The organism is Sphingobacterium composti, from assembly GCF_009829075.1.
In the GTDB taxonomy this organism is placed as follows: domain Bacteria; phylum Bacteroidota; class Bacteroidia; order Sphingobacteriales; family Sphingobacteriaceae; genus Sphingobacterium; species Sphingobacterium composti.
The window spans coordinates 57672-115342 of sequence record NZ_WUQZ01000008.1 but is presented as its reverse complement, the minus strand read 5'-3'; the positions used below and the strand labels follow the sequence as shown (position 1 = coordinate 115342).

The 57671-nt window shown below is 35.2% G+C and carries 52 protein-coding genes and 1 other RNA gene (2 of these 53 cut by a window edge); 28 read left to right on the top strand and 25 right to left on the bottom strand.

The genetic code is table 11. From position 1 onward, the window contains the following. Positions 1 to 64, bottom strand: the 5' portion of a protein-coding gene (locus tag GOQ17_RS07755; RefSeq protein ID WP_159636735.1) for a hypothetical protein. The gene continues 170 nt to the left of window position 1, outside the view; 64 of the gene's 234 nt are visible here — the first part of the coding sequence; its start codon is at positions 62 to 64; its stop codon lies beyond the left edge, outside the window. Between the two features lie 103 nt (positions 65 to 167). Here GOQ17_RS07755 and dprA point away from each other — a divergent pair, with 103 nt between their 5' ends. From dprA to accD, 5 genes are all read left to right on the top strand, one after another. Next, the gene (gene dprA / locus GOQ17_RS07750) at positions 168 to 1265 is read left to right on the top strand and encodes a DNA-processing protein DprA (protein ID WP_159636734.1); all 1098 of its coding nucleotides are present in this window, start codon (positions 168 to 170) and stop codon (positions 1263 to 1265) included. A gap of 16 nt (positions 1266 to 1281) precedes the next feature. Further along, on the top strand, positions 1282 to 2820 hold the full coding sequence (locus GOQ17_RS07745; protein WP_159636733.1) for an MFS transporter: 1539 nt from the start codon (positions 1282 to 1284) through the stop codon (positions 2818 to 2820). A 2-nt stretch (positions 2821 to 2822) separates the two neighbouring features. Further along, a complete protein-coding gene (locus GOQ17_RS07740; RefSeq protein WP_159636732.1) occupies positions 2823 to 3050 on the top strand; it encodes a DUF6814 family protein in 228 nt (75 codons plus the stop codon). A gap of 82 nt (positions 3051 to 3132) precedes the next feature. Next, an RNA gene (ffs, locus tag GOQ17_RS07735) (signal recognition particle sRNA small type) lies at positions 3133 to 3230 on the top strand. 111 nt (positions 3231 to 3341) lie between these two features. Further along, positions 3342 to 4184 (top strand): acetyl-CoA carboxylase, carboxyltransferase subunit beta, encoded by an 843-nt coding sequence (gene accD, locus GOQ17_RS07730; RefSeq protein ID WP_159636731.1) that lies wholly within the window; start codon positions 3342 to 3344, stop codon positions 4182 to 4184. A 260-nt stretch (positions 4185 to 4444) separates the two neighbouring features. Here accD and GOQ17_RS16380 read toward each other — a convergent pair whose 3' ends face one another. The 5 genes from GOQ17_RS16380 to GOQ17_RS07710 form a co-directional block, all read right to left on the bottom strand. Next, positions 4445 to 4750, bottom strand: a complete 306-nt coding sequence (locus GOQ17_RS16380; protein ID WP_236537096.1) for an AAA family ATPase — start codon at positions 4748 to 4750, stop codon at positions 4445 to 4447. A gap of 22 nt (positions 4751 to 4772) precedes the next feature. Further along, positions 4773 to 5174 carry an AAA family ATPase gene (locus GOQ17_RS16375; RefSeq protein WP_236537095.1) on the bottom strand — a complete coding sequence of 134 codons (402 nt, stop codon included), beginning with the start codon at positions 5172 to 5174 and terminating at the stop codon, positions 4773 to 4775. Positions 5175 to 5318: 144 nt separating this feature from the next. After that, on the bottom strand, positions 5319 to 5720 hold the full coding sequence (locus tag GOQ17_RS07720; protein ID WP_159636729.1) for an acyl-CoA thioesterase: 402 nt from the start codon (positions 5718 to 5720) through the stop codon (positions 5319 to 5321). A 33-nt stretch (positions 5721 to 5753) separates the two neighbouring features. After that, complete coding sequence (locus tag GOQ17_RS07715; RefSeq protein ID WP_159636728.1) at positions 5754 to 7559, bottom strand: MutS-related protein; 1806 nt, start codon at positions 7557 to 7559, stop codon at positions 5754 to 5756. A gap of 51 nt (positions 7560 to 7610) precedes the next feature. Then, positions 7611 to 8267 (bottom strand): protein-L-isoaspartate(D-aspartate) O-methyltransferase, encoded by a 657-nt coding sequence (locus tag GOQ17_RS07710; protein WP_159636727.1) that lies wholly within the window; start codon positions 8265 to 8267, stop codon positions 7611 to 7613. Positions 8268 to 8413: 146 nt separating this feature from the next. Between GOQ17_RS07710 and blaOXA the strand changes: the two genes are divergently transcribed. Then, positions 8414 to 9226 carry a class D beta-lactamase gene (gene blaOXA / locus GOQ17_RS07705; RefSeq protein ID WP_159636726.1) on the top strand — a complete coding sequence of 271 codons (813 nt, stop codon included), beginning with the start codon at positions 8414 to 8416 and terminating at the stop codon, positions 9224 to 9226. 16 nt (positions 9227 to 9242) lie between these two features. After that, positions 9243 to 10082: a DUF4886 domain-containing protein gene (locus GOQ17_RS07700; protein WP_159636724.1), complete on the top strand. Its 840-nt coding sequence runs from the start codon at positions 9243 to 9245 to the stop codon at positions 10080 to 10082. A gap of 32 nt (positions 10083 to 10114) precedes the next feature. Here GOQ17_RS07700 and priA read toward each other — a convergent pair whose 3' ends face one another. Together priA and GOQ17_RS07690 are read right to left on the bottom strand one after the other, a co-directional pair. Next, positions 10115 to 12592 carry a replication restart helicase PriA gene (gene priA / locus GOQ17_RS07695; RefSeq protein ID WP_159636723.1) on the bottom strand — a complete coding sequence of 826 codons (2478 nt, stop codon included), beginning with the start codon at positions 12590 to 12592 and terminating at the stop codon, positions 10115 to 10117. Positions 12593 to 12658: 66 nt separating this feature from the next. Beyond that, complete coding sequence (locus GOQ17_RS07690; protein ID WP_159636721.1) at positions 12659 to 13048, bottom strand: DUF423 domain-containing protein; 390 nt, start codon at positions 13046 to 13048, stop codon at positions 12659 to 12661. A 135-nt stretch (positions 13049 to 13183) separates the two neighbouring features. Between GOQ17_RS07690 and GOQ17_RS07685 the strand changes: the two genes are divergently transcribed. From GOQ17_RS07685 to GOQ17_RS07665, 5 genes are all read left to right on the top strand, one after another. Continuing rightward, on the top strand, positions 13184 to 15811 hold the full coding sequence (locus GOQ17_RS07685; protein WP_159636720.1) for a PQQ-binding-like beta-propeller repeat protein: 2628 nt from the start codon (positions 13184 to 13186) through the stop codon (positions 15809 to 15811). A 48-nt stretch (positions 15812 to 15859) separates the two neighbouring features. Beyond that, positions 15860 to 16870 (top strand): DHH family phosphoesterase, encoded by a 1011-nt coding sequence (locus tag GOQ17_RS07680; protein WP_159636719.1) that lies wholly within the window; start codon positions 15860 to 15862, stop codon positions 16868 to 16870. Positions 16871 to 16889: 19 nt separating this feature from the next. Beyond that, positions 16890 to 17867 carry an FKBP-type peptidyl-prolyl cis-trans isomerase gene (locus GOQ17_RS07675; RefSeq protein WP_159636718.1) on the top strand — a complete coding sequence of 326 codons (978 nt, stop codon included), beginning with the start codon at positions 16890 to 16892 and terminating at the stop codon, positions 17865 to 17867. A gap of 138 nt (positions 17868 to 18005) precedes the next feature. Then, entirely contained in the window at positions 18006 to 18788 is a 783-nt protein-coding gene (locus GOQ17_RS07670; protein WP_159636717.1) for a TatD family hydrolase, read from the top strand. Between the two features lie 2 nt (positions 18789 to 18790). After that, positions 18791 to 19807, top strand: coding sequence for an asparaginase (locus GOQ17_RS07665; RefSeq protein WP_159636716.1), 1017 nt, complete (start codon positions 18791 to 18793; stop codon positions 19805 to 19807). Positions 19808 to 19906: 99 nt separating this feature from the next. Here the strand turns inward: GOQ17_RS07665 and GOQ17_RS07660 are convergent, their stop codons facing one another. The 4 genes from GOQ17_RS07660 to GOQ17_RS07645 all read right to left on the bottom strand — a co-directional run bounded on the left by GOQ17_RS07660 (position 19907) and on the right by GOQ17_RS07645 (position 25642). Continuing rightward, positions 19907 to 21019: a FimB/Mfa2 family fimbrial subunit gene (locus tag GOQ17_RS07660; protein WP_159636715.1), complete on the bottom strand. Its 1113-nt coding sequence runs from the start codon at positions 21017 to 21019 to the stop codon at positions 19907 to 19909. Positions 21020 to 21103: 84 nt separating this feature from the next. Continuing rightward, positions 21104 to 21364: a hypothetical protein gene (locus GOQ17_RS07655; protein ID WP_159636713.1), complete on the bottom strand. Its 261-nt coding sequence runs from the start codon at positions 21362 to 21364 to the stop codon at positions 21104 to 21106. Positions 21365 to 21450: 86 nt separating this feature from the next. After that, complete coding sequence (locus GOQ17_RS07650; RefSeq protein WP_159636712.1) at positions 21451 to 23760, bottom strand: glycoside hydrolase family 95 protein; 2310 nt, start codon at positions 23758 to 23760, stop codon at positions 21451 to 21453. A gap of 13 nt (positions 23761 to 23773) precedes the next feature. Further along, positions 23774 to 25642 (bottom strand): alpha-L-fucosidase, encoded by a 1869-nt coding sequence (locus GOQ17_RS07645; RefSeq protein ID WP_159636711.1) that lies wholly within the window; start codon positions 25640 to 25642, stop codon positions 23774 to 23776. 284 nt (positions 25643 to 25926) lie between these two features. Here GOQ17_RS07645 and GOQ17_RS07640 point away from each other — a divergent pair, with 284 nt between their 5' ends. Next, positions 25927 to 27099 (top strand): trans-sulfuration enzyme family protein, encoded by a 1173-nt coding sequence (locus tag GOQ17_RS07640; protein WP_159636710.1) that lies wholly within the window; start codon positions 25927 to 25929, stop codon positions 27097 to 27099. A gap of 40 nt (positions 27100 to 27139) precedes the next feature. Here the strand turns inward: GOQ17_RS07640 and GOQ17_RS07635 are convergent, their stop codons facing one another. Then, positions 27140 to 27706, bottom strand: coding sequence for a hypothetical protein (locus tag GOQ17_RS07635; RefSeq protein ID WP_159636709.1), 567 nt, complete (start codon positions 27704 to 27706; stop codon positions 27140 to 27142). 168 nt (positions 27707 to 27874) lie between these two features. On the opposite strand from GOQ17_RS07635, the gene GOQ17_RS07630 reads away from it, so the two are divergent. The 4 genes from GOQ17_RS07630 to GOQ17_RS07615 all read left to right on the top strand — a co-directional run bounded on the left by GOQ17_RS07630 (position 27875) and on the right by GOQ17_RS07615 (position 34035). Beyond that, positions 27875 to 28801, top strand: a complete 927-nt coding sequence (locus GOQ17_RS07630) for a lysylphosphatidylglycerol synthase transmembrane domain-containing protein (RefSeq protein WP_159636708.1) — start codon at positions 27875 to 27877, stop codon at positions 28799 to 28801. A gap of 5 nt (positions 28802 to 28806) precedes the next feature. Next, positions 28807 to 29517, top strand: coding sequence for an SDR family NAD(P)-dependent oxidoreductase (locus GOQ17_RS07625; protein WP_159636707.1), 711 nt, complete (start codon positions 28807 to 28809; stop codon positions 29515 to 29517). 109 nt (positions 29518 to 29626) lie between these two features. Beyond that, a complete protein-coding gene (locus tag GOQ17_RS07620) occupies positions 29627 to 32638 on the top strand; it encodes a SusC/RagA family TonB-linked outer membrane protein (RefSeq protein WP_159636706.1) in 3012 nt (1003 codons plus the stop codon). 20 nt (positions 32639 to 32658) lie between these two features. Next, a complete protein-coding gene (locus tag GOQ17_RS07615; RefSeq protein ID WP_159636705.1) occupies positions 32659 to 34035 on the top strand; it encodes a RagB/SusD family nutrient uptake outer membrane protein in 1377 nt (458 codons plus the stop codon). Positions 34036 to 34060: 25 nt separating this feature from the next. Here GOQ17_RS07615 and GOQ17_RS07610 read toward each other — a convergent pair whose 3' ends face one another. Genes GOQ17_RS07610 through GOQ17_RS07595 form a run of 4 tightly spaced genes read right to left on the bottom strand, consistent with a single transcriptional unit; the run spans position 34061 to position 36735 of the window. Next, a complete protein-coding gene (locus tag GOQ17_RS07610; protein WP_159636704.1) occupies positions 34061 to 35422 on the bottom strand; it encodes an alpha/beta hydrolase family protein in 1362 nt (453 codons plus the stop codon). A 2-nt stretch (positions 35423 to 35424) separates the two neighbouring features. Continuing rightward, entirely contained in the window at positions 35425 to 36006 is a 582-nt protein-coding gene (locus GOQ17_RS07605; protein WP_159636703.1) for a hypothetical protein, read from the bottom strand. Beyond that, the gene (locus tag GOQ17_RS07600; RefSeq protein WP_159636702.1) at positions 36003 to 36473 is read right to left on the bottom strand and encodes a hypothetical protein; all 471 of its coding nucleotides are present in this window, start codon (positions 36471 to 36473) and stop codon (positions 36003 to 36005) included. The genes GOQ17_RS07605 and GOQ17_RS07600 overlap by 4 nt, the downstream gene beginning before the upstream one ends. Further along, positions 36463 to 36735 carry a DUF2089 family protein gene (locus tag GOQ17_RS07595; RefSeq protein ID WP_159636700.1) on the bottom strand — a complete coding sequence of 91 codons (273 nt, stop codon included), beginning with the start codon at positions 36733 to 36735 and terminating at the stop codon, positions 36463 to 36465. Before GOQ17_RS07595 ends, GOQ17_RS07600 begins: the two co-directional genes overlap by 11 nt. 149 nt (positions 36736 to 36884) lie before the next feature. Between GOQ17_RS07595 and GOQ17_RS07590 the strand changes: the two genes are divergently transcribed. Continuing rightward, complete coding sequence (locus tag GOQ17_RS07590) at positions 36885 to 37622, top strand: 1-acyl-sn-glycerol-3-phosphate acyltransferase (RefSeq protein WP_159636699.1); 738 nt, start codon at positions 36885 to 36887, stop codon at positions 37620 to 37622. Here GOQ17_RS07590 and GOQ17_RS07585 read toward each other — a convergent pair. Together GOQ17_RS07585 and GOQ17_RS07580 are read right to left on the bottom strand one after the other, a co-directional pair. Continuing rightward, on the bottom strand, positions 37619 to 38749 hold the full coding sequence (locus tag GOQ17_RS07585; protein ID WP_317163265.1) for a glycosyltransferase family 2 protein: 1131 nt from the start codon (positions 38747 to 38749) through the stop codon (positions 37619 to 37621). The two genes, GOQ17_RS07590 and GOQ17_RS07585, sit on opposite strands and share 4 nt — an antisense overlap. Next, complete coding sequence (locus tag GOQ17_RS07580; RefSeq protein WP_236537093.1) at positions 38733 to 39710, bottom strand: lysylphosphatidylglycerol synthase domain-containing protein; 978 nt, start codon at positions 39708 to 39710, stop codon at positions 38733 to 38735. The genes GOQ17_RS07585 and GOQ17_RS07580 overlap by 17 nt, the downstream gene beginning before the upstream one ends. A gap of 89 nt (positions 39711 to 39799) precedes the next feature. Here GOQ17_RS07580 and ruvC point away from each other — a divergent pair, with 89 nt between their 5' ends. After that, positions 39800 to 40363 (top strand): crossover junction endodeoxyribonuclease RuvC, encoded by a 564-nt coding sequence (gene ruvC / locus GOQ17_RS07575; RefSeq protein ID WP_159636698.1) that lies wholly within the window; start codon positions 39800 to 39802, stop codon positions 40361 to 40363. Here the strand turns inward: ruvC and GOQ17_RS07570 are convergent. Continuing rightward, the gene (locus GOQ17_RS07570; protein WP_159636697.1) at positions 40360 to 41403 is read right to left on the bottom strand and encodes a hypothetical protein; all 1044 of its coding nucleotides are present in this window, start codon (positions 41401 to 41403) and stop codon (positions 40360 to 40362) included. The two genes, ruvC and GOQ17_RS07570, sit on opposite strands and share 4 nt — an antisense overlap. 290 nt (positions 41404 to 41693) lie before the next feature. Between GOQ17_RS07570 and GOQ17_RS07565 the strand changes: the two genes are divergently transcribed. From GOQ17_RS07565 to GOQ17_RS07545, 5 genes are all read left to right on the top strand, one after another. Beyond that, complete coding sequence (locus tag GOQ17_RS07565; RefSeq protein ID WP_149913951.1) at positions 41694 to 42164, top strand: Lrp/AsnC ligand binding domain-containing protein; 471 nt, start codon at positions 41694 to 41696, stop codon at positions 42162 to 42164. Between the two features lie 114 nt (positions 42165 to 42278). Continuing rightward, on the top strand, positions 42279 to 44159 hold the full coding sequence (mutL, locus tag GOQ17_RS07560) for a DNA mismatch repair endonuclease MutL (protein ID WP_159636696.1): 1881 nt from the start codon (positions 42279 to 42281) through the stop codon (positions 44157 to 44159). 14 nt (positions 44160 to 44173) lie between these two features. Next, complete coding sequence (locus GOQ17_RS07555; RefSeq protein ID WP_201288576.1) at positions 44174 to 44887, top strand: rhomboid family intramembrane serine protease; 714 nt, start codon at positions 44174 to 44176, stop codon at positions 44885 to 44887. A gap of 10 nt (positions 44888 to 44897) precedes the next feature. Beyond that, positions 44898 to 45758, top strand: coding sequence for a rhomboid family intramembrane serine protease (locus GOQ17_RS07550; RefSeq protein WP_159636695.1), 861 nt, complete (start codon positions 44898 to 44900; stop codon positions 45756 to 45758). After that, positions 45758 to 46873: an endonuclease/exonuclease/phosphatase family protein gene (locus GOQ17_RS07545; protein WP_159636694.1), complete on the top strand. Its 1116-nt coding sequence runs from the start codon at positions 45758 to 45760 to the stop codon at positions 46871 to 46873. The genes GOQ17_RS07550 and GOQ17_RS07545 overlap by 1 nt, the downstream gene beginning before the upstream one ends. Here GOQ17_RS07545 and GOQ17_RS07540 read toward each other — a convergent pair. Next, a complete protein-coding gene (locus GOQ17_RS07540) occupies positions 46870 to 48486 on the bottom strand; it encodes a S41 family peptidase (RefSeq protein ID WP_159636693.1) in 1617 nt (538 codons plus the stop codon). The two genes, GOQ17_RS07545 and GOQ17_RS07540, sit on opposite strands and share 4 nt — an antisense overlap. Positions 48487 to 48623: 137 nt before the next feature. Here GOQ17_RS07540 and GOQ17_RS07535 point away from each other — a divergent pair, with 137 nt between their 5' ends. After that, positions 48624 to 49193, top strand: coding sequence for a hypothetical protein (locus tag GOQ17_RS07535; RefSeq protein WP_159636692.1), 570 nt, complete (start codon positions 48624 to 48626; stop codon positions 49191 to 49193). Here the strand turns inward: GOQ17_RS07535 and GOQ17_RS07530 are convergent, their stop codons facing one another. Further along, positions 49194 to 49691, bottom strand: coding sequence for a hypothetical protein (locus GOQ17_RS07530; RefSeq protein ID WP_159636691.1), 498 nt, complete (start codon positions 49689 to 49691; stop codon positions 49194 to 49196). Positions 49692 to 49826: 135 nt separating this feature from the next. On the opposite strand from GOQ17_RS07530, the gene fumC reads away from it, so the two are divergent. From fumC to GOQ17_RS07515, 3 genes are read left to right on the top strand one after another with little or no spacing between them, the layout of a single operon-like run. Then, positions 49827 to 51224 (top strand): class II fumarate hydratase, encoded by a 1398-nt coding sequence (fumC, locus tag GOQ17_RS07525; RefSeq protein ID WP_159636689.1) that lies wholly within the window; start codon positions 49827 to 49829, stop codon positions 51222 to 51224. 5 nt (positions 51225 to 51229) lie between these two features. Then, complete coding sequence (locus GOQ17_RS07520) at positions 51230 to 51763, top strand: fumarate hydratase (protein ID WP_236537092.1); 534 nt, start codon at positions 51230 to 51232, stop codon at positions 51761 to 51763. A gap of 51 nt (positions 51764 to 51814) precedes the next feature. Next, positions 51815 to 52714 carry a WD40 repeat domain-containing protein gene (locus tag GOQ17_RS07515; RefSeq protein WP_159636688.1) on the top strand — a complete coding sequence of 300 codons (900 nt, stop codon included), beginning with the start codon at positions 51815 to 51817 and terminating at the stop codon, positions 52712 to 52714. Positions 52715 to 52729: 15 nt separating this feature from the next. On the opposite strand, the gene GOQ17_RS07510 is transcribed toward GOQ17_RS07515, so the two are convergent. From GOQ17_RS07510 to sov, 3 genes are all read right to left on the bottom strand, one after another. Continuing rightward, a complete protein-coding gene (locus GOQ17_RS07510; RefSeq protein WP_159636687.1) occupies positions 52730 to 53545 on the bottom strand; it encodes a TspO-related membrane protein in 816 nt (271 codons plus the stop codon). A gap of 38 nt (positions 53546 to 53583) precedes the next feature. Beyond that, on the bottom strand, positions 53584 to 54054 hold the full coding sequence (gene msrC / locus GOQ17_RS07505) for a free L-methionine (R)-S-oxide reductase MsrC (protein ID WP_159636686.1): 471 nt from the start codon (positions 54052 to 54054) through the stop codon (positions 53584 to 53586). A 65-nt stretch (positions 54055 to 54119) separates the two neighbouring features. After that, positions 54120 to 57671 carry the 3' portion of a T9SS outer membrane translocon Sov/SprA gene (sov, locus tag GOQ17_RS07500; RefSeq protein ID WP_159636685.1) on the bottom strand. 3282 nt of this gene lie beyond the right edge of the window, so the window shows 3552 of its 6834 coding nt (coding positions 3283-6834); its start codon lies beyond the right edge, outside the window; the stop codon is at positions 54120 to 54122.

Sequence of the window (57671 nt, the reverse complement as noted above, 5' to 3'; positions counted from 1 at the left end):
CATCAGGGAAAACAGAATAAACGATATCGCCAATTTCTATATCAAAAGGTTCTTGCATTTCCATAGTTATATTTTTTAAATCCTAACAAAGTTAAGATTACTATTCACAAAAAAAGTCAAACATTTGGAATAAAATCAAACTTATCCTTATATTTAAAGCACCAGTTATGAACATTCTTGAGAAAATCGCATTGACAAAAATAAAAGGGATTGGCCCAAAATTGAGCCGTACTTTATTAGCGTACAATGGTTCTATCGAAGAAATTTTCAAAAGTTCAAAAAAACAACTTTTAGCAATTCCAAATATTGGAGATGCTCTGGCCGAAAATATAATATCCAAGTCTTATCAAAAAGAAGCCGAAGAAGAATATAATTTCATTTTAAAACACGACATACAAGTCGCTTGGATTGAAGATAAGGAATATCCAAAGCGATTAAAAAACTGTGATGACGCTCCTATTCTTCTCTATTACAAAGGTACGACCTCACTAAATCCTCCAAAAACTGTCAGTATAGTAGGCACAAGAAATGCAACACAATATGGAAAGAGAATTTGCGAAGATTTTATTCATCAACTAAAAGCTTTTGATGTACAAATCATCAGCGGACTAGCCTACGGCATTGATAGTTTTGCGCACCGTGAGTCCTTAAAAAATCATATTCCTACAATTGGAATTTTAGGCCATGGATTAGACCGTATATATCCATCTTCGCATCGAGAATTAGCATCACGAATGATAGAAAACGGTGGATTATTAACAGAATTTCCATCAGGAACGAATCCTGATAGACAAAACTTCCCGATGCGTAATCGCATCATTGCGGGATTAGCCGATGTGACAATAGTCGTAGAAGCAGCTCTAAAAGGAGGTGCTTTGATAACAGCTGAAATTGCAAACACGTATAACCGTGATGTTTGCGCTTTTCCAGGAGGAATTGACCAAGAATATTCAGCTGGATGCAATTACCTTATAAAAACGAATCGTGCGCACTTAATCCGTCACGCAGATGATTTGGCTTACCTCATGAATTGGGATAAGGAGAACAAGCCAACTGAAGCAAAGCAACTGAAGCTCATTCCGGACAATATGACTAAGGATGAGCAAAAAGTATATAATTACATTAAAGAAAAACAACAAACAAGTATCGATGATATAGCGTTACATTGTGATTGGCCACAAAGTAAACTGGCAATTGTATTACTTGAAATGGAGATGAAATCCTTACTCGTCTCCCTACCCGGAAAAACATTTAAATTAATCTAACCTTGTTTAAACATTTATGACAACAGAATCAAAAGAGACCAAAGGAATTTGGAAAGTAATCGGTGCTTCCTCGCTTGGGACGCTCATTGAGTGGTATGACTTTTTTATCTTTGGTAGTTTATCTATCGTAATTTCTACTAAATTTTTTCCTGCTGACAATCCTACAGCAGCCTTTTTGTCCACCTTAGCCACTTTTGCAGCGGGCTTCGTAGTGCGACCATTTGGCGCATTATTCTTCGGAAGATTGGGCGATGTTATCGGAAGGAAATATACATTTATGGCTACGCTTTTATTAATGGGTGGAGCTACTTTTCTTATTGGCTGTATTCCTAGTTATGAAACGATAGGTTTTTGGGCACCTTTACTCGTTCTCATCTTACGCTTGTTACAAGGATTAGCATTGGGAGGTGAGTATGGCGGCGCGGCGACGTACGTTGCAGAGCATAGTCCCAAAGGTCAACGTGGCTATTGGACTTCTTGGATTCAAACAACAGCTACTTTTGGACTTTTTGTATCCCTTATTGTCATCCTTATCACGCGCACTCTTATGAGCGAAGAGCAGTTTGATGACTGGGGATGGCGTGTACCATTTTTGCTATCTATAGCAATGGTGTATGTGTCTTACTTGATTCGTAAAAACATGGACGAATCGCCAGAATTCAAAAAAGTAAAAGCGGAAGGAAAAACTTCTAAAAACCCACTTAAAGAAAGTTTTGGAAATAAATACAACCTAAAATTTGTATTGTTGGCATTATTTGGTGCAGCCATGGGACAAGGTGTGGTCTGGTACACTGGACAATTTTACTCCATGAGTTTTATGAAAACTGTCATGCATTTGCATACCGACCAAGCAGACATGATATTGGGAATTGCACTCTTGTGTGGAACTCCATTTTTTATCTTTTTTGGTTGGTTATCGGACAAAGTAGGTCGCAAATGGGTGATGCTAACAGGGATGGCATTAGCATTATTGACATACCGCCCTATCTATGAACAAATGTATCAATTAACAAATACAGAAAAGAAAACTGAGCTCGTAGATAAAAAAGAAGTAAAAGAGGAAATGATTGAAAAAGATGATAAAATAGTCTCGCAAATCATTACCCAACGTGTGTACGACGACGGAACGATTACAAAAGAAATCATTACCAATCAACCTGAAAGTGAAGTAAAAAAAGACTTACATGGACATCCAATAGTCCAACAAAAAACTTCTGTTCATCTTTCTGGAATGAATTATGTCTTTCTGGTTCTATTAATTTTTATACAAATCATTTACATAACACTAGTTTACGGCCCTATAGCGGCATTTCTAGTCGAAATATTCCCAGTTAATATTCGTTATACATCGATGTCATTGCCATATCATATCGGAAATGGTGTATTTGGAGGATTACTTCCTGCTGTATCGACTTATTTAGCAACTAATGCACAAAGCTTGCATGACCCCGAATATTATTTAGCTGGACTTTGGTATCCGATAATCATTTCGGCTGTCTGCTTTATCATAGGCGCATTGTATATTAACAAAAGTATTTACGCTAAAAATCAATAGAAATGGAATTCATAAAGAAAATATTGGGGATTGTATGGTTAATCTTAGCTGCAATAGCTGCATACTTCTGTATAGTGCAGTTTGGTTTTCCAAAATTTCAGACAGGACATCAAGAAGACTTAGTTTTTGGGATTATCATCGTATTCATTTTGACACCAATTATATCAATTGGACTTGGTGTTTTCGGTTATTTTGCCTTGACAGGCGAATTCGATGAAAGCAAAATGTAATTTTTCCAACTGAACATCAACACGATAGGAAGATTAGCGTGATTTACTTTTGAAAATCTCAAAATTTTCCTACTTTTGTGGTGGGTAAGTCCTTTACGACCAGCTCCCTTTGACTCCCCCAGGATGGGAACATAGCAAGGGTATTAGGTTGAGCGGTGCGATAAAGGGAGCTTGCCCACTTTTTGTTTCTATACTTTTCTAACAAACCTAAATCCTTTATCACTTTTAGCCTTTTAGTTTTACTTTTAGCATATCTTTTCGTTTATTTGTAGTTCGAACAAACACGATTATATGAGTTGGTTTAAAAGAAGTACGGCAGGGATTAGAACTGCAACAGCAAACAAAAAAGAGGCTCCTGATGGGATGTGGGACAAATGTCCAAATTGTAAAAAACCTCTTCTGAACTTAGAACAAATTGAGAATAAATACGTGTGTCAGTATTGTGATTACCACATTCGTATTGGTTCTGCAGCATATTTCTCTATTTTATTTGACGACAATCAGTTTACAGAATTATTCCCTAATTTGACCGCTGGTGACCCTTTGAATTTCGTTGACAGCAAACCTTATCACGAGCGCTTAGTAGAAAGCCAAAAGAAAACAGGCCTTAAAGATGCCTTACGCTCTGGACATGGTAAATTGAATGGTCAGGACATCGTAATCGCATGTATGGACTTCAACTTTATTGGTGGTTCGATGGGTTCGGTAGTAGGTGAGAAAATTGCGCGTTCTATTGATTATTGTTTGGAACATAAATTACCATTTATGTTGATTTCAAAATCAGGTGGTGCACGTATGATGGAAGCAGCATTCTCCTTGATGCAAATGGCTAAAACTTCAGCTAAACTAGCTTTATTGAGCCAAGCAAAATTACCTTACATCTGTTTGTTGACTGACCCTACTACCGGAGGTGTGACAGCTTCTTACGCGATGTTGGGAGATATCAATATCGCAGAACCAGGTGCTTTGATTGGTTTTGCAGGACCTCGTGTCATTAAAGAAACTATTAAGAAAGACCTTCCTAAAGGTTTCCAAACTTCAGAATTCGTTTTAGAGCACGGTTTCTTAGATTTTATCGTAGACAGAAGACAACTGAAAGAAAAAGTTTCAACTTTCTTGAAGTTGGTAAAATAAAACATACAAAAGGTCATTCACAAAGAATGACCTTTGTTGTTTATAAAGTTAATTAAGAATATATGTTAATGCCCTCATGCCGGGCTGGCAGTAACTTTTTCCCTCAAAAAGTTACCAAAAACTCGTCGCTGAAAAATTTTGAACTTAGCTACACCATACTTGCATCTTTCAAAATTTTGTAAGGCGACTACTTTCGCTAAACAAAGTTCAATACTAACACCAAACTAATCCTTAATTTATCTTACATAACTAACATAAAGTTATAGCAAATTTAATTCTTTTAACATTCGTTCTGGATTATTCAAAAAGAACTTTGTCAACCGATATTGGTCGGTATCTTCATAGACTACTTTTTGAATACCCTTTTCATCCAATTGCCAAATTTCAGCTCCGGGATATGCCAACAAGATTGGCGAGTGTGTAGCAATGATAAATTGTGATTTCTGTGCTAACAATTCCTTAAATCGTACCATCATATTCATCTGTCTCGACAAAGAAAGTGCAGACTCCGGTTCGTCCAAAATATATAAGCCATTCCCACTGAATCTATTGTGTAATAATGCCATAAAGCTTTCGCCGTGTGAACAATCATGGAGAGAATGTCCATATGCTCTTTCCAAAACGAAATGGGTCTCCTTCATAGAGACGTTTTACCTCACTAGCAACATTATAAAAACTTTCTGCTCGCAGAAAGTAACCATCCTTATTACGCCATGCTGTCCGAGTAATTTTTAAATCTTCAAATAATACCGAATGCGAACTCATTGTCTCGAAATTAAAATTTCGACTTCCGCCTTCTGGATTAAAACCAGCTTTAATGGCTATAGCTTCTACTAAAGTCGACTTTCCCATTCCATTCTCGCCCACTATAAATGTTATCGGGTTCGTGAATTCCAATTCTTTCAGATTACGAAGTGCTTTGATGTTATAAGGATAAGCCTTTCGTTCCTTTTTAGGCTTTAGGTTTCTTATTTTATAAATACAAATCATCACTTGCAGGCTGGTATATTTAAATATAACAACAAAATATTAATCATCTATAAATAATTCTAAAAAGCCCATTAATAAAAAATGTGAAATCCAACTTAATGAATCCCACATTTCCTTTTGCACAATTAATATATTGTGTAGTATTTATAAAATCCCTAATCCTTCCAACACAGGGATAGGCTTTTTATCATCATCAAGCGCTACTAGCGTAAACATTCCTTGAATTGCTAGTTCTCTTCCTTCTTCATACATATGTTCTAAGTAGATTTCTACTTTAACTTTTACGCTTGTACGCCCTACACTATCCACTCTTGCTATGGCTTCGATAATACTACCAGAAGGAATAGCTTTTTCAAAATTAATCTTGTCAGAAGATACAGTGACTAGGCGCTTACGACAAAAACGTGTGGCCGCCATAAAAGCTACCTCATCCATGATTGCCATAGCCTTTCCACCAAATAATGTGTCATGATGATTTGTCAAAAATGGGAATACTGTTGTACACACCCTAGTTTCTGCCTGATCTATTCGCTCTTGTAAAGTCATTTTTTTCTAATTATCTGCACAAAAGTACAACTTCTAAACGTTTTGAACGTCTACACCTATACCTTTAAGCAAAAGCGAGGCATTGAAAATCGTACATTTTCCATTCTTTAATTTATAATCAAATAACATTTCCCCATCTTTCACTTGAATATCGAAATGGAAATTTTGTAGTCGTCCAGGATATTCAACCTCCAAATTCGCTAATTGCAAATCATGTGTTGCCAACATTCCTTTTCCATTAATGCCTAAGATTTTACGTATGATAGCTTTAGATCCCAAGTATTTATCAACAGAATTCGTACCTCGCAACATTTCATCTATCAACACAAATGTATCTGGATCTGTAGCTAATTTGTCTAGAATGAATTTCATACGATCCAGCTCAGCTTTAAATGTCGAAGTGCTCTCATTCAAGCTATCCTTGATGCGCATATAACTCACTAAATTATAAATTGGCAATTCAAACTTCGATGCACAAGTTACAGCACCGGCGTAAGCCAAAACAGCATTAATACCTATAGTACGCAGGAAAGTACTTTTGCCCGCCATATTTGAACCTGTAATCAAAGCTAATTGATGGTCTGCAGCATCATAATTATTAGCTACTGCACTACTTTTATTGATTAAAGGATGATTAATATCGACGGCTAAGATTCTATCCTGCTGCGTACTATTCAAAATATCGGGCGTAACCCAATTAGGCTGATTACTTTTTAACGTAGCTAGACTTACCAAAGCTTCGAATTCAGCAATTATATCAAAAGCCCTCAGGACATTGACTTCATAGTTCTTTTTCCAATCTACTATTGCCAATACTTGTTTAAAATCCCACAACAATAGCATATTCAAAATAGAACCTATCAAAATATTATTGCGTGCATCCAATTTATCTACCAAACTCCCCAAATGTTTAAAAGCTGAAGATAATTGCTCTTGTTTATCAGTTTTTAATTCGGCTTGCAACATCTGGTTTAAGACCGAAGAAAATTGCTCTTCCTCCACCATCTTGACAGCATCTGCATACGCAATCAAGGTCACCCCAATTTTATCTATCTTGCTGGAGAAATAAGATACCTTCACAGACAGAGCCATTGACCAGATCAAATGCACAATAGCCAATAGCAACATATAATTCCAAACCGGAGTCAAAAACAAAGAAATAATAACGCCAATAACGAACAGAAAAGGCGCCATCTTAACATACAAACGCATAAAAGAAGATCCAAAATTGAGTGAACCATCTTCCATATACCTTGTCAAAAATGTTTTGATATTTACTTTTTGTCCAAGATTAAACAATAATTTAGTTTGTAGTAACTGAGTCCATTCACGTTTAGAAGCTAATTCTGCACTCGCATGCTGTCTTTCTAAAATTGTTTGTTTGGAACCAGCCGACAAAAACCAAGAGGCTAACAATGAGGCACCGTCTTTAGTGGCCGCTCGATTGATGAAAGAAAACAATGACTTTTCACCAAAAATATCTAAATCAGAAGTGTAAGCATGTCGAGGTTCGTCGTATTCTAAACCATTCGAATAGATATTTTCTGAGTGTTTTTCTATATGGAGCTCATTCTCATTAACTCGCAGAAATGCTTGTTTTTCATCTCGAAGCTTTTCCAGCTTGCTTTGACGAAGAACCAAATATGCAAAGCCCAATACAATTGCAAAAACAGCGATAAGCAATATCCAAATATTATTCATTTGGAATATTTGAAATAATGCTATAGCGCCTATAAGTATGAGCGCCAAACGCATTAAACTATTTTTATTGATACTTTTTTCAAGAACTACAAGTTCTTGTTTAGTTTGGTGTATATTTTGTTCGTAGAATGCCTTCATTAGGCCTAAAGATAGGTAAAAGCTCCTGAAGAATTGGAATGTTTATAGAAATTACCAAGCTTTATCACCTACCAATGGAACAAATCGAAATGTATCTAATTCGATTCGCTCGAAATCATTCTCACCTACACGCAGAATTGTAACCATCTTTTGGGAATTCTCATCCCCCACCGGAATAACTAACAATCCTCCTAAACGTAATTGTTTCAACATAATTTCAGGTACGAATGGCGCTCCGGCAGTCACAATTATTTTGTCATAAGGTGCATGCTCAGCAATACCTTTAGATCCATCTCCTAAAAAAAAGTTTGGTTTGTAACCCATATAAGGTAAAACTTGAATAGTACGATTATATAAATTTTCTTGACGCTCTATAGTATATACTTCTGCACCAAGCTCCATCAAAATACATGTTTGATATCCAGATCCAGTACCTATTTCAAGCACTTTATCACCCTTTTTCACATGCAAAAGTTCGGATTGATAGGCGACTGTATAGGGTTGCGAAATAGTCTGTCCATCACCTATCGGGAAGGCAATATCCTTATACGCTTGATTCCAAAATGTTTCATCAAAAAAGTAATGACGAGGTACTTTACCGATAGCTTCAAGTACACGTTTGTCTTGTATACCTCTACTTTCTAGATGCTTTACCAACTTGTTTCTTGCGCCCTTCTCTCTGTAATTATCTATGAATTTATATGCCATCGTTCGTCAAAAATACCATTGTTTATGCATATTATTAAAGAATAAATACAATTAATTCGGGGCCAATAGGTTTAGATTTTTGTTTCATATTTTAGGGTTTATTAATTTAAATAGGTAATTTCATAAATTTATAAAATCTTATCATTATGCGCTATTATTTGTTATTGATTTTGTTCCTTTTTTTAAGTTGTGATTTCCACGGAAGTACGCCAAAACGCAGTGAAGAATTCAAAAATGAAATCGAAAAAATACTAGCCAAACAAGATTTAAAAGGAACAGTTTTGGTTTTCGATGCTAAAAATAAAACCTATTATTCCAACAACTTTGAGCTAGCAGAAAAAGGTTATTTACCTGCGAGTACGTTCAAGATTGTAAATTCAATTATTGCTTTAGAAACAAATGTGCTCAAAGATGAAAATGATTCCCTAAAATGGGATGGACAGAAACGTGCTTTTGAATCTTGGCAAAAAGATATGACCGTACGGGAAGCGTTTCAAGCCTCATGTCTCCCTTGTTATCAAGAAGTCGCGAGGCGTATAGGTGTAAAACGAATGAAATCATATTTGAACAAATTGCACCTCAATAATATGGATGTAAACGAAAGTACAATTGACAATTTTTGGATAGAAGGCAAATCAAGAATTACACCAGTCGAACAAATTGATTTTCTACAACGTTTTTATACTAAAAAATTACCAATTTTGAATTCGACTTACGATAAAATGCTTCGTGTTTTTGAAAAAGAACGTACATCTGAATATATTTATTTTGGTAAAACTGGATGGTCTCAAGATAATAATCATAACAACGGTTGGTTTGTTGGCATGATAGACAAAAAACCAAACGTTTATTATTTTGCCCTAAATGTAGAACCAAACGATCAAAAAAATACTAGTAAATTTGCAGCAGGACGTGAATTAGCGACTCGCGAGATATTGAAATTATTCCAAATACTCTAAAAAATATACCTACCCTATGAAAAAACAAATTATCTTTTTACTTACTACATTACTTTTTACACTTAGTCTATCAGCACAAGAAAAAGCGCTTAAAATATTAGCCATTGGAAATAGCTTTTCGGAGGACGGTATTGAAAACTATCTTTATGATTTAGCAAAAGCGGATGGAAAACAAATCATCATCGGCAATATGTACATCGGAGGAGCTTCAGTAGAACTTCACGTAAAAAATTCCCGTGAAGACAAAGCCGCTTATTCCTATCGCAAAGTCGGATTGGATGGCAAAAAGGTGACAACCAAAGATGTCAGCATCTCGCAAGCTATCGCAGACGAAAATTGGGATTATATAAGTTTGCAACAAGCTAGTCCTTTTTCAGGGCAATATGATGTCATTATGAAGGAATTACCAGAATTGATTAGCTATGTAAAAACTAAGAAAAAACCACAGACAAAACTTATCTATCATCAAACTTGGGCATATCAACACGATTCTAATCATAAGGGTTTTGCTAACTACAACAATAACCAAGCGGAAATGTATAAAGCAATAGCAGATGCAACAAAGAAAATCTCTAAGATGAAAGATTTTGCGATGGTAATTCCTGCCGGTACAGCTATACAAAATGCACGTACATCATCACAAGGAGATACATACACACGTGACGGCTATCATTTAGAATTAACATTCGGTAGGTTCACCGCAGCCTGCGCATGGTTCGAGAAATTATTCAAAAAGGATGTCCGTAAAAATAGTTACAAACCCGAAAAAGTAACTGACAAACAAGCGCAAATTGCTAAACAAGCTGCATACAAAGCCATCAAGAAACCTTTCAAAATATCAAAAGTGAAATTATAACAGAAGAGCGAGTTAAAACTCGCTATTGTTGTTTAATATGGATCCACATCAATCACAGTCCGAACACCTGCATTGTGTTTATCTAATTCAAAATGTAGTAAAGCTGTACGGATAAGTTCTTTTACCTTATTGATGCTGATATTAGTACGTTCTATTTTGAGTGTGATGGTTTGTATATAATGATTACGGACACGAGAGACCAAAGGAGGTTCTGGCCCTAAGATTCGGTTTCCTAAAGAGGCACGTAATAGATTCGCTAATTTCTGCGCTGAATCTAATGTTTGCTGTTGGTCAGGATGCTTGACATCAATTTTGATAATACGATAGAAAGGTGGATAAGCAAAGTTCTTACGCTCGGTTACTTCCTGCATAAACATCCCATTATAATCGTGATTCACGACCTGCTCAATAACACGATGATTTGGTGTATAAGTTTGGATAATTACTTTTCCTTGGTCTTGGCGACGTCCTGCACGACCTGCTACTTGTGAGAACAACGAAAAAGCTCTTTCGTATGCACGAAACTCTGGAAAATTGATAATCGTATCGGCATTCAATATTCCAATCAAACTTACCCGACCAAAATCTAATCCCTTAGCTACCATCTGTGTACCAATTAGCACATCGTATTCATGGTCATCAAAAGCCGAAATTATACGGTCAAAACCGTATTTTCCTTTTGTCGAATCCAAATCCAACCGCCCAATACGCAAGTCTGGCATTAGAATTTCTAATTCCTCTTCTACTCTTTCGGTACCGAAGCCTTTACTTTCCATATGCGGCAATCCACAGGCAGGACAGACATTAACGGTATTTTCCGAATGTCCACAATAGTGACAGTGCAATAGGTCAGAAGTTTTGTGATAAGTCATGCTGACATCACAATTCACACATTTGGCAACATAACCGCAGGTACTACATTGCACAAATGGGGTGTGACCGCGACGATTTTGGAATAAGATAACCTGTTCTTTCTTCGCTACAGCTTCCTCAATTCCTTTCAGCAATGTCGTACTGAAATATGAATGCATTTCATCCTTACGTGTTGCTTCGGGGATATTCACGATTTCAATTTCTGGCAATTGTGCTTCGCCAAAACGTTGCAATAATTCGACTAGACCGTATTTGTTGGCCTTAGCATTATAATAACTTTCCACCGATGGAGTAGCAGAGCCCAGCAATACTTTGGCATGATGCAAATGCGCTAAGTAAATAGCCGTATCACGCGCATGATAACGCGGAGCTGGGTCATATTGCTTGTACGAATTTTCATGTTCTTCGTCTACAATAATTAACCCCAAATCTCTAAATGGCAAAAACACCGAAGAACGAGCACCAATAACGACTTTAAACTCATTTTTGATGACTTTATGCCATACTTCTGCTCTTTCGTTATCATTAAATTTGGAGTGATATACTCCCAAATCATTACCAAAATGCAATTTCAGTCTCTCTGTTATTTGTGTAGTTAAGGCAATTTCAGGCAATAAATACAAGGCATTTTTGCCCGAAGCCAATGCTTCTTCTATCATCCGAATATAAATTTGCGTCTTACCAGAAGCTGTAACGCCATGCAATAAAACCACATCCTTTTTTTCGAATTGAGTTTTAATGGATTCAAAAGCCTTTTGCTGTGTCTCACTAAAAGTGAAATCTTTTGTCAACAAGACATCCATTCCTTGGAAACGGCTAACGACCTTTTCTTTGACTTCAAATACTCCTTTATCTATCAAAGAGGTAATCGCTCCCGTACCGCAAGCTGTAGCTTCCATCAAATCCTGACGGGTAATATCTTCCTGCGTTTTGGATAATTGCATGAATCCCAAAACTGCATCTTGTTGCTTAGGCGCTCTATTCAAACTATCTAGCAAGATTCGTTTACCTTCTGCATCACTATATACCGAAGCTAATCGTAAGAAAGATTTGGTTTTTGGCTTATAACGTTCTTTGATTTCTTCCGAAATTTGAATAAAGTTCTGCTCGAACAGAGATTTCAACAAGGGGAAAACAGATTTCTGTCCCAATACCTTAGATACGTCAGCGACAGACAATTCACCTGCGACATCCAAGGCATCTAGAATTAAAAAGGCCTTATCTGATAGTTCCGATCTATCGATATTTTCGTTATTAACAGCAATTATTTTGGTTTCGGAAGCCATTTTCAAAGCTGCTGGTAAAGCTGCCTGCATGACTTCACCCAAATGACACATATAATAATCAGCTATCCAATCCCACAATTTTAATTGGCCTTCATCCACGATAGCATAATCATCGACCACATCCAAAATATATTTGGCTTCATATTTCTCAGGTGGATCAGTTGTAATATGTTTCACAATCGCCGAATAGACCTTATTTCGTCCAAATTGCACAATGACACGCACACCAATCCCAATCTTCTCATTGAGCTCATAAGGAACACGATACGTATACGTTTTGGCGATAGCCAATGGCAAGATGACCTCTACAAAATAAGTTTGACGTTCTGCAAATAAATCTGGACTCGACATATGCACAAATGTAACGAAAAAGCCCCTGATAGCATTTATCAGGGGCTTAATATTTTAGTTCATTTCTTATGCTCTATTTTTCAATGCTGCCACAAATAACCCTATCCATCCTACGATAAAACATAGACCGCCTAATGGAGTAATCGGTCCTAAAATAGAAACTTTTACAATTCCCAACAATTCGCGCACGCTAAGAAGGTACAATGAACCTGAAAAAAGTAATATTCCTATTGTAAAAAATATAAATGAAATACGAATTGACTGACTTTTAGCACGTGAAAAAGTCGATAAAAACAATAAGGCAAGTGTATGGTAGAAATGATATTGATTAGCAGTCTTCCATGTATCGATGTGATATTCACTAATCTTACCTTCCAACCCATGCGCGCCAAAAGCACCTAAAATCACAGCTATAACTCCAAAAAATGAGGCTGTTAGAATGATTTGTTTGTTCATCAAATGTGATTCAAAAAAATTATCAGATAATAACAGTCATAAATGTAGTAAAAAATATGTAGGATTCTACGACAGAAAATAATGTTTTTAACGTATTCGTTTCATTTCGCAAACTGAAATAATTAGGTTTGTAATATGAGGAATACGATTATCGTAACAGTGCTTTTATTTATTGGAGTGATTGCAGCTTCTATCTATTACTTTAGTGACATCAATAAAGAACAACACAATTCACTAAAACCATTAAAATATCTACCAGATAATACATTTTTGATTGCTTCAATCAAAAATGATGAAGTAACCGATAATATTTTCAAAGATTTTGACTTGTTTGATGCCCTTTTAGGAATGAAAGAAGTTCAACTGATTAAGAAATATAAAACTCAGATCTTGCGTCATGAAGCGTTTTATGATTTTATAGAAAATCAAGATGTTTTTATTTCTTTACACCCTGATGCTGATTCTGTCAATCTGTTATTTACTGTTCCGACGTCTTCCGCTATTGATGAAAGTGACCTGAATATTTTATTGAATGAGTATAGCAAATCGTATAAAATTTCATCGACAGATACCTTAGGGCAAAAAATCACTTCTTTTAGTTTTGGCAGTCCCGACACAACTTTGTATACAACATATTACGAGCAAGTTATTTTTGCTTCGTATTCAAAGAACACCCTTATTTCAGTTTTAGACAAAAGCAAACCAAAACTTTCGGAGGATCAAATCGATTATTTCATATCCAACAATTCTAGAAACACACCATTAAGTGTATATTTCTCACATCAACAGTATACTAATATCATCAAGCATTTTCAACAGAAGGAAAGAGGATTTTTTTCGGATCAATTTGCTGGATTAGATGGACAATCAGCTTGGAACATCAATTTCAAACAAGATGCATTGATGCTTACAGGTGAAAGTGAAATAGATAAATCCTCCGGCAACTACCTTGCATTATTCCGTAATCAATCCAAAAAAACACAAAGGCTGTACAATTATTTTCCGTCAAACACAGCTGTATTTATGGAATATTCTCTTAGCAATTATGCAAAGTTTGAAGCTGACCTAAAAGGATATTTTGAAGCTCGTGAAGAAACCAAAAAATTACAATCAACTTTCGAATCTTTTGCTGACAGTAGTTCTTCTTTGAGCAAACTTACATCTACTCTTGGACATAGCTTTGCTTTAGTTGAGCAAACGAACCAGGCCCATATCGCTTATGTAGGCTTAAATGACACTACAGCTTGGAAAGGAATTGCTAATCGTATTTTAGAAGACGAAAATGACGGAATTTATCGGTTTAGAAGTTCAAATATTTTTTATACACTCTATGGTGAACCTTTCAAAAATATGTCAAGACCATATGTCGCACGTATTGATGATGTACTTGTGCTTTCTAATTCTAGTAATGAGTTAAGAAATTATTTAAACAATTATCGTCGCAAAGATTTGCTAACCGGCACATTAGGTTTCAAAAATTTTGAAAAACTTCAAGGAAATGAAGCCAATGTCACCCTTTTTATACATAATAAGAATGCTTTCTCTAAAATACTGAATTCTTTGCCTCGACATTATCAGAAAAATTTGAGAAATAAAGAAAATTATGGTTATCAAGATTTTTATTCATGGTCAGTTCAGTTATCAGGAAATAATGGCAATTTTTCTTCGCAAATTTATGCTTTATACAAAAGCAAAAGTGCTTTAGGTAGTACTCCGGAGTGGACTTACCAATTTAATGACAGAGCAATCACAGCACCCCATGTTTTTGAGCAGTCCGACAGCAGTCAAATGATTTTGGTTCAAGAATTAGATCATACACTTCATGCAATTCATCCTTCGGGAAATAAATTATGGTCTGCCGTAATCTCAGGCCGCATCGTCGGTGAAATAAAACAAATGGCTGATCGCACCATTGTTTTTGTTACTGATCGAAACCGCTTATATCGCATAGATACTTCTGGGAAGACATTAAAAGGATTTTCGGCAGGTATACCAGAGGAACCCATTGCAGAACCGCTGATTTCAAAATGGAATGGTAAAGATTTGTTTTTGATTACCGCAAAAAATTCAATTTATGCATATGATTCAGAAGGAAATAGTGTGTCTGATTGGAAAAACACTAATATTGATGGGACAATCTTAGGAGCTGTAAGACAAGTTGGTTCCAAATATGTAATTGGTACTACTTTTGGCCGTGTATATTTTTTAAATAATGATGGATCATTGCTCAAAGAAATTGATATTCCGGGCGATGTAGAATTCAAAACACCAATAGGATTCGTAGATGTCGGCAATAATTCATACGAAATCTTAGCTTTTGATAACAAATCAACTTTGTATCGAATTAACACGGATAAAATATTATCTGAAATAAAAATTGAACAAGATGTAGATAAATATTTTGGCGCATTTGAAAACATCAGCGGATCTTCTGCTCCGGAATTTATATTAATTGATCAAAATAAACTAGGTGTCTTCGAAACGAGTTCATATAAACCGTTGTTTGAATTTCATTTTACCAAAAATATAGATGATAGACCACAGTTTTTCAAAATCCCAAATGCAAATCAATATACAATTGGCGTAGCTTCCAAAGCAACAAATCTCTTATATCTCTTCGGAGAAAATGGTTCAGTGGTAGATGGATTCCCTGTCGAAGGCCAACCCTTGTTCTATTACGGCAAGATTAATTATAATAGTGACACGTATCTATTATGCATGCGTAGAGATAAGAAATTGTATGCTTTCAAGCATCAAAAATAATTTTACGTAGAGACGAATTATTTGTACGTTTGTATTCTTAATTAAGATATGTTACAAGGAGAAGAAAATTTACAATTACTGACCAAACCTAGCCGAATCACAATCACAACGCATCATAAACCTGATGGCGATGCATTAGGTTCTTCATTAGGCCTTTACCATTGGTTGAAAAAGAATAACCATGATGTTTCTGTTGTTGTATCATCCGATTTCCCTTCATTTTTGGATTGGATGCCAGGACGTCAAGATGTAATATCTTATCCCGAAAAACCTGAACTTGCGAAAGAATTAATTGAAAATGCAGAAATCATATTCTGCCTTGATTATAGTGCCTTATCACGTACAAATATCTTAGCGCCGATTATTTCGGATGCAAAAGGACAAAAATGGATGATTGATCATCATTTGGATCCTGAAGACTTCGCGCAATTGACCTATTGGGATTCTAACGCTGCTGCTACAGCCCAGCTAATCTACACATTCATTGCCGATGTGTTCCAAGCTCGCGAGCAAGTAGATGCCGATATTGCGACGTGCTTGTATGCGGGCATCATGACTGACACGGGATCATTCCGATTCAGATCTACCACCCCAGCAGTACACCATATCATAGCAAGTTTGATTGATGCTGGAGCACGCAACTGGGAAATTCATGAACACATTTATAATAGCTCCACTGAACGTAGACTAAAGTTTTTGGGCTACTGTTTATTAAATTGTTTAGAAGTAATTCCCGAGTACAATACAGCACTTTTCGCGATTTCAAAAGAGGATTTAGCACAATTTGAAATCACCACTGGAGATACAGAAGGTTTGGTGAATTATGCATTGTCAATCAAAGGAATTCGACTTGCAGCACTAATAGTTGACAGAACCGAATTAATTAAACTATCTTTGCGTTCGATTGGTGAAATCCCTTGTAATGAGATATGTAAAAAATATTTTAATGGGGGTGGACATTTAAATGCTTCTGGGGGTAGCTCTTCAGAAGACTTATCATCCGTTGTCAATAAATTTAAATCAATTTTACCTGAATATTTAGAAATTTTAACAAAGTAAATAAGTATTAATCAATAAAATGAAAAAATCAATTTTTGTATTAGCTGCTGCAGTAGGTTTATTCGCTACTTCATGCCAGAATTTTAAAAAAGGAGACGGTGGTCTTGAGTATAAAATCGTGAAAGACGAAGCTGCAGTTAAAGCTGCAGATGGCGACCACTTATTCGTGGATATGGTTGTTAAATCTGATAGAAATGACTCTCTAATTCAAAGTACATATGATCTAGGATTACCTCAATATGTAAATGTAGTTCCCGATACAATCCCTGGTAATTATAAAGGTAGTTATTCTTCTATGTTCAAATATTTAGGTGAAGGTGATAGCGCCGTATTTCGTTTGAATTTGGATACTATGGCTGCAAAATCAGGTCAACCAAAATTACCTTTTGCTGATAAGTATTTAACTTTCACTATTAAAGTTAGAAAGCATTTCAAAAAAGCTGAATTGCCTGATTCAATCGCTCACGTAGAATTAGAAAAATACTACAAAGAATTAATCGCTAATTTAGAGAAAGCGGAAGCTGGTAAAATCGAAAAATACGTTAAAGACAATAAATTAGAGCCTAAGAAAACAGCTTCTGATTTACAATATGTTATCACAGAAGAAGGTAAAGGAGCAAAACCTGTTATTGGTGATACTGTAAGAGTGAACTACGTAGGTAAATTAACACACGGAAAAGTATTTGATACTTCATTGAAAGAGGTTGGAGAAAAAGCAGGTTTAGCTTCTAACCCAATGAAAACTTTCGAACCTATTAAATTTGCTTTAGGTGTAGATCCTGTTATTCCTGCATGGACTGAAGCACTTCAATTGTTGAATAAAGGTAGTAAAGCGACATTAATCATTCCGTCGAAATCTGCTTACGGTTCAAATGGTCAGCCACAAGCTCAAATTCCTCCATATGCTCCTCTTGTTTTTGAAATTGAGTTAGTGGATGTAATCAAAGGCACAGCGCCAAAAGCTGATTCAACAGCAACTCCAGTTCCTGTTAACTAATGAAATTATAAATAATATATCGAGGGATATATTATCATTATAAAAATAAAAACACGATTTTTTTAGCAAAATCGTGTTTTTTGTTTTTAAAACGGTTTCTATTTTAGCAATTTATTACTTTTACATCTTTATAAAGCCATGACAACACCACAGCATATTCTTACGGATACCCATACGCATATTTATTATCACATTGGTTCAGACAAAATGCAGGAACAAATCGATAGATGTAACACTAATAACATTCAACGTCTATTCCTTCCTAATGTGGATACAGAATCAATTGTGCAGGTGATGCAAACAGTAGAAGCTTACCCAAATATCTGTTTTCCGATGCTTGGTTTGCATCCTTGCAGTGTAAAAGAAAATTACAAAGAGGAACTTTCAACAATAGAAAAGGCTATCGACAATCACAAGATATATGCTATCGGAGAAATTGGAATTGATTTGTATTGGGACAAAAGTACCTTAGCTTGGCAACAGGATGCTTTTCGTACACAGATAAATTGGGCTAAATCATTAGGTTTACCAATTGACATCCATTGTCGCGAAGCATTTGATGAAATATTTGAAGTTTTGGAGGACATGAATGATAATAAGTTATTTGGCATTTTTCACTGCTTCACAGGCACATTGGAGCAAGCTAAACGTGCTATCAATCTTGGTTTCAAGCTAGGAATAGGTGGTGTAGTGACATTCAAAAAAGCGGGTTTAGATCTTGTCGTAAAAGATATTGAATTACAACATATTGTTTTAGAAACCGATGCACCTTATCTAGCTCCATCACCATTCCGAGGAAAAGAAAACGAAAGTTCGTACCTAATTCATGTAGCCCAAAAAGTAGCAGACTTACACGAAATAAGTATTAACGAGGTGGCTGAAATCACTACCCAAAACTCTAAAGAAATTTTTGGCATTTAGCTATGAATATATTCATTATATACACTGGAGGTACTATAGGCATGGTTCAGGATGAATCAGGTACATTTGTTCCTTTCGATTTTGAATTGATCAAAAATAATCTTCCTGATTTGAGTCGCCTAGATTATAAGTTGACCGTACATTCCTTTCATCCAATTATTGATTCGTCCAATATGACGCCTGAGATATGGATTGAAATGGCCAATATCATCCGAGATAATTACGACAATTATGATGGGTTTGTGATATTGCATGGCTCGGATACCATGGCTTTTTCAGCTTCTATCCTTAGTTTCCTATTAGAAGGACTGCAAAAACCTGTCATCTTCTCAGGTTCTCAATTACCTATTGGTGAAATTAGAACAGATGCACGTGAAAATATGATGACAGCACTTGAAATTGCAAGTGCAAAACACAATGGAAAATCTATTGTGCAAGAGGTTTGTATTCTTTTTGACAATAAGCTATTCCGAGGAAATCGTTCTTTCAAATATAATTCTGCAAAATTCGAAGCTTTCCGCTCCCCAAACTATCCTGTTTTGGTAGAAGCTGGTATACATTTGAAATACAATTTTGATGCGTTGATGAATAATTCGGAAAAAGAATTTATTTGTCATAATCAGGTAGACAACCAAGTTGCAGTACTCAAACTTTTTCCAGGGATTAGCGCATCTACAATCAAATCTATTTTGGATGCTAATGTGCGTTCTATCGTGATGGAAACATTTGGTTCGGGAAATACAACAACCGAAAAATGGTTTCTGGATTTGCTGAGTGATGCTATTAAACAAGGAAAAAATATTCTGAACATTTCGCAATGTAGCGTAGGATCTGTTGAACTGGGTCGTTATGAAACTAGCCAAGGTCTGAAAGCAATTGGTGTATTAAATGGATACGACATGACTTTTGAAGCTGCGGTGACCAAACTTATGTACTTACAAGGAGAATTAGCTGATCAAGATGCTGTTGCTTATTGGGTAGAAAAAGATATTCGAGGTGAGTTAACTATAAATGATTAAACAATCACAACTATATGTGGTTGTTTAATCATTTATCGCACATCAAAATATTTATTTAGAAAAAATACATTAACTCGTAATTGCTAAATATTATAATGTTTAAAAACTAACTTCATTTTCACCATCCCAATCTTCATTCTTTGTGATTTGGAACAACACATTTTGGGTAGATTCTGGTAATAATTCCCCTCTAAAAACCAATTGTATATTATTTTTTATTGTGCTAGTCAGTTCAAAAGTTCGTAATACCGTTGACGACTCTCCTAATACCACAACATTATAATAAACAGGCTTTGATTCTATAATTAACCCCATAAACTGATTAAAAACGATTTGTTTATTCGATTGAAAATCTTCTTCTACATTTATTATTGTTTGATCTAGAATTGGATTTATGATTCCACTTGAAAATGGACTATAAAAATATGGTTCATGCACTTGATTGATACTGATAGATTTGACTGTTGAAAGATCAAAATCCGTAAATTCGATCTTTACCTGACTATACAAACGTTGCAAAACAATATTTATAGACATACTTCCTGTAACTTCAAAAGAACCTGAATAACCATATATTTCAGCATCCTTGTTGGAAAAATTATTGGAAATATAGATATCACCAGCTTTGGATATAGTAGTAGGAAAGATCAATTCTTCATCAGAACTGTTAAGCACAAAGAAAATATCATATTCGCCAACAGGTAATTCTAACTCAACATCCAAACTGCTAATATCCTCTGTAATTCCTTGATAACTTTTACCATTGGTCTTATGAAAAATAAAATAATGAAATTTATTGACAGTGAATGTCGCTGTAGAAGTCGATGAAATACCCACTAAGTGCAAATTATCAATTCTAATTGTTCCTGTAGACTCATTATAGGCACTACCATTGCCTCGATCTCCTGCTTTAGGCGTGATTTTTAACCACAATTCCTCTCCTGCGAGTTCTAAATCATCCAAATTAAATGTAAATGAATTTTTAGCATTTGCAGTAATATTACCGAATTGATTTAGGAGAGAAATTTCTTTGTAGGAATCCCCTTCATCGAAGCTATAATGCAATTCAAAATCTTTAGGACCTGCTGCTGATCCTGTCCTATCGAACCCTAATCGACTTAATGCATAAACATCCTTAATAGGTAATTTTATAAGGATTTGCTTCGCCCCCACAAAATTTGTTGCCCTACCAGCGGCATAACCTTCAAACACAAATCCAGCTCCAAAACCAATCGCCTTCCCATCATTATAAGTAATCGTGGGATTAGCGGTTTTAGAATATTTTATATCTGGAACTCATGTTTCATTATTGAAACTCCAGAAATAAACATATCCCTCGCTATAATTAGCGGGAATTTGTGTAGAAGCACTTATTCTTTGCTTGACAGAAGCTGATTTCAAAAAGCTCGTAGAGCTCTTGAAATTTGTAAATGTAAAATTTACGGGATAGACTAATTCATTCTCCTCATCGACGTAAGAATCCTTTTTACATGAAATAGCTAAAATAATGATGAATACAAATGAAAGTCTATAGCAAAATAGAGATAGACTTTTCATAAAATTGTTATTTAAATTAATTTGTACTCATAGTTAGTTATCAATACTAATTTAGCTAAATTAATTTTAAATAACAAAAATTAATTTTATAGAATCTTATTTTCAAACCGTTGATTTACACGTACTTTTATGCTTTCGCCTTTCTTACCGTATATTTTATAATTTACCACCTCATTATTCTTCCAAGTGATATCCACAGTTTTGTTGCCACGTAAACGAAGCCCCCTTACTTCACCATTTGCCCAACTTGTAGGTAAAGCTGGTAAAAGATGTATAAAACCTTCATGACTTTGAACTAGCATCTCTGCTATTCCTGCCGACCCTCCAAAATTACCATCAATCTGAAATGGTGGATGCGCACAGAATAAATTAGGATACGTGCCAGCTGAAACTTTGCCTTGTTCATCAATAGCCGGTTTTAGCAATTGGCGTAAAATCTCTAAAGAATGATCGCCATCGTGTAATCTTGCCCAAAATAATATTTTCCATGCTCTGGACCAACCTGTACCTCCATCACCACGCACTTCTAATGTTTTTTTTGCAGCTGAAGCCCATTCAGTTGTTGTGATCGGGGAGATAAAAGACGCTGGATACAACCCATACAAATGCGAAACATGACGATGTGTTGGCTCGATTTCATCGTAATCTTCCAACCATTCCATCACACGACCATCTCTACTCACCGTTACAGCTGGAGGAAGAAACTTCAAATCATTTTTCAATTGCGCTGCAAAATGATCTTTGCTTTTTAATATAGAATCTGCAGAAATCACAGAAAGATATAGTTCGCGTACAATTTGGTTGTCAATCGTTGGTCCCATCACCACAGAAGCTCTTTTACCATTTGGTAATCGAAACCCATTTTCGGGTGAAACTGAAGGAGAAGTAACCCAATATTTTGTTTTCGGGTCACTAACCATTGAACTTTTATAGAATTCAGCCGCCCCCTTTAGAATCGGATAAACTTCTCTTAAATATTCTTCGTCTTGTGTAAACAAATAATGTTCCCACAAGTGATTACATAACCAACCAGAAGCTGTACTCGCTCCCCACGAAGCATGTTCCCCAGGTGCAGTATATCCCCATATATTCGTCATCATATAGACAACCCAGCCAGGAACATTGTAGTATGCTTTAGCTGTTTTCTCTCCTTCTTTTGCTACTTTTTTTATCAGATTAATAAAAGGCTTATGATATTCGGATAGATTGCTAACCTCTACCCCCCAGTGATTCATCTGCGCATTCACATTCAGATGATAATCACCGTTCCAAGGTGTTTGGATTTCATGAGCCCATAGACCTTGTAAATTTGGAGGAAGAGCCTTGTCAGAGTTTCGCGCTGTACTTGCAATAGTCAAATAACGTCCAAATTGGTAATATAAAACAGCTAAGCCATTGTCTTGCGTAGGGTCTTTGTAAAAATTACCTAAACGCACATCTGTTGAAATATTATCCTTAGGTTGCTCATCATCAATCGATAATTTAACACGATCAAATACTTCTTTATATCTGCGTATGTGATTGGTTTTTATTTTAGCATAATCCAATTTATTAGCTAATGAAGTATTTACCATATCAGTAGGATTATGTTCATAATAATCTGTTGAAGCAGCATAATACACAACAATTTCATCTGCATCTTTCACGATGATTTGATTGTCATAATTTGTCAACTTCCCTCCCTTATTAACAACTAAGAATTTAGTGGCATAACGTAAGCCTTCTCCTCCTTTTCCATCTGTTAAATTTCCTTCGACAAGTATAGTATTTCCCTTTACGAGATGTGACTTCACATTTTCATCGCGATAAAAATGCATTGCAATACTTAATGCTTTCTTCTTGTTGGCAGAAAACCTCATAGCGCCTATATTTTGGTCTTGTGAGACAAAATATTCTCTCGAGAAACTAGTATCATTAGCCAAATAATGAGTGCTTGCAATACCAGTATTCAAATCTAAATTCCTTTTGTAGGATGATACTTTATAGTTGTTGAGAAAATGAATGTTTAGATACCCCAAATTTTGAAAACATCCGTATGGAACTTTTGCTCCATTTCCATGTCCTGAGCCAGCACCTACACAAACATAATTCGCATTGACCAACTTCTCTGCCTCGTCATTTTTCCCTTCTATTAACAATTCTTGAATAGTACTTACTTCCTTATAAGCATTGTAATTATTCGCATCTTGATAGCTACCTGACCACATCGAAATTTCATTCAATACAATATTTTCTTCTTGAATGCCTCCATTAGGCATCATCCCAATCCACCCATTACCTAATGGTAATGTTTCCTCCCAGATTTGTGCAGGTTTATCGTACCACATTTTAAGTTCTTGGGCATGAATTACAATAGAACACAAGCTAATAAATAGAAGTACTAGAATATTTTTCATAGATGATTATAACTTACTTATAGATGTTCAATTCCCCAAACGTAAACCCTGTCATATCTTTGGCAACAAACTTCAAATATTTACTTGATACTTGTTTATCAAACTCAACAATTTGTTCAATTGGGTTTGATAAAATGTTTGAAAACTCACCTTCTTTGATTGTAGTCCAATTAATTTGGTCTTCACTGGCTTGAATCTCATACTTTAACACAAATCCGTCTTTCACCCCATCTTGCCTTGGCAAATAGCCAAATGCTGAAATAGGTTCATTGAGTTTAATTTCAAACCCATTTCCTTTAATCGTGGATACAGATCCTGATTGAGATAATGACAAAGAAGTATTAATTGCAGTATAAGATGATTTAATGAAATGCTTACTTGATGATACATTTTCATCAAATTCGAAAGCCTCATCGTACTCTTTAAACAGCGCAAAGTCACTTAAAGTAGGCACCACAGGAGAATATAATTTCACTTTAAGCTTCGTCGCTTTGGTAGGCTGCTCAAGTTTAATTAATCTATTAGCCCCTATACTTGTTGCAGAAGCTAATTTCACCCACTTACCGCCATTCCAAGTATCAACCACTACAGAATCTAGACGCTGTCCCAATTTTATATTTTCTCGAATACGGATAAGGTCGAATTCCTTTTCGCCATCCAGTGTAATTTCAATTTCTGGGCTTAGAATATTATCCTTTGGTGCATAATAACTATATCTATCATCGTCAAAAATATTCTTTAATGTAAATTCCGCACTTTTACCACGTAAATGCTTAGAAGTCGCTTTAGCCCCCTTTGCTAAGTTATCAGCAAATGTTCTTTCAATTTTTTTTCCAAAATATTTCAATGATTTCACATCATTAGGATGCAAAATACCCTCAGGCATTGGCGCCAGACCTAAATTCATATTTGCACCACGGCCTACAGATTTCAAATAAATTTCAAATAGCTGGTTTGGAGTTTTAACCTTGCTGTCTTGATTTTTATGGTAGAACCATCCTGGTCTTTGGGGCACATCACATTCTGCAGGAATCCAATATTTACCATTTCTAGTGCCTGTAGGTAAATTTGAAGCATCTGTGCTCGCCCCAGGCATAGGCTTCACTCCTTCAAAAGCCCCCTTAGGAGTAATCGTAGCCCAAGATGTTTCAGCCGCAAATCCATGCTCATTTCCTACCCAACGCATGTCTGGTCCAACATCCGAAAAAATAGAAGCCATTGGTTGCAAACGTCTGATAATAGGCCAAGTTTTCTCTTCCCATTCATAATATGTAGCTGAATTGATTGTTCGTTTTTCATACTTACCACCATAATAGCCATCACCACCATTCGCACCATCATGCCAAGAGGTAAATAGCTGACCGTAATTTGTCATTAGTTCAGTCAATTGCTCTCTATAAGCATCTGTATAAGCTGGTGTACCATATCGCAAATCATTTCGATCCCAAGCAGAAAGATAAGTACCGAAAGCCATACCATTTTTGTGCGAAGCCTCCATAAACTCTTTCACCATATCCCCCTTCCCATTTTTCCAAGGAGAACTTGCTATACTGTACGTTGTAGTTCTCGTTGGCCACAAACAAAATCCATCGTGATGTTTGGCTACGCTAATTAATCCCTTAAATCCAGCTGATGCCGCTGCTTGAGCAATTTGGTTAGCATCAAAATTTGAAGGGTTGAATATCTTAGGATCAGCATCCCCCAATCCCCATTCTTTGTCCTGAAATGTCGTTGGGGTATAATGAATTAAACAATAAGTCTCCATTTCATGCCATTTAAGTTGACGTTCTGAAGGTAATACACCGTAAGGTTTGGGAGCTTCCTGCGCATGCAATTGCAACATGAACAAGCCATTAGCTAAAAGAAAGGAAATTGTTTTCATGGTTTATAAAGATTTATGCCAACTTTACGAGAATAGCATTTTAATACTTCACTAAAATACATTTATCTGCCAAAATATTGATACACTAATTTATCTCTAAACTAAACTATCTTACCCTCTCTAACATGGATTAAAATTTATGTGTGGTAAAATAATTATAAAAGCTTGCCATAGCTAAATTTATTATAACCTAAAAGAAATAATAAAATCGATTAAAAATATTGAAAAAATCTCGACTATTTTGATAGATATTCAAACAACAAATACTTAACTTTACCGCAGTTATGAATAAAGATCAATCCAGAATAATACGTGAGCAAGTACCACGTTCCGCTACGCGAGAGCATTCTGCGCCCTTATATTTAACTTCTAGTTTTATTTTTGAAAGTGCAGAGCAAGGCCGAGCGATTTTCGCCGAAGAAGAAGAAGGTATGGTATATTCTAGATATGCCAATCCAAATACTACAGAATTTATAAATCGTGTATGTACTTTAGAAAGTGCTGAAGCTGGATTGGCATTCTCATCGGGTATGGCCGCTGTGTTTGCTTCTTTCGCAGCATTTATCGAATCAGGAGATCACATCGTTTCTAGTCGAGCTATTTTTGGATCAACCCATCAATTATTAACACAACAATTCCCAAAGTGGGGCGTGACATTCACTTATGTGAATTCTGCGAATCTTGAAGAATGGGAAAAAGCGATTCAACCTAATACCAAAATTGTATTTCTAGAATCACCTTCTAATCCAGGATTGGAACTATACGATTTAGAAAAATTAGGTGAATTGAAAAAGAAATATCCTCATGTAATCTTCTCTATAGACAACTGCTTTGCGACTCCTTATTTACAAAAGCCTTTAAAATATGGTTTTGATTTATCAATCCATTCCGCTACGAAATACATGGATGGTCAAGGACGAGTATTAGGAGGAATAATAGTTGGTTCGAAAGAACTGATCAACAAATTAATGTTCTTCATCCGTCATACAGGACCTTCGATGTCTCCTTTCAACGCTTGGGTGCTATCCAAAAGTTTAGAAACTCTAGGTTTACGAATGGATAGACATTGTTGCAATGCATTGGCTTTGGCACAAACTTTAGAACAGCATGAAGAAATAGCCGATGTAAAATATCCTTTCTTGCCTTCACATCCGCAATATGAATTGGCAAAAAAACAAATGAAAGCTGGCGGTGGAATTGTTACTTTCGAAGTAAAAGGAGGTAAAGATCGCGCTTTTAGATTTATTGATGAATTAGCAATGATCCGTTATACTTCTAATCTAGGAGATTCGCGAACAATTGCTACACACCCAGCAACTACAACACACGCTAAACTAACTGAAGATGAAAGAAATAATTTAGGAATTAGATCTGGAACAATTCGTTTGTCGGTAGGTCTAGAAGATCAAGAAGATATTATTAATGATATTCTGCAAGCATTAGAAAAAACTAAATAGCACATAAAAACTCCGATTTGTATCGGAGTTTTTATGTTGATTAATTCGCTTGTTTGCTAAAATTAAATATTAAATATCCTGTACTTCCATTATCTAAAGGAACTGGCATTTTCATTGTTAAAGTCTGCCCATCTGCAAACATCAACCCTAAGCGATATCCTGTAGTTACATTAGCTGCTTTATCTCCAGCATACAATTTTTTGAATTGAAATTCCGGCTCACCACCATCTTTAGGATTGAAAATAGACCATACAATCGTTCTTACTGCTCCATCAGCGCATAATGTACCAGCAGCATTGAAACTGATACTACCTCTATAATTTCCAGTAGGAAGATTCCAAATACTACCAATAAAACAGTCTACAGGTGCTTCATCAAAAATATTTTTGATAGTATACGATTGCGGAATATCTTGACGAGTGACAGAATTCAATACCCAGCTTCCTTTGACACCATTGCGCCATTGCGAAGCAGATGGTCCCGAATTACTTACAGAACTTGATGTGGAACCAGAACTGTAACCACCGTCTTTACGCTGCGCACCGCAACTTGATAATAAAGCTATCACTGTAAAAAGTGACATTAATGAAAGAATATGTTTACGCATAATTAATTATTGTTTATTTATTTTATGAACGTTAGCATACAAATATAAACTTATCTTGCATACCTAATGAGCCTTGTCATCCAAAAATCATACCATAAGTAATTTATTTTTGCACAGAATCAATCTGCAAGAGAATGATTACTTTTGCAGTCAAGCTTAATTTATAGCATGAAGAAAAATAAAACGCTTGAAATAATTAAAAATATCTTCAAAGTCATTGTTACGTTTGGAGCTCTCTATTGGGTTACACGCAAAATTGATTTTGTAGAGTTAAAAAATGCATTAGTTGATTGCAATTGGGGCTTTCTCTTTTTAGCATTCTGTAGTTATACTATTTCTCAACTAATCGCCTCTTCTCGACTTAATTCGTTTTTTAAAGCAATTAAATTATTTCTCACCGAACGTTATAATTTTAGATTATATCAACTAGGATTATTATACAATTTCTTTTTGCCTGGAGGAATTGGGGGAGACGGATACAAAGTTTATTTCTTAAAAAAAGCACACAATATCAAAGGGAGAAAAGTACTAAGTGCAGTATTTTTTGACCGATTAAGTGGATTATGGGCATTAGCAATTATCATCTGTGCATTAATAATTTTTATGCCTAGGTTAGCCATACCCAATATTCTCACCATCTCCGCAGCAATAATCGGTACAGCCAGCTATTACTTCATATTACACACCTTTTTTAAGGATTTTGCCAAAAAATTTATTTCAACTCATATCAAAGCTATTGGGGTGCAGAGTTTTCAAGTGATAGCAGCGATATTAATACTCTATTCTCTAAATTTCCAAGACAAATTTTCCCCCTACTTGCTTATATTTTTAGCATCATCTTTAGTTTCCATCATCCCGTCTATAGGTGGAGGTGTAGGATTACGTGAACTCGTAATGCTTTATGGCGCCACTTATTTGCAGATCAATGAACACACAGCGGTATTGTTAAGCTTATTTTTCTATATAATATCACTTGTGATGGCTACATCAGGCATATATTATATTTTTAGACCAGAAAGATTAGGCGCTAGGAGGCTGCCCACTGTAGCGGAAGTAGAAGAAGAAATAGTAACAGAAAAAATTGAAGAAAACTAAATAACATGGCGAATATTATTATTACTGGAGCGAGTAGCGGTATTGGGTTTGAAACAGTTTTGGATTTGACAGCCAATAAAGAGAACAATGTAATTGCTTTGGCGAGATCTGCCGATAAACTACGCAGACTACACGAAATATCAACGGATCTGAATTTTGATGGCGGAAAGTTGTATCCTGCACAGTTTGATATTGTTTATGATAATTATGCCGATTCATTGGTTCCTTTCATTAAATCAAAATTTGATAAAGTTGATATTTTAATAAATAATGCGGGCGCACTAATTAATAAACCTTTTTTAGAAACTTCCACGGAGGATTTCGTACAAATGCTTCAGTCCAATCTATTAGGTCATGTGAATATGATTAAACATATTGTTCCGTTAATGACTGAAGGAGGACATATTGTAAATATTAGCAGTATGGGTGGTTATCAAGGGGCATCAAAATTTACAGGCTTGAGCGCCTATTCCGCTAGTAAAGGAGCATTATCTGTCTTGACAGAATGTTTAGCAGAGGAACTTAAAGAAAAAAATATAAAAGTCAACTGTCTAGCATTAGGTTCATCACAGACCGAAATGTTCGAAGCGGCATTTCCTGGCGTCGAGGCAGGCACATTAGCGTTCGAAATGGGTCGTTATGTAGCCGACTTTGCGCAGAATGGAAGCAAATTTTATAATGGAAAAATATTACCCGTGTCAAATATGACACCGTAACCAAAAAGCCAATTATGATTGGTTTTTTGGTTTAAATATACATTTCTAAATATAGATTATAATCAAAGATTAATCTTATATTAGTATTAACTAACAAAAACATACTAATATGAGAGGAAAGCTACTACTGCTTATTCTTTTTTGTTTCATTGCTAACCTCAGCTATGCACAAAATAGAACTGTATCGGGACAAGTAACCGATGCTAACACAAAATCACCTATTGCAGGTGTATCTATTAAAGTCTCACAATCTAATAACATCACTCAAACAGACGCACTAGGAAGATTTACGACCGAAATCGGTAATCAAAGTAAAACATTATCATTTAGCTACATTGGCTATAACACCCAAATAGTAAATATTACAAATAGTGACTCCTATCAAGTTGCAATGAATCCATCAGCAGACAACATAGAAGAAGTTGTAGTTGTTGGATACGGAACACAAACAAAAAAAAGCGTAACAGGGTCTACAACTACTGTTAAAATGAATGATTTAGAAGACGCTCCATTACCTACCATTGAAAGTGCTCTGCAGGGTAGAGCTACGGGAGTATTCGTCAATTCAAGTAGTGGTAAATTGGGACAAGCACTTCAAATAAGAGTTCGAGGCATCAGTTCCATTACCGCAGGCAATCAACCTCTATTTGTAATTGACGGAGTTCCGATTATTACGAGAGATATGGGCACATATGATGAACCAGATAACCCATTAGCTGCGATCAACCCAGATGATATAGAATCATTGGATGTTCTTAAAGATGCGGCAGCAGCAGCTATTTATGGCGCAAGAGGTTCAAACGGCGTAGTATTAATTACTACAAAGAAAGGTAAAGCTGGACGTACTAATATCGACTTAAGTTATTATGGAGGTTCTAGCACACCAACAAAAAAGGGCAATTTCTTAAATGCTACACAATATAAAGAGCTATTAACTACTTCAGTAACTAATGCGGGTTATATTGGTTCAGACCCCGATGATCAATATCCTACTATGGCCGATTTCTGGGCGGATTGGACTGGTGGTGATGATTGGGATCAAAATAACAATTCCAATTGGGTCGATGCTGGTTTAAAAAAAGGAAATATGCAACAAATAGCACTAACATTAAATGGTGGTAACGATAAAACTAGATTTATAGCATCCGGTGCGCACAATGACAATAAAGGTATCATAATTGGAAACAGATTTGTGCGAACAAGTGGAAGATTAGGCATAGATCACAATGTAGCATCCTGGCTAGATTTTGGCGGAAATATTAATCTAAACAAAATAGACAATTATAGAGTTAGTAGTGATAATGCTTTTTCTAATCCTTTACAACTAAACGCACTCCCTCCTATTCACGCTATTCGAAATGAAGATGGTGAATTAAATAAAAATACTGTATATTATAATAATTTAATTGACCTTGAAAATGGTTCTAATTTATCAAATACATACAGAACTTTTTCTAATGTATATGCCACAGCTAAAATAACTCCTTATCTGACATTCAGATCTGAATACGGGTTAGACTTTATTAACCTAGAAGAAGAATTATTCTTAGGCTCTCGCACACAGGATGGTGGTGATTCAGGTGGCTATGGATTTAGCTATATGGCAAAATCTATCAATTATAACACCAACAATACATTAACCTATCAAAATACCTTTAACGAAGTTCATAAATTTGGAGCACTAGCTGGTATGTCATATCAAGATGGGCAGTTTAGATATACTCAAGCTGAGGGTAAGAATTTCCCATCAGATAGTTTTAGAAAAATCGCAAGTGCTGCTGTTAAATCAGATGCATCATCCTACGAAGACCAATTTTCTTTTCTATCCTATTTTGCAAGAGTAAATTATTCTTATAGTGACAGATATCTCTTCGAAGCATCTATACGTACAGATGGTTCATCAAGATTTGGTTCTGACCGTCAATATGGTACTTTCCCAGCTGCTTCATTAGGTTGGATTGTTTCAGAAGAAAATTTCTTTGGTGATAGTCCTACATGGAATTATTTTAAATTACGTGCGAGTTATGGTCTGACTGGTAATGCTGAAATAGGCAATTATGGATGGAGGACTCTGTATTCTGGCGTAAATTATGCAGGAACTCCAGGCACAAAACCTAATCAATTAGGAGATAAAGATTTGACCTGGGAAAATACTGCTGGTGCAAATTTTGGTGTAGACTTAGGTTTTTTTAATGATAGATTATCCACAACTATCGATCTTTATCACAAAAAAACAACGGACTTATTATTAGATGTTCCAATTGTCTCCACTAGCGGCTTTACAACTATTTTACAAAACTACGGTTCATTACAGAATAAGGGTATTGAGTTTTCATTCAACTCTAGGAATTTAGTTGGAGAATTTAGATGGTCTACTTCGTTTAACATAGCATTCAATCAAAATAAGATTTTGACTTTAGTTGATGGACAACCTATATACTCAGGAGGTAGATACTTAGGTCGAATAGAAGAAGGTAAACCTTTTGGGTATTTTTATGGTAAAGCATATGCAGGTGTCGATCCTGACAATGGAGACGCACTTTACTTCATTGATGATTCTAAAACCACAACTACCAATGATTATAGTGAGGCGGCAGATCAAGAAATTGGTAATCCAAACCCTAAATTTTATGGTGGATTTGGTAATAAATTTAAATATAAAAATTTTGACTTAGATATTCAGACTCAGTTTGTTTATGGAAATGACATTTATAATGCTGCAGGAGCTTTTCAAGCATCTAATGGAGACTATTTCGATAATCAAATCGTAACGCAAATGAATTATTGGAAAAAACCTGGAGATATTACAGATATACCACAACCAAGATTTGATGAAGCAAACGGAATTAGACCTTCATCACGTTATATACAAGATGGTTCTTATTTTCGCGTTAAAAATTTGATTTTTGGTTATAATATTCTGAATGAATGGTTGAGTAAATACAAAGTTCAGAAGGCAAGATTGTTTATCTCTGCATCTAATTTACTTACGCTGACAAAATATGAAGGCTATGATCCTGAAATCAACACTACATTTGCTGGAAGTTATCAATTAGGAACTGACTTTTATACGCCGCCACAAGCCAAAACTATTACTTTCGGGATTAATGTTGGATTTTAATCATTATCAAATTTTATGTTATGAAAAATTTAAGTAAATCATTATATATATTAGTAGTAGCCAGTACATATTTAGTTTCATGCGATTCCAAGCTTGAAATTGAACCAAGACAATCTATTTCATCTGAGGTTGCTTTATCAACTCAGCCTGATGTAAGAAATGCACTTATAGGCGCTTACACTGTCATCGCAGAACCCGCACTTTATGGAACCAATTTAGTGATGATACCAGATTTGTATGCAAGTCAAGGATATGTTAATTGGACAGGAACCTTTTCTACTTACAGAGATATATCAAATCAGTCGATAATATCTACTAATGAAGATGTAACTCGAACGTGGACTCATGCTTATGAAGCTATAAATATTACAAATACGGTTCTTGGAGCATTAGATGTTTTTGATGATGAAGATGATCGTAATGAAATTGAAGGCAGAGCCTTATTCATTCGTGGCATTATGCATTTTGAATTAGTTAGATTATACGGAGTACCATTTGACAATAATGGTAATAATAGCGGTTTAGGTGTACCAATTGTCACTACACCCGTCAAATCTGTGTCTGATATCAAAAATGATGTAGCGCGTAGCACTGTAGCAGAAGTGTACACCGCTGTAGAGAATGATTTAAAAGCTGCGGCTACTAAATTAGAAGGCACACCATATCTGTATGCCGTTCATGGCATGCTAAGTAGAGTATATTTACAACAAAGTAAATTTAATTTAGCACGTGACCTTGCAAATGAAATAATTGAGAGCGGAGAATTCTCCCTAGCTAGTAATTTAGAGGCTCCATTCCGTACAAAAAACTCTTCTGAAGGAGTATTCGAAATTCAACAAACAGAGCAAAGTAACGCAGGTTCTTCAAATGATGGCTTAGCTACTTTTTATTCTAGTTATGTCAATCAAACAGGTGGAGATGTTGGTCGTGGTGATTTAAGTATAAATAATGCCTTTTATAATTCTTATACTTCTAGTGACAAACGTAGAACTACAATGATATATAATGGTGATGGAGCTAAATCTGGATTATTCACTAAAAAATGGTATAATTATTTTGATAATATTCCAATTGTGCGCTTAACTGAATTGTATCTGACACGTGCAGAGTGTAATTTTCGTCTAAATACAAATATTGGTGATAGTCCATTAAATGATATCAATATATTAAGAGAAAGAGCTGGAATTGATCCATTAACAACAATAACATTACAGGCTATATTAAATGAGAGGGATTTAGAATTAGCTTTCGAAGGATACAGATTACACGATTATAAAAGGACAAAACGAAATATTGGCTCAATGGCGTTTTCCGATCCAAAACTCGTATTTCCAATACCTTACCGCGAAAGAGCTGTGAATAAAAATCTTGAACAAAACACAGGTTATCAACAATAAAAAAAGAGGGCAAAGCCCTCTTTTTTTACACCCCTTTTATCCATTCTGCAATATCTATCAGCACTTGATCATTTATTGTTTCATCAATTTGTGCATATTCCGAAACTTTTCCAGTTTTAGCCCTTTGAAACAAATGATTCATTCCATCGTATTCTTTCAGAACCGTCTTTGAGTTTTTAGGGAGATTATCATGATATCCTCTTAAATTCATAGTTGACGGTACTTGTACATCTAGTGTGCCAAAAGCACCAAACACCGGGATATAAATCCTTTTGATAAAATCCGTTGGATCAATCCGCATAAAATAGCGATAAGCTGGTGCCAATAATGTCAACATCTCTTTTCGTATTGAAGCATTATTGTCTGACTCTTCCACAATATTCATATTTTTCTTCAATTGTGCGTAGGCTTCTTCAGTTATTAGATCACTTTTGACCACATCAAAATTTTTCTTATTAATTTCTCGAGCCATTGCCAACTGAAATTCAGACATACCTTCTGATTTCCCTACACTATATAACTGTTCGACCATCAAATCACGAATCGCTACAGTTGGTGCAGCCAGTGTTACAATAAAAGAAACATTTGGAACACCTTGACCTGCTAATAGATTTGCGATTAAACCGCCTTCACTATGGCCTATAATTCCAACCTTGTTGATGTCAACATTGGGATGTTTTTTCAAAAAATTCAAAGCTGATAAAGCATCTTTGCTAAAGTCATCAATGTTAGCATTTTCAAAAGAACCCTCGCTTTTTCCTGTCCCACGATCATCGTATCGAAGCACTACAATGCCATTTCGAGTTAAATAATCTGCTAACACTTTAAATGGCTTATGACCGAACAATGTCTCATCGCGATCTTGCGGCCCTGATCCCGTCACCAAAATTACTGCAGGAAATTTTCCTTTTATTTTTGGTTGCGTTATTGTTCCGGCAAGATTTATATTCGCATATTGATTAGGAATTTGTACATCTAATGTATCATATAGATAAGGAGGATTGGGCGTTTGAAATTTAACAGAGTTCCTTTCTGAACTATCAATACCTCCTTTTACCAAAGTTACCGGAATGGTCATCCCATTTTGTAAAAAATTCCCCTTTAAAGTACTATTATCTGATTTTTTTAATTTCAAACTGATTCCCTGAGGATTACGAAGTAAAACAGAATCACCTTTCATTTCTATTTGAAACGGAATACCATACGCCGATTGATCTGGACTATCCGCTTTAGCAATCCATTTTCCATCATTTTGGTTAATATGAACTACGAAAGTCAATTTTTGCATACCAAAATCTAGCTTTCCTGACCATGTACCTATCAAATCTTGACTAAAGCCAACGCAGGATTGAAGCATCAACAACAATAAAAACGCTATATTTTTCATCTTTATAAATAAGGATTTAGAAATTGTAAAATAGTATTCCAAACAAAAACCAACAGAATAATTAACAATACATCTATCTTACGTTTACTGTTCATTGCAATTTTCATTCCGACAACGAGCAAGTAAAAGAAATAGATCAAAAGAGCAATTACGCATACACCAAAAGCACCTAAAATAACCATATGTATCTTAGAAAGCTCTAGGCTGGAAAAACCTTTATCCAATACTTCCAATTCAACAGCAGTAATTGCATTTTGAACTGGAGGTAGTACTGTTAGAATAAGCATAACATATGTTACAAGGTGAGATATCAACACGACATTCAACACATCGATAAATCTTGTCTTTACATAGCGTAATCGCGCAAAAATATACATGATTAGCGTGTTGGATAATAAAGTAATTGAAATATTCAGAATCCCCTCATACCATAATTGACGATGATTGCTTATCACTTTGAGCGATCCAAAAATCAAGTGATTGGTATAACACGAAACCAATGCAGCGACAATAGCAAAAGCTATGCCTATGATTAATAATTTACTTTCTCTATATATTTCAAAGGGATTAGTTAATGCTTTCATATATTAGAATTTCTATAATCATCAATAATTTGCTGAAGCTCTTCTGGATGTTGTGTTCCTATCATTATGCGAGAACCATTTTTTAAAATCAATTGCATCCCAAATTTACCTTTGGTGTTATATGCAATTCCGTTCCTACTTACACGATATCCCCATCCACCATAATCTAAAAACGAATATTCTTTTATGTACAAATCTTCAATCTGCTCCCACAGCCATGTTTTATTTCTCACAAAAGGTAAAAATCGAATGCTTATACCTTGGAAATCCACTGTAGTGTGTAATCGCATTAGTAAGAAAAGTACCAGCACTGCAAATAGAATCCCAAACCCGATAAAGTCTGAAATAGTCACAGTCCAGTTATTCGCACTTAACTCTTTTAATTGAATGCCAATGATGATGACAAACAGAGCTATCAACCACCAGTTCCAAAAGTTTTGATTCTCTGTATAAACTTTACTTTTCATCTTTCAAATTCTTAATTTTTAATATCAAATCATCCAATCTGTTCCGTACGGTAGGATAACTTTTTCCCATTTTATTGGCCATATCCTTTAGACTACCTGAGCTCAAGAGAAATTCCAAAACGAATTCTTGCTCTTCCATAGATAATTGCATAAATAAAGGCATAGTATATTTGCCTAGCACTTCAGTTTGACATGATTCGCAAACTAATTTTGCTACGCTAAGCTTCTGTTCACAACTTGGACACTTTATAGGTAATTTCATGTTTACAATACATTTATCAACAAATATATCAATATTATTAAATAAACTATTAATAATATTAATAAATCCTGAAACAATATTAAGTTTTAAAGATTTTAAATAGTCGGGTGGTTATGTTTATATTTGCTAAATTTTAAATTGATCGAAAAATGAGAAAAATTTTAGGATTTATTCTTACTCCCATATTTTATTTAGCATTTGCGCTTTTGTTGATAATTTTCCATCCTATTCAATGGTTATGTTTGAAAATTGGGGGGTATACAGCGCACAAAAGAAGTGTGGATATTCTTAATTTCTTTTTGACACATTGTAATTATATACTTTTCAATACTGTAACTTTTAAGGATAACAAGAATTTGCCACTTAATACACCCATTATTTTCGTCGCTAATCACCAAAGTACCTACGATATACCGGCAATGATTTATTTCTTGCGTAGATTTCATGGTAAATTTATCTCCAAAATAGAACTAGCGACAGCTGGAATCCCTAGTATTTCATTCAACTTGAAGCATGGAGGAGCTGCCAATATTGATCGCAAAGATCCTAAACAATCTATCGCAGAGATTTTGAAATTGGCAAACAATATGAAGCAGAAAAATTGGTCTGCCTTTATTTTCCCCGAAGGCACACGTACACGAAATGGGAAAATGAAGCATTTTAATATTGGTGGAATTGCGACTTTAATTAAGAAAAATCCAAACGCATTGATAGTGCCTATTGCAATAACTGGCTCCTACGAAATGACAAGTTACGGCATGTTTCCGTTAAGACCTTTTACACCTTTGAAATGGGAAGTGTTAGAGCCTCTCAAAACGGAAGGACTATCATTAGAAGAAACCGTACAATTAGCAGAAGATACAGTGCGTGCGAAGGTAGAAGGTTAATTTACCTTTCTACCTTTCCAATCATACTTGCCTATATTGCCCGCAACACCTATATACACCAGATAAAACGTATGTATAATGGTAAGGAAAGGCAAATATTTCAATAACTCCGATCTTTTGGCAAATGACAATACAGGAATCATAAATAATAATTCTACAAACATTTTTAATCCAAAAGCGGTTAGAAGCCACCAATTCAGTGTGGGCAATAATATTATAAAAGCTAATAGAGAAAATATTAACGCTAAATTGAACAACCAAATACATACCCCTAATACAATTACTTTCTTGTCTTTATATTTTGTACTCTTTGAAGCCCAACGTTTACGTTGACTGATAAAGGAAGTTAAATCTGGTTTTGCATCCGTATAAACTATTGCCTCACGCGATTTACAAAATCCTATTTTGTTCGCATACTTTTCAGCCACTTTGTGCAAGAAAAGCTCATCATCACCAGAAGCTAAATTATCAATGCCTTTGAAACCGCCCATCTCAAAGAATACATCTCGACGATAAGCTAAATTTGCTCCATTACAAGTTGTAGGATTTCCATTCCCTATACCCGCAGCTCCCAAACCAATTAGATACAAGAACTCTAGCGTTTGTAACTCTTCGAATTTTGACTTTTCTTCTGAATAGACAACAGGTGATGACACTAAAAAACTATTATGCTTTTCAAAATAACCAACAACAGTTGGAATCCAGTTTTCACCCATTCTGCAATCTGCATCTGTTGTTACAATTATTTCTCCTGAGGCCATTTCTATAGCCTTGGTAATCGCATACTTTTTATACGAATTGAGCCTATTCCCTACTTGCAACTGCAATAATTTCACTCCACAATCCTCATAGGATTTGATAATCTCTGCAGTTCTATCTGTTGAATGATCATCTACGATAATGAGTTCCAATTGTGATGCTGGGTAGTTCTGATTTAATATTGCTTCAATAGTCCGTGCAATATTTTCTTCTTCATTACGCGCAGCGATTAGAACAGATACCTTTTTACTAGGACTTATTTCAGTAGAGAAAAATGGAATAGCTGACCAGCCTTTGCGTAAATAAATCACAATAAGCACATAAACGAATGCACTAACTGTCAGACAAATATTAAGAATTGTTATCACCAAAATAATTTACATTCAATACAAAAACTGAACCTATGATAGCAGGGAGAATCAGATTCACAAACCAAATAAAAGAAACTATTGCCATCACGGCAATATCTTGTGTGGTAATATATGCATACAAATTACTTGCTACAAAACTACGAACACTGAAATCAAAAATATCTAAAGTCGGTAATGCCGATTGCACAAAAAACAAAATAAAAATCATCATTACCATGGGTAATACATTAATCTCGGGAAGCATAACCGCCATCAAGATGATGTATTGAGAAGTAAAAATGACGAATCGCATCAAGGACAATAGTAAAACATTCCCTAGTTGGGCGGTCGTTACGACTCTTAGAACATCAAAAAAAGGTTGAATCCTTTTCAAGAATTTCATTTTTCCAACTAAATAATCCACCCAATGCACATTGAAATACAACAGCACAAAAGCTAAGCCATAAATAGCTGCTAAAACCCACACACCAAACTTGACCGCTGATGGCGTATCTAAAAAGTTAGAGACAAACCAAGCGATTCCCAAAGCTCCAAATACACTAGTCAATACTAATTGAGCGAAAAGCCCGACACCCATCAAAACCGCTCCTCTAGCTCTATTATCAGATTTCAGAAGTAATATTCTACCACCATATTCTCCAATGCGATTAGGTGTAAAGATTGCCCAAGTCAATCCACAAAAGACAGACTTGAACGCTTTCCAAAAGCTAATTTTTTCGATATCCTGAACTATATATTTCCATTTCAACACCTCAAAAATCCAATTGAATAACATCAAAACAACTACCAAAGCTACAGTCCAGTACAAAATAGATTCATCAATACTTCGGATAAGATACTTAAACTCGAGAAGATTCTTTTGATTATTGACCTTAGAATAAATAAACCAAAAAGCCAAACCAACAATTGTCAATTTGATTCCGTAATTAAAATATTTCTTATGCGCTTTTGTCAGCATACTATTTTTGGTCGCACAATTTTAACAATAATTTTATGTAAAACAATCGTATTAGATAAAAAGCCTAATCAATTACGTATTTTTGCTACATGTTAAAGCAAAAAGCCAAAGAAAGAATCATTCTTGGTATCGACCCAGGTACGGTAGTATTGGGATATGGTGTGGTAAAAGAAACAGGTAAAAAAGTTTCACTCCAAACATTGGGTGTAGTAAAAATGGGACACTTGGATGATCATGGCTTGAAATTGCAACGTATTTTCAAAAAAGTGCTAGCCCTCATAGAAGAGTATAATCCTGATTGTGTGGCTTTGGAAGCTCCATTTTATGGTAAAAACATTCAAGTGATGTTAAAACTAGGTCGTGCACAAGGTGTAGCAATGGCGGCAGCTTTGAGTAGAGATATTCCCATTTTTGAATATTCGCCTAGGAAAATTAAACAATCCGTAACTGGAAATGGTAACGCCAGCAAAGAGCAAGTTGCTGCCATGTTGCAAAACTTATTAGGATTTAAGGAAACACCAGAATTTCTAGATGCAACAGATGGATTAGCTGTAGCTGTTTGTCATTCCTTTCAACAGAACACGACTAGCGGCTCCAAAAGTTATTCGGGCTGGTCAGCATTTGTAAAAGATAACGAAAACAGAATACGCTAAATCTGTACCGATCGAACTACATTTTTTACGTTTAACTCCACAATATCAGTCATCGTCTTACATCTATAGTACTGCTCATTATCGTATATTTTTGCGTATCCTTCACGCAATTGTCGTATATTTTCTGGCGTTGAAAGTTCTTGGCCAATTGAGGCATCACGCAGATCCTTGATACGATGCCGCTCACTTCTGACCCGATGCACAATTGAAGATCGTTCTTCTTGCTGATACTGAGAAACCGTCTTATCAGTCAAATGCTCCATACACAATTTCACGTATGGAAAACACTCTTTGAAAAATTGTGGCATATAAACTTTTGGATTTCCTTCATAAAATTGCTGATCAAAATCTATTGCGCGTATACGAAATTGGAAATCATCAAAATCCGGAGTAATCTGCATCACAAAATTATAAGCACGCATATCGCCTAATAATGCAATTGTACAGCGCTCATTAAACTTCACAAATTCCTTTGCAATGCGTGTTTGGTTATAATCTGGATGTGTAATTCTTGTTTTACTGAATACATCACCGGGAATACCAACAATATGTTCCTCCACTAGGGTTTCGAAATCATATAAATAATTCACCTGATTGGGTGAAAGAATTTCTTCCAGCTCTAGACCATATATACGTGATGCATCAGCTTGTTTGATATAAAAATAATCGTACACATCATTCAGTCTATTGATAATACGAATACGGAATGGTCGTGTATTCCCAAAAGCACAGTATTCGATCCGATCAATGATTTTGTGTTGAACAATACGTGTATTTCCTGAGGCTTTAAGCTTGGCATAAATAACTTTTAATCCTTCGTACAAATGATCCTGAATATAAGGCGGATACAAAGGGGTTTCCCAAAAGGTATCATTACCAAATTTGTCCATCACTGGAACTGTTTCTTGAAAATTCAACAAATCAAAATAAGAAATAGGCAACTTCGCATCACGCTGATACATTTTCAAATATTTTGCTAAACCTTGGCCAACTGGATAAATTGGCTTTTTGCGTGATATGATGACATCTTCTATTTGCATATTCTTCCTCCCAAATATTTTAACTGAAATCGTAAAACAAGTTCACATTATATAAATATGTTAATTTTAATTTGCAATCATTCAAAATAAGCAAATAAAATATCAAATTTTGTTATTATTTTTGCAAAAGATTCAAAGAGATTACATTGATAATGAATACCTTTGTAAAGGATGTTTATAACTCCTTACGATAATCTTCTTATTATAAATCTTTAAAACCAAGGCGATAGCCTTAAAAGAAAAACTAATTATCGTGATAGTGATCACGGTTGTTGGAAAAAATCACATTTATGGAAAAAAATTATTCTAATTACGATTTAGACAATCTTGATGTTCAAATTCTTTCCATTCTCATGGAAGATGCATCTATTCCATACACTGAAATTGCGAAAAAATTGATTGTATCGGGTGGAACAATCCATGTTCGCATGAAAAAGATGGAAGAACTAGGAATTATTCATGGATCTAACTTAATTATTAACCCTCAAAAAGTAGGATTTGACATTACAGCTTTTTTGGGTATATATTTAGAAAAAGGGTCACAATATTCCGATGCAGTAGCACAGTTAAAAAACATTAAAGAAGTAGTGGAGCTTCATTATTGTACAGGACAATACAGTATGTTTGCAAAAATAGTATGTCGCGATACTGCACACCTGCGTAAAGTTTTGAATGAAGACATTCAAGGGTTGAAAGGTATTCAACGCACGGAGACAATCATTTCCTTAGAAGAAAGCATCAAACGTCAAATTACTTTATAGTAATTTACTCAATAAAATTTGCATAAGGTAGCGTTTGAGCGCTACCTTTTTTATGCTATATATTCTCAATATCCGCAGTCATTAGCCATATAATTTTTTGTAACTTTGTGCTGTATGTCGGATATTATTCAATTACTTCCTGATGCGGTTGCCAATCAAATTGCTGCTGGAGAAGTGGTACAAAGACCCGCTTCAGCTGTCAAAGAACTTATTGAAAACGCTATTGACGCAGGTGCGGATCGTATAAAACTTATTGTTAAAGATGCAGGAAAGACATTGATTCAAGTCATAGATAATGGCTGTGGAATGAGTGTAACAGATGCAAGATTGTGTTTTGAGCGTCACGCAACCAGCAAAATACGTAAAGCAGAAGATTTGTTTGCTATCCGATCAATGGGATTTCGTGGTGAGGCAATGGCGTCTATTGCAGCGATTGCACAAGTAGAACTCAAAACTCGTCGCATAGAAGATGAACTTGGTACAGTGCTTCAAATAGAAAGTTCAAAAGTAACAAATCAATTTCCCGAAGCTTTACCATCTGGAACTAACATCATTGTAAAGAATCTTTTTTACAATATCCCTGCACGACGGAATTTTCTAAAAAGTAATTCTGTTGAAATGCGTCATATAATTGATGAATTTCAGCGTATTGCGCTTGCTCATCCTGAAATATTTTTAAGTTTACATAGTGACAACAATGAATTATTTCATTTGACGCCAGGAACTTTAAAACAACGTATTGTTCATCTTTTCGGTAACAATTACAATCAAAAACTAGTTCCAGTTGAGGAAGAAACGACAATCATCAATCTTACAGGGTTCATAGGTAAACCCGAATACGCAAAAAAAACTCGTGGTGAGCAATTTTTCTTTGTCAACAAACGATTTATCCGTGATCCTTATCTGAATCATGCAGTAATGAATGCCTATGAGGAAATTTTACCTACAGAGACATTCCCGATGTATGTATTGTTTATCGATATTGATCCTTCAAAAATAGACATCAACGTACATCCGACAAAAACAGAGATTAAATATGAGGACGATAAAGCAATCTATGCAATAATCCGTTCTGCTGTAAAACGTTCATTAGGGCGCTATAACATTACACCTTCACTTGATTTTGATCAAGAAACAAGCTTTAGCGGTATGATTTCTTCTAAGCCTATTGATGAAATACAAGTTCCTACAATTACATTTAATCCTAATTTTAATCCATTTGAAAGTGAAATTGGATCGTTAAGACCTTCTAATAATTCCCGTTCAAATGATTACAGTTCACGTTTTGAACGCGAAGCCATTCCTAAAAATTGGGATTCACTATATCAAATCACAGAGACCGAAACTCCTGCTCAACTTCCTTTGCTAAATACGGAAGAGCAGATAATTGATGAAAAAAAGGAAATAATTCCGAAAGCTGAATCCAAAAAAAGCTTCTTTCAAATTCATAACAGATATATTGTTTCACAGATACATTCTGGTATTATGTTGATTGATCAACAAGCTGCACATGAGCGCATTTTGTTTGAACAATATAAAGAACAATTAATTAATAATCAAGGCATTAGCCAACAAAGCTTATTCCCAACCACAATAGATTTATCACCAGCGGATTTTGAGTTGATGAACGATATTCTTCCAGAATTACAAACTTTAGGATTTCAATTAAGACCTTTCGGAAAAACTACTTATATTGTAGATGGAATTCCAGCAGATTTGGGAAATAATATCAACGAAAAGCAGATTATTGAACAGCTTTTGGAGGATTATAAACACAATCGCACAGAACTTAAAGTTGACAAAAGAGATCATCTTGCTAAATCATTAGCTAAAAGTGCTGCTATAAAAGCTGGTACAGCTTTAAATAATGATGCTATTGAAGAATTGATTGACAAATTGTTTGCGTGCGAAAGCCCAAATATATCTGTACATGGAAAACCAACCATCGTAACGCTGACATTAACGGAATTGATGGAAAAATTTGACAAAATTTAATCGTATTAAATTAGATGAATAATATTTTAGGAAACCTTTCGCCTGTTGTAAAAAACTTATTGATAATTAATATCATTTGTTTTGTGGGCACCATGATATTTCCAAATGCAAATCGCTTATTAGGTGTGTATTACCCTGATTCGCCATTTTTTGAAGTATGGCAGCCTATCAGCTATATGTTTATGCACGGCGGATTCACACATATGTTTTTCAATATGTTTGCATTGGTGATGTTTGGACCTGTGATTGAACAAATGTTTGGCTCAAAGAGGTTTTTAAATTACTATTTGATAACAGCATTGGGAGCTTTGGTCCTGCAATATGGTGTTCAGGCTATTGAGGTAACTCAAATTGTAGGTTCTCCATTTGCTGCAGAATCTATAACTTTAGATTTAGCAGCAAATCGCATTTCCTCTCAGCTACCACTAACCGGAGATGAATTAGGTAAGCTAGCGTCAATTTATGCGACTCCTATGGTTGGTGCTTCTGGGGCTGTATTCGGATTATTATTAGCTTTTGCATATTTCTATCCGAATATGCCGTTGTATTTTATGTTTATCCCAGTTCCTATTAAAGCCAAATATTTTGTTGGTGGATATATTTTGATCGAAATTTACTTAGGTTTCAACAATTCTGGTTCTTCGATTGCCCATTTGGCTCACGTTGGTGGCGCTTTATTTGGTTATCTTATGATTAAAATGTGGGGATACAAAAAAGGATATTATTAATAGTAAATATATGAAAGAGAATGTCTTAAAATCTTTTATTAGAGACACTTATAAATCTGCATCTATTATCCCGTATTTTATTACTGGACAAGTATTATTATTTATTCTCCTTCATATTTTTGATTTACTGTCATTCTCAGAAACTACCTCTGTGGATTTGTACAAAATCCTTTCGCAAGAATCTATTCTTCCTAATAGCTTTAAAGAGTTTATTACCCAACCATGGTCATTTATCACTCACCCATTCATTTATACTAGTTTATGGAATTTACTTTTTGACTGCATATGGTTGTATTGGGTTGGAAATATGTTTCTAAATTTCCTCAATAATCGTCAATTTAATACAGTATTTATTGGTGGAATGGTATTGGGAGCGATAATATTTCTAGCTCTCGGATTTATTCCAATATTTCAGTCCTTACCAGTAAGCTGGAGTACAAGCGCATTTGGTTTAGCTGGTATTTTAAGTAGCTTAGCTTTACTAATCCCAAACTCAGAACTTAGACTATTGTTACTTGGTAACATTAAATTCAAATGGGTCGCAGGCGTATATTTGGGGCTTCAGTTTGCATTCTTAATGACAACTAATAAAGGCGCAGCTATTAGTTATTTGCTAATAGTATTTTTAGGCATGCTATTTACACATCAATTGCAACGTGGTAAAGACTGGAGTTTGATTTTTAAAAAGAAAAATCATAAACTTAAAGTGGTGAAAGGCAACTATTATGAACAGCGCAAAGACATTGAACAGGAATATCCCGACCAACAACAAATTGACCAAATATTAGATAAAATTTCGCTCAAGGGTTACGAAAGCTTATCGACTAAGGAAAAGGATATGCTTTTTAGAGCGAGTAAAAAAGAACACTAATGACAAACCAATTGTTTTTACGTAAGAAAAAACTCGGTTACTTTAGCAAAACTGTATTTATAGCCAATGTATTGGCTGTAGTAGCATTGCTATTAAGTTATTGTGCCTCCTTCATTGATCCACGTGAATTTTGGATAATAGCATTTTTTGGACTAGGCTATCTGCCCATCTTACTTATTAATTGTGGTTTTATTATTTATTGGTTTCTGCGCAAGAAGCGTAATGCGTTTTTAAGCATATTAGCTATTTTGGCAGGCTGGTCTTTGTTGAATAAACACATTAATTTCAAAAATAAAAACGACAAAATCTTAGTAAAAAAAGACACGACCATACGTGTTATGAGTTTTAATGTACATTTGTTTCAACATTATGATAACAAGAAGAATAAGTTTAGAGAAGAAACAATTGAATTTATTCGCACTATTAATCCTGACGTAGTTTGTTTCCAAGAATTTTATAGTCGGATCAGAGGTTCAAAACAGTTTACTAAAAATTTATTACAGGAAGGTGAATTCGAAGATTATTACTTTGAGCCCTTTGAAAAAAATGATTATGAAGGTTATGGACAAGCTATTTTTTCTAAATACCCTATAATTCACTATGGCACGATAGAAGAAAATGGATATGGGGTGAACCGTATCATATTTGCCGACGTGAAGCGTGAGACAGACACCATACGAATCTACAATGTTCATTTACGTTCTTTTGCCTTGCAAGAAGAAGATAAAGATTTCATCCAAAAGTCGCCTACAGAACAAGTAAAAAACGAAGAGCAAACAAAAAAACTAGGGCGTAAATTGAAAAGAGCATTCACCAGTCGAAGTAATCAAGCCAATACATTAGTAAAACATATTGATGACTCACCATATCCGTATGTCGTGATGGGAGATTTTAACGATACACCGATGTCCTATAGTGTCAATTTAGTTGGTAAAAATATGAAAAATGCTTTTGCTGAAAAAGGATTTGGATGGGGAGTGACATATTTTGGCATATTACCTATATTCCAAATAGACTATATCATGAGCGACAAAAGAATGAAGGTGGAAGATTACGGTATTTTGAAGGAAAGACTCTCAGACCATTATCCTATTTGGGCGGATTTGATCTATTAAGAAGCTTCATTAACTGGTGCAGGACGCAATAATTGCAAACCTGTCTCTACATAACTATCGTATCTATTTTTGACTTTAAAATAAGCCTCCCGACCAAAATAATACCTACCCACAATAGCCTCAATATCAGATTGAATAAGTTTTAACAAGTCTTGTTTTTTACGCTCTGTGATGACCAATCCTCGTTGATTTAAATATTCAATGAATGCATTGTATTCTTGCATCGGAAGTCTGTATCCTTGCAAGAAATTCTCAATAGAATAAGCCGGAAGAACTTTAGTAAATCGCTCATAAACAAACTGTTCTATATAGCTTGATTTCAAAATCTCTTGATACAACAAACTAGTTGAATTTGAGTCAATATTGACCATTATATCAGGGTTAATCCCTCCACCGCTAAACAACTCTCTTCCTGCTAAGGTCTTATAAATTTGGTTGCTTTTATAGGCGGTGTCCAAAGCCCATAACCCACGATACATAGATACATAGTCCACCATATTAGACCAATTTGCTGTATATTTACGTTGTATAGATCTTCCCAACGGAGTATAATAGCGTGATATACTCAAATTGATACGCGATCCATCTAAAAAATCAAATTGCTCTTGTACAATACCTTTACCGTAAGAACCACGACCGACAATAGTAGCGCGATCCCAATCTTGTAATGCACCTGCAACGATTTCCGATGCTGAAGCGGACGACTCATTTATTAATACGACTAATTTACCTTGTGAAAAATTTCCATTACCTTCTGAAAAATATTCTCGTTTGGTCTCGTGTGCGCCTTGTGTAAACACTAACAGTTTTTTATCTGCAAAAAATTCACTCGCAATTTTTATGGCAATATGGAAATATCCCCCCCCATTATCCCGCAAATCCAATATCAAATTATTAGCCCCTTGTTTCTTAAGGTGCGAAATGGAAGCTTTGAATTCATCACTTGTCTTTAGCCCAAATCGTCTAATTTTGATATACCCAACCTGCGGTTCGATAAGATAAGACGCATCAATAGAGCTTACATTGATTTGATCTCTTTTAACCTTAAATAACTGTTGTGTTGGGAAATTTTCTCTATTCACATAAAGGTTAACCTGAGAACCTTTTTTACCTCGCATTAATCTGTCAACGACTTTTTGACCTATATTGCGTCCTGACACATAGGTTGTATCAATACGAATTATTTTATCTCCAACTTTCAGCCCTGATCTTTCAGCTGGCCCATTGCCCACCAACCCTACAACAAGTAAGGTATCATTTAGGTTAAAGAAATCTAGACCAATTCCTTCAAAAGTACCTTCTAACATTTCGTTTTGGTTCTTGGATTCATTTGGTAACAAGTAAGTTGAATAGGGATCCAAATGCGAAATGATATGATTAATTGCGCCATTCTGAAGAGAATCTAGATCTAGGCTATCCACGTACGAACTTGATAATAAATCCAATACCTGCTGAATTTTGTAAGAATTGTCGGATAGACCTATAGGCACAAGGGAAACCCCAGGATTATTATTCTGCTGTGCAACATAATTTTGCCCCAGAATAAGTCCTAGTAATAACGTAGCTGCATATGTCGCAGCAACAAATAGATTCCTTCCAGTACCTTTTTGCATGAAATAAGTGCGTATGCAAAAATAAGAGTTAATTCAATGTATTGTATAGATATTTCAATATTTATTCATGCAAATTGTAGTCCAAAATCTTTATAATCAGTAAATAATTCCTAATCTTTGAACAATAATTGGAGAATATGCACGAGATAGAACCTTTTTACAATTGGAGACATGACTATATAGCCGCAGAAGATGAAAGGTCTCCTTTCTTCGGAACCTTGTATAATGAGTTTGAATTTGACAAACAGGTCTATAATTATTTAATTCATCCGCAATGGGATGATTTTGGTTCACAGACGCTTTACGTGAAGGTAATTTTTGTGGATTATGACAAAGGATTTGCTGTTATCGAATTCATTGGCGAATGGAATGACGCCATTTACAACGATATCATGTTACTCAAAAGAGAATTGATTGATGTTATGATTGGTGAAGGAATTAGTAAGTATATTTTAATTGGCGAAAATGTATTGAATTTCCACAGTTCGGATGACTCCTATTATGAAGAATGGTTTCAAGACATTGAAGATGGTTGGATTGCAGGCTTACATTTCCGCGAACATGTTTTGGAAGAGTTTCAATCACAAAACATAGATTATTATATCAATCTTGGAGGCTTCCTAAATGAAATTCCTTGGCGTACATTAAAGCCTAAGCAATTATTTCATCATATCGAAGAACATATGCAGAAGCGATTAGGTATGTAATTAAGGAATAATTTTATTCTCAAAATTCTTACGTGAATAAAGTCCTGGAGAAGCGTGGTCTATTTCTTCAAAATCTAAAAACACATAATTTACATCAGGAACTTCTGTCAAGGAAAATACAACTTCTGACATGAAACCATAATTTCCGGTCGTACCATATTGCTGCAGAAAGGATACATCATCAATTTTAACAAATACAGTATCCGATGCGATTTTATCTAATTTCAATTTAGCATTAGCATATCGGTTATTTAGCGTATCAATTACTAATTCTATAGTCAAATCAGCTGGAATTGTATTTTTGACCATAGTATCTAGGTCAGCATCATAAGTCCATAAGGTAACTTTTGGAGCGTCAAACTCCAAAGTGGAAACAGCAGCAATAGAATCATTTATTTGCTCATTGTCCGAAGAAGTATTATCTCCTATACAGGAAAAACAAACAACGAATATGGCAAATGACAATACTATTTTCAGAAAACCCAATATTTTTCTCATGGTACAACTAAACTTGATTTATAATACTTAAATATACAACTTTTGAAATAAATCAGACATTTCGAGGGCAAATCATGGTTTCTATTGTATATATAATTCAGTAACTTTGGGACACAAAAATAAAACTTTACTATCATGTCATTCAGAATAGAAAAAGATACAATGGGTGAAGTTCAAGTACCTGCAGACAAGTACTGGGGTGCACAAACTGAACGTTCACGTAATAACTTTAAAATCGGACCTTCAGGCTCTATGCCAAAAGAAATTATCGAAGGTTTTGCTTATTTGAAAAAAGCAGCTGCCTACGCAAACCACGAATTAGGTGTATTACCTATCGAAAAGCGTGATGCGATTGCTGCAGTTTGTGACGAAATCTTAGCTGGAAAATTAGATGACCAATTTCCATTGGTAATTTGGCAAACTGGCTCAGGTACACAATCGAACATGAACGTAAACGAGGTTGTTGCTAATCGTGCGCAAGTATTGGCTGGTGGTAAAATCGGTGAAGGTGAACCAGTATTGAAAGCAAATGATGATGTAAACAAATCACAATCCTCAAATGATACATTCCCTACTGGTATGCACATCGCGGCATACAAAGCGGTAGTAGAAGTTACTATTCCAGGTGTAGAGAAATTGCGTGATACATTACAACGTAAGTCTGAAGAATTCATGAATGTGGTGAAAATTGGACGCACACACTTAATGGATGCTACGCCATTGACATTAGGTCAAGAGCTTTCCGGTTATGTTGCACAATTAAACTATGGTATCAAAGCAGTTAAAAACACATTAGCTCACTTAGCAGAAGTTGCTTTGGGTGGTACTGCGGTAGGTACAGGATTGAATACACCTAAAGGTTATGATGTAACTGTAGCTAAATATATTGCAGAATTCACAGGTCTTCCTTTTGTGACTGCACCGAACAAATTCGAAGCATTAGCTTCTCACGATGCTATTGTGGAAACACATGGCGCTTTGAAACAATTGGCTGTAGCATTGAACAAAATTGCTAATGACATTCGTATGTTGGCTTCTGGTCCTCGTTCGGGTATCGGTGAGATTTTGATTCCAGAAAACGAACCAGGTTCTTCTATCATGCCTGGAAAAGTAAACCCTACACAATGTGAAGCATTGACAATGGTTGCTGCACAAGTAATGGGTAACGATGTTGCTATTACTATCGGCGGAACGCAAGGTCATTACGAATTGAACGTTTTCAAGCCATTAATGGCAGCTAATTTCTTACAGTCAGCTCGTCTTATCGGTGATGCATGTGTTTCTTTCGAAGAACACTGTGCTGTGGGTATTGAGCCAAATTACGCACGAATCAAAGAATTGGTAGATAACTCATTGATGTTGGTTACTGCTTTAAACACTAAAATAGGTTACTACAAAGCTGCTGAGATTGCACAGACAGCACACAAAAACAACTCTACGTTGAAAGAAACAGCTATTGCATTAGGTTATGTAACTGCTGAGGAATTTGATGAGTGGGTAAAACCAGAGGAAATGGTGGGAAGTTTAAAATAAGCTTAGTGAGTAAACTTTCAAAAAAATATAATTTAGCAAAAGCATACCTAGCAATTATGTTAGGTATGCTTTTCACTTTTGCAAGTTGTTATCGTCATTCGGACATGCAAACTGAAGGCGTTGCAGTACTTCAAGGAGTTTGGGTTCAAGACAGTGTTCATAATAAGGAACAATTATTGAACTACACGCTTCACGAATTCACTTTTCGTTGCGATTCCATCTATACAGTGATGGACGTACATGCGAAAACCAAAACAATGCCCGATTCTTGTTTCAAAAACGGAAATTGGAAAGAATATGCGAAAGGCGTGTATGTACAACGTGGAGATAGTCTTATTGTGGAAGGTATATTCACAAGAGAAAATGGCAAACAAAAAATTTCCGGCTGTTATAAAAACGGACAATATTTGCCACGATTTAAAATCATTTCTATTGCAGCAGACAGTATCGTGTTGCAAAATAAATTTGAATCCAAACCAATCACTCTTCGCAAAACACAGGATATTACCTGCGTTCCAAAAAAACGTTGGGAAATGTAAAATTAGTATATATCCCCTAATACGTATTTATTGAATCTTGTTGACATCACTATGGTAGAGGTTACATTACAAAACACATTCATTGGACATCAAAATCCTATTTATACTTTGGCAATAGACGAGCAGAATGGCTTGTTATATTCAGCTGGCAATGACAAAGGAATTGTAGAGTGGGATTTGAACACCTTAAAGTTCAAGCGTGTTTTGTGCGCAGTTCCTTCTTCAGTTTATAACTTGTGCTATATTATTGAAAGGGATTTATTAGTAGCGACTTTGCGCTCTGGGGGTATTTTGGTAATTCGTAAATCTGAACCGGAATTAATTGCAAAATTGACTATTGATAAAGGAGCGGCATTCGTAGTGAAAGCTATTTTGTCAAAAAATGAATTAATCGCAATTGATGAATATGGGAAAGCTTATGTATGGAGTTTAAATAACTTCGAATTACTTTATTCATTTCAAGTCATCAATACCACAGTTCGTAGTTTGGCTTTGGATGAGAATAAGCATATTTTAGCTGCAGGGGATAAAAATGGCTTTATACACTTGTGGGATATTCGAGATTATCATAAACTCACTTCTGAACAAGTTCACACACAATCTGTAACAAGTTTAGCTTTTGTAGATGGTTACTTGATTTCTGGAGGAAGAGATGCTAAGATGTTCAAGACTTCTGTTCCTTACTTATCAAAAGTTGCTGAAATTACGCCACATATGTTTACAGTTTACGGTATTATTCCGTTGAACAATTCACTTATTGCAACTGTAAGCCGAGACAAAACCTTAAAAATCTGGGATACAGATTTCAAACTCTTAAAAAATCTATCAAGGGATAAAGGAATTGATTCTCATCATTTGTCAATTAACTCAATAGCCTATATTGAAAAACAGCAATTAATTTGTACTGCTGGAGATGACAAAATGGTGAAGATTTGGAAAGTTGTGTTTTAATCAAAATCCGACCCACTAGTCCTGCATCATGTAGAATTTTCTTTTTTGATATATTAGGTAAATTATCGTAATCACACTAATACTTAATACGCCTATAAACAAATACTCCATGATGTCATAAAGCAGTGTACCTATATTAGCTTGTATATTATAGAAATATGATCCAAGAACACCTGCAGTATATCCCACTAATATTGCAGGCAATTTACATAGCATGGTTTTGTACCAAATGAAACTAAAACTCCCTAATAAAAATAAAATAGATAGAATAAAAAGTAGCAGATGATCTGCTGGCAATCGAAGAAATTTATTGATGGTAGGAATACCATTAAATCCAAGTAAATAAACGAACCAACCACTATACAAACCTAAGGAAGTACGCGTAAAAATATGTATAAAAGAAGGATTCTCTGTATCACGTATCTTGAATATTAGGTTTAGTTTATTCAAGGAATAATAGGTCCCTATGCTACACAGATAAGCAATGATTAAAAAATTATTTAATTTAAAAACCATACTCATTCCCAAGAAAAGTTGATTTACAAGCATCCAATTACCGGACTTTTCTACTTGTTGGGCTAATGGTGCATCTTCATCATTTTCTCTTTTTAAGACAATACAATAAAATATTGCAGTAAGAACAAGAACGATTGTTATTATTTTCCAAATATTGAAAGTGTCAACATGTGGGGTGAGGTAAGACCAATTCGTTGAAAACGTATCATAAATGGACAATCCATAAATTTTCTTATCATCTACTATTATAATCCAAAAACAATTTATAACAATAAATAATAAATTCAGAAAAGCAATTTGATGTGCACTTCTCATCTAATCAATCCCATAAGATAGATCCGTAAAATAATCAGTTAGTTTATTAAAGATAATATTTCTTTAATATATTTTTCATCTATTTCATTAAAATTATTAATACTTTCACTGTCGACATCCAAAACACCCATCAGCATTCCCTTTACATAAAAAGGGATGACAATCTCTGATTTAGAAAGAGAACTACAGGCAATATGACCTGGGAATTGTTCCACATCCGGAACGATTAGCGTTTCTTCTTTAGCCCAAGCTGCACCGCACACTCCTCGGTTGTAAGCGATTCTTGTACATGCTACAGGACCTTGAAATGGGCCTAAGACCAATTCATTATCTTTAACCAAATAAAATCCTACCCAAAAGAAGTTGAACTGCTCTTTCAACGCAGCGCTGATATTTGCTAGATTAGCAATCAGGTCTGTCTCCCCATCTAACAATCCTTTGATTTGAGGTAGCAAACTTTTGTATTGATCTTCCCTATCCCCAGAAATTATTTTTAAATCCTCCGCCATGCTATAATTTATAATTGTCACAAAGATACACTAAGCAATATTATGTGCAGATAAATAGTAGAATTTTATTGGAATAATAGCTTCAAACTAAAGCCAAAATAGGTATAGGAAGACGCATATGTCTGCGACGTATATGGTCTAACCGCATTAGAATTATAAAACAATCGTATGTTATAAAATCGATTAATCGTATAATCCACAGAAGGATTTAAGGTAATATTTTTGTTACCACCAGTTACTTCTTCATATTGTACCCCTGTACGATACATCGATACTTTTCTGTCATTCAGAGCCACATCTACTCTGAAATTCACATCATTCTTCCAATTTCGCGTAGCGAACAAATTGAATGGTAACCGTGTATTTAATTTGCGAAACCCAATTCCTGCAATAAAAGATTTCTCATCTAAGGTAGAAAGTTGGCTATTTTCTAAACTCAAAGCGATATCCCTAGACTTACGGTATTCTGACGTTATACTAAGTTGATTATCCAGTCTAATATCAAGACCAATCAGAGGCAAAAATCTATCGGTCAACGTAACCTGACTATACTGATGCCTTGGTATGAAATTATTATTTCTATCACGAATGAAAGGAAACTGCTCTACTTCCTGGTATTGAATATTCGAGTAGTAACTTGATATACTGTACTGCGATTGATAATGGTGATTAAACGTAATGGCTCGGATGAAATCATCTATTCCCAAAAGCTGCGCTAATCCAGAATAGTAAACGCGCCAATTTGGTAATGGAAAATGTGGTTTATTTGGCCTTCCAATCACGAATTCCTTATTTAAATACGTTTTCAAAAATGCATTTAGAATTACATCCTGTTGATTTTCATCGTATCCATCCCAAAAGAATTTTGCATTGCGTCCCGTCGAATTGGGGTTATAATTACCTAACAATTCAGATATCAATAATTTATTGTTTTCAAAATCCTGAAATAATGTTGAACGATTTTTGAAAGATTTTCTCATTCCAATCTGTGTAATAGAATAACTCCCTGTTTCGTAGAAATTCTTATCTTCAAACCCTTGGAAAGGTAATGTATTATTTCTATTGTCAATTTTGGAACTTGTAAAATCTATGCGAAGACCTTTCAAAGGCTCTGTATGTGCTAGTGCAGAAAAGTTTTTCGAATAGGATTTAGTATAAATTCCTTGTTGCAAAGAGTCGCTGGTCAGCCATTGATTGTCTCTAGCTCGTTCTAAAATATCAACTTGTGATCCTAAAATGAAATCCCAACCGGGTGCATTTTGAGAGAAACTATATCCCAACATCGTTGAGTTTGGCAAATATCCAGGTAAATAACTACCCTCGACCTTTGTATACGCAGCATTAAGCGTGCGTACACTAGTTAGCAATCTTACCAGCGTCGAAACAATACTGTTGTCTGTTGGTTTTGTATGCTCTCTATAGAATCTAAATTTATTATACAGTTGATTAAAATTCAAATTCGGGTTTACCTGAATGGTTCGGTTGTTTTGAATGCTATTACCCAAGTTGATATTTTCATCTTTCCACAAATTCAAAGGTTCACTTTGCCAGTTAAATTGTGTCCCATATCGCGTTGTTATATTTATCCATTGCAAATAAGAAATTTTATTCAGCGGAAAAGTATACGTGAAATTTAGCATATGATTGTAATCCATATTTTTACCCAATTTCCAAAAGTTGTTCCATAGGGTGTCTCTTCTTGCGCCATCCAATCTTCCATTTGGCTCATCTATAATTGCATAATTGGTCGCATTGAAATCTAATCGTAATGACGTCGATAAATCCCAACTGATACCATAGATACGATTCGTATTAAAATTTTTGTTGTAATAAGTGGGTAAAACATTGTTATTCGCATTATCTCTAAAAGTATTTTCATGATAAATACGATTTACATCCATCCGAAAGCTTAATAACGAAGGCGTTAAGTTATAATTGATATTCTGTAGTATTTTTACCTTTTTAAAAGGCTCTTTAAATGCCACATTAGGGTTATTAAATGTATAATCAACAGAACCTTTATAAGTCTTCTGCAAGGAGGAAGCCGTATACAAGTCACGGTGTGCATATTCATTATACAAATAGGAAAGTGAAAAATTTTCAACGTTCCATGGTTTCAAAACTTTATCAGAATGCTGAAAAAGTTTGCGCGCATTGATTATGCTAAAGTTTTTGCGTTTGGTTAAGTCTTGTACATGTCGTAGTAATGAGTCTTGATCACTTTCAGAAAGTTCTTCTAATGTTTTACTTAGCAGAATATCTCCGTGGAATGGGTTATACTCTGGCGTACCCAATTGCTGTGAGAAATTAAAATAAAGAGGGATAGAAACTGCATATTTGGGATGAATAAATTTCCCCAATTCAGCGTTTGCCATGAAGTCTAAAGAAGTTCGTTCTGTTCTTTCCAGTTGTGATATTCGTTGTGAAATATCACCAAAACCAGCTGACAATTTTGTGCCTGATACCGAAATATTTCCCAAATCGGCAAGTTTCACGTGCAACTGCCCTGTAGCGGCCCATCTGCTTTTGTTTTCAAAATCAGTTACTCGCAATTCATTAAACCAAAATTCACCTGAAATATCTCTTCCATCATCTACAGGATTTGCTGTATTTGTTGATTTTAATGGATTTTTGACACCAAGCATATAGAATTTAACCTTTGATAAATCAGGACTGCCTTTAATTGTAATCGTGCTTTTACCTTCATGATATACAAAAGGTATATCCAATGGCCAAGTCACACCATCCTTAAAGGCATTGTTTCTGGCTATTTTTGCCTCTCGTAATGCATTTAGATTTACTATAACATTATTTTCCGAAGGCCAAATAATATGCGGAGAGCTGCTTCCAGGAGGAGTAACTTTCAAAGGCGTTTCGAATTGATAGTAGTGGAGCTGATCGTCGGTGCCGAGACGTATAAATGCAGCAGCATCACCATCCCTTAGCGTTTGGCCCTCTGCATGTACGAAAAATTCGATATTACCATATGGTCGAAAATCATAAGACGCATTTTTGAACGCAGCACGCCCATATCCGTCTTTAACGTTTTTGACAGTAAGACTCAAGGATTGCTCATTCAATTGCACATCCAAGTTATTATTTGCGTAATCCACTTGTCTATTAATTGTAGGTGGCAAAACATATGGAATAGGCGTTCGTTTGCCGTTCTCTTCTATATTAACGTGCGCAACTTCTAATCTAGATAGATCAGCAGGTGGATTAGTGCCCAAATCGGCGTCAGCAATAACCCACTGTGTATTATTATTTGGATTGTATTGTCTCCAATCACTTTTCACGAATTGCATCTGCGCAAAACGTAATACAGTCGTATCCGCAAAATTTGTCAGAAAAAGACGTACAAAGCGAATAGACTTAAAGTCATTGATGTTGCCATATTTCCTTCCAAATTCTCGAATAGGGATTCTCAATTTATACCATTTAACATCTTCTTTTCTATTCAATACAATTGCTTGTGAAGTGTGTTCATCAACTATATAATTATTACCTAGAAACATATCTTGCGGACGCAGTGATATTCTATATTCATAATAATTATCTGCCTCGTTCATTGTGTTGTCTCGACTTATATCTTCAGCATCAGGTAATAGTGTGCGCGC

Excerpts from the sequence above, each read along its gene's own strand:
- dprA (WP_159636734.1), top strand. The coding sequence starts at position 168 with ATGAACATTCTTGAGAAAATCGCATTGACAAAAATAAAAGGGATTGGC.
- GOQ17_RS07745 (WP_159636733.1), top strand. The coding sequence starts at position 1,282 with ATGACAACAGAATCAAAAGAGACCAAAGGAATTTGGAAAGTAATCGGT.
- GOQ17_RS07740 (WP_159636732.1), top strand. The coding sequence starts at position 2,823 with ATGGAATTCATAAAGAAAATATTGGGGATTGTATGGTTAATCTTAGCT.
- accD (WP_159636731.1), top strand. The coding sequence starts at position 3,342 with ATGAGTTGGTTTAAAAGAAGTACGGCAGGGATTAGAACTGCAACAGCA.
- GOQ17_RS16380 (WP_236537096.1), bottom strand. The coding sequence starts at position 4,750 with ATGGCATTATTACACAATAGATTCAGTGGGAATGGCTTATATATTTTG.
- GOQ17_RS16375 (WP_236537095.1), bottom strand. The coding sequence starts at position 5,174 with ATGATTTGTATTTATAAAATAAGAAACCTAAAGCCTAAAAAGGAACGA.
- GOQ17_RS07720 (WP_159636729.1), bottom strand. The coding sequence starts at position 5,720 with ATGACTTTACAAGAGCGAATAGATCAGGCAGAAACTAGGGTGTGTACA.
- GOQ17_RS07715 (WP_159636728.1), bottom strand. The coding sequence starts at position 7,559 with ATGAAGGCATTCTACGAACAAAATATACACCAAACTAAACAAGAACTT.
- GOQ17_RS07710 (WP_159636727.1), bottom strand. The coding sequence starts at position 8,267 with ATGGCATATAAATTCATAGATAATTACAGAGAGAAGGGCGCAAGAAAC.
- blaOXA (WP_159636726.1), top strand. The coding sequence starts at position 8,414 with ATGCGCTATTATTTGTTATTGATTTTGTTCCTTTTTTTAAGTTGTGAT.
- GOQ17_RS07700 (WP_159636724.1), top strand. The coding sequence starts at position 9,243 with ATGAAAAAACAAATTATCTTTTTACTTACTACATTACTTTTTACACTT.
- priA (WP_159636723.1), bottom strand. The coding sequence starts at position 12,592 with ATGTCGAGTCCAGATTTATTTGCAGAACGTCAAACTTATTTTGTAGAG.
- GOQ17_RS07690 (WP_159636721.1), bottom strand. The coding sequence starts at position 13,048 with ATGAACAAACAAATCATTCTAACAGCCTCATTTTTTGGAGTTATAGCT.
- GOQ17_RS07685 (WP_159636720.1), top strand. The coding sequence starts at position 13,184 with ATGAGGAATACGATTATCGTAACAGTGCTTTTATTTATTGGAGTGATT.
- GOQ17_RS07680 (WP_159636719.1), top strand. The coding sequence starts at position 15,860 with ATGTTACAAGGAGAAGAAAATTTACAATTACTGACCAAACCTAGCCGA.
- GOQ17_RS07675 (WP_159636718.1), top strand. The coding sequence starts at position 16,890 with ATGAAAAAATCAATTTTTGTATTAGCTGCTGCAGTAGGTTTATTCGCT.
- GOQ17_RS07670 (WP_159636717.1), top strand. The coding sequence starts at position 18,006 with ATGACAACACCACAGCATATTCTTACGGATACCCATACGCATATTTAT.
- GOQ17_RS07665 (WP_159636716.1), top strand. The coding sequence starts at position 18,791 with ATGAATATATTCATTATATACACTGGAGGTACTATAGGCATGGTTCAG.
- GOQ17_RS07655 (WP_159636713.1), bottom strand. The coding sequence starts at position 21,364 with ATGAAAAGTCTATCTCTATTTTGCTATAGACTTTCATTTGTATTCATC.
- GOQ17_RS07650 (WP_159636712.1), bottom strand. The coding sequence starts at position 23,760 with ATGAAAAATATTCTAGTACTTCTATTTATTAGCTTGTGTTCTATTGTA.
- GOQ17_RS07645 (WP_159636711.1), bottom strand. The coding sequence starts at position 25,642 with ATGAAAACAATTTCCTTTCTTTTAGCTAATGGCTTGTTCATGTTGCAA.
- GOQ17_RS07640 (WP_159636710.1), top strand. The coding sequence starts at position 25,927 with ATGAATAAAGATCAATCCAGAATAATACGTGAGCAAGTACCACGTTCC.
- GOQ17_RS07635 (WP_159636709.1), bottom strand. The coding sequence starts at position 27,706 with ATGCGTAAACATATTCTTTCATTAATGTCACTTTTTACAGTGATAGCT.
- GOQ17_RS07630 (WP_159636708.1), top strand. The coding sequence starts at position 27,875 with ATGAAGAAAAATAAAACGCTTGAAATAATTAAAAATATCTTCAAAGTC.
- GOQ17_RS07625 (WP_159636707.1), top strand. The coding sequence starts at position 28,807 with ATGGCGAATATTATTATTACTGGAGCGAGTAGCGGTATTGGGTTTGAA.
- GOQ17_RS07620 (WP_159636706.1), top strand. The coding sequence starts at position 29,627 with ATGAGAGGAAAGCTACTACTGCTTATTCTTTTTTGTTTCATTGCTAAC.
- GOQ17_RS07615 (WP_159636705.1), top strand. The coding sequence starts at position 32,659 with ATGAAAAATTTAAGTAAATCATTATATATATTAGTAGTAGCCAGTACA.
- GOQ17_RS07610 (WP_159636704.1), bottom strand. The coding sequence starts at position 35,422 with ATGAAAAATATAGCGTTTTTATTGTTGTTGATGCTTCAATCCTGCGTT.
- GOQ17_RS07605 (WP_159636703.1), bottom strand. The coding sequence starts at position 36,006 with ATGAAAGCATTAACTAATCCCTTTGAAATATATAGAGAAAGTAAATTA.
- GOQ17_RS07600 (WP_159636702.1), bottom strand. The coding sequence starts at position 36,473 with ATGAAAAGTAAAGTTTATACAGAGAATCAAAACTTTTGGAACTGGTGG.
- GOQ17_RS07595 (WP_159636700.1), bottom strand. The coding sequence starts at position 36,735 with ATGAAATTACCTATAAAGTGTCCAAGTTGTGAACAGAAGCTTAGCGTA.
- GOQ17_RS07590 (WP_159636699.1), top strand. The coding sequence starts at position 36,885 with ATGAGAAAAATTTTAGGATTTATTCTTACTCCCATATTTTATTTAGCA.
- GOQ17_RS07580 (WP_236537093.1), bottom strand. The coding sequence starts at position 39,710 with ATGCTGACAAAAGCGCATAAGAAATATTTTAATTACGGAATCAAATTG.
- ruvC (WP_159636698.1), top strand. The coding sequence starts at position 39,800 with ATGTTAAAGCAAAAAGCCAAAGAAAGAATCATTCTTGGTATCGACCCA.
- GOQ17_RS07570 (WP_159636697.1), bottom strand. The coding sequence starts at position 41,403 with ATGCAAATAGAAGATGTCATCATATCACGCAAAAAGCCAATTTATCCA.
- GOQ17_RS07565 (WP_149913951.1), top strand. The coding sequence starts at position 41,694 with ATGGAAAAAAATTATTCTAATTACGATTTAGACAATCTTGATGTTCAA.
- mutL (WP_159636696.1), top strand. The coding sequence starts at position 42,279 with ATGTCGGATATTATTCAATTACTTCCTGATGCGGTTGCCAATCAAATT.
- GOQ17_RS07555 (WP_201288576.1), top strand. The coding sequence starts at position 44,174 with ATGAATAATATTTTAGGAAACCTTTCGCCTGTTGTAAAAAACTTATTG.
- GOQ17_RS07550 (WP_159636695.1), top strand. The coding sequence starts at position 44,898 with ATGAAAGAGAATGTCTTAAAATCTTTTATTAGAGACACTTATAAATCT.
- GOQ17_RS07545 (WP_159636694.1), top strand. The coding sequence starts at position 45,758 with ATGACAAACCAATTGTTTTTACGTAAGAAAAAACTCGGTTACTTTAGC.
- GOQ17_RS07540 (WP_159636693.1), bottom strand. The coding sequence starts at position 48,486 with ATGCAAAAAGGTACTGGAAGGAATCTATTTGTTGCTGCGACATATGCA.
- GOQ17_RS07535 (WP_159636692.1), top strand. The coding sequence starts at position 48,624 with ATGCACGAGATAGAACCTTTTTACAATTGGAGACATGACTATATAGCC.
- GOQ17_RS07530 (WP_159636691.1), bottom strand. The coding sequence starts at position 49,691 with ATGAGAAAAATATTGGGTTTTCTGAAAATAGTATTGTCATTTGCCATA.
- fumC (WP_159636689.1), top strand. The coding sequence starts at position 49,827 with ATGTCATTCAGAATAGAAAAAGATACAATGGGTGAAGTTCAAGTACCT.
- GOQ17_RS07515 (WP_159636688.1), top strand. The coding sequence starts at position 51,815 with ATGGTAGAGGTTACATTACAAAACACATTCATTGGACATCAAAATCCT.
- GOQ17_RS07510 (WP_159636687.1), bottom strand. The coding sequence starts at position 53,545 with ATGAGAAGTGCACATCAAATTGCTTTTCTGAATTTATTATTTATTGTT.
- msrC (WP_159636686.1), bottom strand. The coding sequence starts at position 54,054 with ATGGCGGAGGATTTAAAAATAATTTCTGGGGATAGGGAAGATCAATAC.